This window comes from Lysinibacillus sp. NPDC047702, from assembly GCF_050272555.1.
Classification (GTDB): Bacteria; Bacillota; Bacilli; order Bacillales_A; family Planococcaceae; genus Lysinibacillus.
In genome coordinates, this window is the sequence record NZ_JBNNMG010000044.1 from 1 (window position 1) to 44245 (window position 44245).

The 44245-nt window shown below is 37.6% G+C and carries 44 protein-coding genes and 1 riboswitch; of the genes, 33 read left to right on the plus strand and 11 right to left on the minus strand.

All coding sequences use genetic code 11. The annotated features are described in order from the left end of the window. Positions 1 to 153: 153 nt before the first annotated feature. On the minus strand, positions 154 to 1125 hold the full coding sequence (locus ACQKIM_RS18605; RefSeq protein WP_427546659.1) for an alpha/beta hydrolase: 972 nt from the start codon (positions 1123 to 1125) through the stop codon (positions 154 to 156). A gap of 203 nt (positions 1126 to 1328) precedes the next feature. Here ACQKIM_RS18605 and ACQKIM_RS18610 point away from each other — a divergent pair, with 203 nt between their 5' ends. Together ACQKIM_RS18610 and ACQKIM_RS18615 are read left to right on the plus strand one after the other, a co-directional pair. Further along, a complete protein-coding gene (locus ACQKIM_RS18610; protein WP_427546662.1) occupies positions 1329 to 2513 on the plus strand; it encodes an acetyl-CoA C-acetyltransferase in 1185 nt (394 codons plus the stop codon). 22 nt (positions 2514 to 2535) lie between these two features. Next, positions 2536 to 2805: a YqkE family protein gene (locus ACQKIM_RS18615; protein ID WP_427546665.1), complete on the plus strand. Its 270-nt coding sequence runs from the start codon at positions 2536 to 2538 to the stop codon at positions 2803 to 2805. A gap of 386 nt (positions 2806 to 3191) precedes the next feature. Here ACQKIM_RS18615 and ACQKIM_RS18620 read toward each other — a convergent pair whose 3' ends face one another. Continuing rightward, positions 3192 to 3647, minus strand: a complete 456-nt coding sequence (locus ACQKIM_RS18620) for a VanZ family protein (protein WP_427546667.1) — start codon at positions 3645 to 3647, stop codon at positions 3192 to 3194. Then, positions 3644 to 4543 (minus strand): aldo/keto reductase, encoded by a 900-nt coding sequence (locus tag ACQKIM_RS18625; RefSeq protein ID WP_427546670.1) that lies wholly within the window; start codon positions 4541 to 4543, stop codon positions 3644 to 3646. Before ACQKIM_RS18625 ends, ACQKIM_RS18620 begins: the two co-directional genes overlap by 4 nt. Before the next feature lie 76 nt (positions 4544 to 4619). Here ACQKIM_RS18625 and ACQKIM_RS18630 point away from each other — a divergent pair, with 76 nt between their 5' ends. The 12 genes from ACQKIM_RS18630 (at position 4620) to ACQKIM_RS18685 (ending at position 16531) form a co-directional block, all read left to right on the plus strand. Then, complete coding sequence (locus ACQKIM_RS18630; RefSeq protein ID WP_427546673.1) at positions 4620 to 5156, plus strand: NUDIX domain-containing protein; 537 nt, start codon at positions 4620 to 4622, stop codon at positions 5154 to 5156. Positions 5157 to 5229: 73 nt separating this feature from the next. Continuing rightward, positions 5230 to 5742, plus strand: a complete 513-nt coding sequence (locus tag ACQKIM_RS18635) for a hypothetical protein (protein ID WP_427546675.1) — start codon at positions 5230 to 5232, stop codon at positions 5740 to 5742. 124 nt (positions 5743 to 5866) lie between these two features. After that, complete coding sequence (locus ACQKIM_RS18640) at positions 5867 to 6331, plus strand: Fur family transcriptional regulator (RefSeq protein ID WP_049668617.1); 465 nt, start codon at positions 5867 to 5869, stop codon at positions 6329 to 6331. A gap of 196 nt (positions 6332 to 6527) precedes the next feature. Continuing rightward, positions 6528 to 7430 carry a site-specific tyrosine recombinase XerD gene (gene xerD, locus ACQKIM_RS18645; RefSeq protein ID WP_427546678.1) on the plus strand — a complete coding sequence of 301 codons (903 nt, stop codon included), beginning with the start codon at positions 6528 to 6530 and terminating at the stop codon, positions 7428 to 7430. Between the two features lie 90 nt (positions 7431 to 7520). After that, complete coding sequence (deoB, locus tag ACQKIM_RS18650) at positions 7521 to 8702, plus strand: phosphopentomutase (protein WP_427546681.1); 1182 nt, start codon at positions 7521 to 7523, stop codon at positions 8700 to 8702. 12 nt (positions 8703 to 8714) lie between these two features. Then, positions 8715 to 9965 carry a thymidine phosphorylase gene (locus ACQKIM_RS18655; protein WP_427546684.1) on the plus strand — a complete coding sequence of 417 codons (1251 nt, stop codon included), beginning with the start codon at positions 8715 to 8717 and terminating at the stop codon, positions 9963 to 9965. A gap of 1192 nt (positions 9966 to 11157) precedes the next feature. Further along, positions 11158 to 11511: an anti-sigma F factor antagonist gene (gene spoIIAA, locus ACQKIM_RS18660; protein ID WP_427546686.1), complete on the plus strand. Its 354-nt coding sequence runs from the start codon at positions 11158 to 11160 to the stop codon at positions 11509 to 11511. Then, complete coding sequence (gene spoIIAB / locus ACQKIM_RS18665; protein ID WP_427546689.1) at positions 11504 to 11944, plus strand: anti-sigma F factor; 441 nt, start codon at positions 11504 to 11506, stop codon at positions 11942 to 11944. Before spoIIAA ends, spoIIAB begins: the two co-directional genes overlap by 8 nt. Positions 11945 to 12002: 58 nt before the next feature. Beyond that, complete coding sequence (sigF, locus tag ACQKIM_RS18670) at positions 12003 to 12746, plus strand: RNA polymerase sporulation sigma factor SigF (protein ID WP_427546767.1); 744 nt, start codon at positions 12003 to 12005, stop codon at positions 12744 to 12746. A gap of 15 nt (positions 12747 to 12761) precedes the next feature. Next, on the plus strand, positions 12762 to 14210 hold the full coding sequence (locus tag ACQKIM_RS18675) for a spore germination protein (RefSeq protein ID WP_427546692.1): 1449 nt from the start codon (positions 12762 to 12764) through the stop codon (positions 14208 to 14210). A 427-nt stretch (positions 14211 to 14637) separates the two neighbouring features. Further along, positions 14638 to 15957, plus strand: coding sequence for a diaminopimelate decarboxylase (gene lysA / locus ACQKIM_RS18680; RefSeq protein WP_427546695.1), 1320 nt, complete (start codon positions 14638 to 14640; stop codon positions 15955 to 15957). A 199-nt stretch (positions 15958 to 16156) separates the two neighbouring features. Beyond that, positions 16157 to 16531: a GNAT family N-acetyltransferase gene (locus ACQKIM_RS18685; RefSeq protein WP_427546697.1), complete on the plus strand. Its 375-nt coding sequence runs from the start codon at positions 16157 to 16159 to the stop codon at positions 16529 to 16531. Here the strand turns inward: ACQKIM_RS18685 and ACQKIM_RS18690 are convergent. Beyond that, the gene (locus ACQKIM_RS18690; protein ID WP_427546700.1) at positions 16528 to 17031 is read right to left on the minus strand and encodes a DUF309 domain-containing protein; all 504 of its coding nucleotides are present in this window, start codon (positions 17029 to 17031) and stop codon (positions 16528 to 16530) included. The two genes, ACQKIM_RS18685 and ACQKIM_RS18690, sit on opposite strands and share 4 nt — an antisense overlap. Before the next feature lie 56 nt (positions 17032 to 17087). Between ACQKIM_RS18690 and ACQKIM_RS18695 the strand changes: the two genes are divergently transcribed. The 13 genes from ACQKIM_RS18695 to ACQKIM_RS18755 all read left to right on the plus strand — a co-directional run bounded on the left by ACQKIM_RS18695 (position 17088) and on the right by ACQKIM_RS18755 (position 31946). Next, positions 17088 to 17867, plus strand: coding sequence for a segregation/condensation protein A (locus tag ACQKIM_RS18695; protein WP_427546702.1), 780 nt, complete (start codon positions 17088 to 17090; stop codon positions 17865 to 17867). Next, positions 17839 to 18432: an SMC-Scp complex subunit ScpB gene (gene scpB / locus ACQKIM_RS18700; RefSeq protein WP_427546705.1), complete on the plus strand. Its 594-nt coding sequence runs from the start codon at positions 17839 to 17841 to the stop codon at positions 18430 to 18432. Before ACQKIM_RS18695 ends, scpB begins: the two co-directional genes overlap by 29 nt. Before the next feature lie 219 nt (positions 18433 to 18651). Continuing rightward, positions 18652 to 19722: a D-alanyl-D-alanine carboxypeptidase family protein gene (locus tag ACQKIM_RS18705; protein ID WP_427546708.1), complete on the plus strand. Its 1071-nt coding sequence runs from the start codon at positions 18652 to 18654 to the stop codon at positions 19720 to 19722. Positions 19723 to 20072: 350 nt separating this feature from the next. Beyond that, positions 20073 to 20804, plus strand: coding sequence for a pseudouridine synthase (locus ACQKIM_RS18710; protein ID WP_427546711.1), 732 nt, complete (start codon positions 20073 to 20075; stop codon positions 20802 to 20804). Between the two features lie 334 nt (positions 20805 to 21138). Next, a complete protein-coding gene (gene resA, locus ACQKIM_RS18715; RefSeq protein WP_427546714.1) occupies positions 21139 to 21678 on the plus strand; it encodes a thiol-disulfide oxidoreductase ResA in 540 nt (179 codons plus the stop codon). A gap of 6 nt (positions 21679 to 21684) precedes the next feature. Beyond that, positions 21685 to 23358 (plus strand): cytochrome c biogenesis protein ResB, encoded by a 1674-nt coding sequence (gene resB, locus ACQKIM_RS18720; protein ID WP_427546717.1) that lies wholly within the window; start codon positions 21685 to 21687, stop codon positions 23356 to 23358. After that, positions 23355 to 24542, plus strand: a complete 1188-nt coding sequence (gene ccsB / locus ACQKIM_RS18725; protein WP_427546720.1) for a c-type cytochrome biogenesis protein CcsB — start codon at positions 23355 to 23357, stop codon at positions 24540 to 24542. The genes resB and ccsB overlap by 4 nt, the downstream gene beginning before the upstream one ends. Before the next feature lie 310 nt (positions 24543 to 24852). Next, positions 24853 to 25569, plus strand: a complete 717-nt coding sequence (locus tag ACQKIM_RS18730) for a response regulator transcription factor (RefSeq protein WP_049668637.1) — start codon at positions 24853 to 24855, stop codon at positions 25567 to 25569. Beyond that, the gene (locus ACQKIM_RS18735) at positions 25562 to 27337 is read left to right on the plus strand and encodes an ATP-binding protein (protein WP_427546722.1); all 1776 of its coding nucleotides are present in this window, start codon (positions 25562 to 25564) and stop codon (positions 27335 to 27337) included. The genes ACQKIM_RS18730 and ACQKIM_RS18735 overlap by 8 nt, the downstream gene beginning before the upstream one ends. Before the next feature lie 90 nt (positions 27338 to 27427). After that, complete coding sequence (gene sigX / locus ACQKIM_RS18740; RefSeq protein WP_427546725.1) at positions 27428 to 27961, plus strand: RNA polymerase sigma factor SigX; 534 nt, start codon at positions 27428 to 27430, stop codon at positions 27959 to 27961. After that, the gene (locus tag ACQKIM_RS18745; protein ID WP_427546727.1) at positions 27958 to 29250 is read left to right on the plus strand and encodes an RNA polymerase subunit sigma; all 1293 of its coding nucleotides are present in this window, start codon (positions 27958 to 27960) and stop codon (positions 29248 to 29250) included. The genes sigX and ACQKIM_RS18745 overlap by 4 nt, the downstream gene beginning before the upstream one ends. 194 nt (positions 29251 to 29444) lie before the next feature. Next, positions 29445 to 29633, plus strand: a riboswitch (FMN riboswitch). A 218-nt stretch (positions 29634 to 29851) separates the two neighbouring features. After that, a complete protein-coding gene (locus tag ACQKIM_RS18750; protein ID WP_427546730.1) occupies positions 29852 to 30439 on the plus strand; it encodes an ECF transporter S component in 588 nt (195 codons plus the stop codon). A 160-nt stretch (positions 30440 to 30599) separates the two neighbouring features. Beyond that, positions 30600 to 31946: a sodium-dependent transporter gene (locus ACQKIM_RS18755; RefSeq protein ID WP_427546732.1), complete on the plus strand. Its 1347-nt coding sequence runs from the start codon at positions 30600 to 30602 to the stop codon at positions 31944 to 31946. Positions 31947 to 32164: 218 nt separating this feature from the next. Here ACQKIM_RS18755 and ACQKIM_RS18760 read toward each other — a convergent pair whose 3' ends face one another. The 4 genes from ACQKIM_RS18760 to ACQKIM_RS18775 all read right to left on the minus strand — a co-directional run bounded on the left by ACQKIM_RS18760 (position 32165) and on the right by ACQKIM_RS18775 (position 36143). Further along, positions 32165 to 32551: an STAS domain-containing protein gene (locus ACQKIM_RS18760; protein ID WP_427546735.1), complete on the minus strand. Its 387-nt coding sequence runs from the start codon at positions 32549 to 32551 to the stop codon at positions 32165 to 32167. 209 nt (positions 32552 to 32760) lie between these two features. Further along, positions 32761 to 34455, minus strand: coding sequence for a methyl-accepting chemotaxis protein (locus tag ACQKIM_RS18765; protein WP_427546737.1), 1695 nt, complete (start codon positions 34453 to 34455; stop codon positions 32761 to 32763). A 113-nt stretch (positions 34456 to 34568) separates the two neighbouring features. After that, on the minus strand, positions 34569 to 35006 hold the full coding sequence (locus ACQKIM_RS18770; RefSeq protein WP_427546740.1) for an ATP-binding protein: 438 nt from the start codon (positions 35004 to 35006) through the stop codon (positions 34569 to 34571). A 6-nt stretch (positions 35007 to 35012) separates the two neighbouring features. Continuing rightward, the gene (locus ACQKIM_RS18775; protein ID WP_427546743.1) at positions 35013 to 36143 is read right to left on the minus strand and encodes a SpoIIE family protein phosphatase; all 1131 of its coding nucleotides are present in this window, start codon (positions 36141 to 36143) and stop codon (positions 35013 to 35015) included. A gap of 435 nt (positions 36144 to 36578) precedes the next feature. On the opposite strand from ACQKIM_RS18775, the gene glnA reads away from it, so the two are divergent. The 4 genes from glnA to ACQKIM_RS18795 all read left to right on the plus strand — a co-directional run bounded on the left by glnA (position 36579) and on the right by ACQKIM_RS18795 (position 39698). Beyond that, positions 36579 to 37913 carry a type I glutamate--ammonia ligase gene (gene glnA / locus ACQKIM_RS18780; RefSeq protein WP_427546746.1) on the plus strand — a complete coding sequence of 445 codons (1335 nt, stop codon included), beginning with the start codon at positions 36579 to 36581 and terminating at the stop codon, positions 37911 to 37913. A gap of 114 nt (positions 37914 to 38027) precedes the next feature. After that, positions 38028 to 38204, plus strand: a complete 177-nt coding sequence (locus tag ACQKIM_RS18785; protein ID WP_427546748.1) for a sporulation protein Cse60 — start codon at positions 38028 to 38030, stop codon at positions 38202 to 38204. A gap of 34 nt (positions 38205 to 38238) precedes the next feature. After that, positions 38239 to 38445: a hypothetical protein gene (locus tag ACQKIM_RS18790; protein WP_427546751.1), complete on the plus strand. Its 207-nt coding sequence runs from the start codon at positions 38239 to 38241 to the stop codon at positions 38443 to 38445. 389 nt (positions 38446 to 38834) lie between these two features. Then, a complete protein-coding gene (locus ACQKIM_RS18795; protein ID WP_427546753.1) occupies positions 38835 to 39698 on the plus strand; it encodes an AraC family transcriptional regulator in 864 nt (287 codons plus the stop codon). Between the two features lie 53 nt (positions 39699 to 39751). Here ACQKIM_RS18795 and ACQKIM_RS18800 read toward each other — a convergent pair whose 3' ends face one another. Further along, the gene (locus ACQKIM_RS18800) at positions 39752 to 40264 is read right to left on the minus strand and encodes a GNAT family N-acetyltransferase (protein ID WP_427546755.1); all 513 of its coding nucleotides are present in this window, start codon (positions 40262 to 40264) and stop codon (positions 39752 to 39754) included. 424 nt (positions 40265 to 40688) lie between these two features. On the opposite strand from ACQKIM_RS18800, the gene ACQKIM_RS18805 reads away from it, so the two are divergent. Then, positions 40689 to 41459: a GNAT family N-acetyltransferase gene (locus ACQKIM_RS18805; RefSeq protein ID WP_427546758.1), complete on the plus strand. Its 771-nt coding sequence runs from the start codon at positions 40689 to 40691 to the stop codon at positions 41457 to 41459. A 40-nt stretch (positions 41460 to 41499) separates the two neighbouring features. On the opposite strand, the gene ACQKIM_RS18810 is transcribed toward ACQKIM_RS18805, so the two are convergent. Beyond that, positions 41500 to 41763, minus strand: coding sequence for a Parvovirus coat protein VP1-like protein (locus ACQKIM_RS18810; protein ID WP_427546760.1), 264 nt, complete (start codon positions 41761 to 41763; stop codon positions 41500 to 41502). 297 nt (positions 41764 to 42060) lie between these two features. On the opposite strand from ACQKIM_RS18810, the gene ACQKIM_RS18815 reads away from it, so the two are divergent. Then, positions 42061 to 43110 carry a DUF418 domain-containing protein gene (locus tag ACQKIM_RS18815; protein ID WP_427546763.1) on the plus strand — a complete coding sequence of 350 codons (1050 nt, stop codon included), beginning with the start codon at positions 42061 to 42063 and terminating at the stop codon, positions 43108 to 43110. 124 nt (positions 43111 to 43234) lie between these two features. Here ACQKIM_RS18815 and ACQKIM_RS18820 read toward each other — a convergent pair. Then, positions 43235 to 44245 (minus strand): aldehyde dehydrogenase family protein (locus ACQKIM_RS18820; RefSeq protein WP_427546765.1); only part of this gene is annotated, 1011 nt, incomplete at its 5' end.

Below are 44245 nucleotides of genomic sequence, written 5' to 3' on the forward strand. Positions count from 1 at the left end.
GTCCTGTGACAACGCCTTCGTGACCAACCTCCTGTTGCCCCAAGCGGCTCATCGGACGCCCCCAGGAAAGCACTCAGTCGGAACGGAGATCAACCCCTCGTTTTGAAAAACATGAAACCTTGCGTGAAATTTATCACGCAAGGTTTTCCATTTTTAAAAATGAAATGGGATAACATTTGAGGAGGAGGATTCACGATTCATTTTTTGATAGATGAAATTTTCTAAAAAGTCATGAATTAAATCTTCATATTCAGCCATATTTTCATTAAAGGATTGAGCATGAGCTCCTGTATCAAATAGCTTTAATTTCCTAGGACCGGTCTTTTTATTGTATAAGTCCAGTGACATAGATGCAGGAATAAATGTATCAGGAATACTATGGATAAATAGTATTGGCTTTTCAATATTTGTGACTGCTTCAGCTGGTGTCACACTTTTAAAGGAATAGCCGTCACGCAATCGAATAAAAAAATCTGCAAAACGAATGGGAATAATAGAGCCGTATTTAAATTCTGTTTTGGCAATTTGTCGAAGAAGCATGGAAAAATCAGAAAAAGCACAATCCGAAATATAGAAATCGGCACCATCCTCAACTGTTCCTGCATAAAGAAGCATTGTTGCAGCACCCATTGATTCACCATGAATACCAAGGAGCGCATTTTCTCCAATCATCGCCTTAACCGTTTTCACTACGGCATCCAAATCGTTTTTCTCATAATAGCCGTAGCTAGTCGTTTTACCACCAGATTCCCCATGGCGACGATGATCAAAAATGACAGAATTGTATCCTAATCGTTCAAAAAGTCGAGCATATTTGACAGAGTTGATTTTGTTTTCTGTTACGCCATGGCAAATAATGATAGTATTATTGGTTTCTAATGGCTGAAACATAATACCCCGAATTGTATAGCCATTAGGAGAATCAATATTTAATTCACATTTTAGATTTTTATTGTACCAAGCCTCGTCAAAGCGTTTAGCTGTAGTTTCCCGTTCACGAACAAACTCTGGGTCCTTTTGTTGAATGTACATCAATTTATTTGAAAGCGCAAAGCCGAACAGTCCTGTTGCAGCAGCGGCAAGCGTTGTTGTAATACCTGACAATAAAAGCATTTTCTTCTTCATGATTAGCACCCCCACGTCCTGTTTACTTGTAATGTTCCCAACTAAGATTGTTTAAAACACGTCAACATTTTACAATAACTTCGGCAAAACTGCGATTATTTCTATTATCGAAAATCCTCAAAACATTTGTTAAAATATACATATCTGCTAGTAGCATATGCATGCAGTGTTGATTTTTGAACGGGGAAAAGGGGAGAATGGATATGACAAACGAGGTAGTGATCGTAAGTGCTGTACGTACAGCGATTGGTTCTTTTCAAGGAGCATTAAAGGACGTACCAGCGACAACTTTAGGCAGTATTGTCATTAAAGAAGCATTGGCACGTGCTGGCGTAGCAGGCGAACAAGTTGACGAGGTCATAATGGGGAATGTTTTATCAGCAGGACTTGGGCAAAATCCAGCCCGTCAAGCAGCCATTGCAGCAGGCTTACCACATGAAGTATCAGCCTTAACGATTAATAAGGTTTGTGGCTCAGGCTTAAAAGCAGTGCATTTAGCAACACAGGCTATTTTAGCAGGGGATGCTGATATTATCGTGGCAGGTGGCTTTGAAAATATGAGCCAAGCACCATATGTCTTAAAAAATGCACGCGAAGGCTTCCGTATGGGGGATCAGAAGGTTGTCGATACAATGATTCATGATGGTCTATGGTGTGCATTTAATGATTACCATATGGGCATTACCGCAGAAAATTTATGTGATGCCTATGAGATTTCTCGAGAAGAACAAGATGCTTTTGCAGCACGCTCACAACAGCGTGCAGAAGCGGCTATTAAGGCAGGGAAGTTTAACGATGAAATTGTCGCTGTGGAAATACCTCAGCGTAAGGGAGAATCAATTGTTTTCAATAAAGATGAATTCCCTCGTCAGGGTGTGACAGCTGAGTCTCTATCCAAATTACGTCCTGCCTTTAAAAAAGACGGCTCGGTGACAGCAGCAAACGCATCTGGCATTAATGATGGCGCAGCAGCAGTTGTTGTTATGTCAAAAGAAAAAGCAGAAGCGTTAGGCATTCAACCACTGGCATTGATTGCTGCAAATGCGAGTGCAGGTGTTGACCCAGCCATTATGGGAACTGGACCTGTCACAGCAGTAAAGAAAGCATTAGCTAAGGCTGATGTCACATTAGAAACGATTGATTTAATTGAAGCCAATGAAGCATTTGCAGCGCAATCCATAGCTGTCGATCGCGAATTAGGCTTTAATCATGATAAACTAAATGTCAATGGGGGAGCAATTGCTCTTGGTCACCCAATTGGTGCAAGTGGTGCACGTATTTTAGTAACACTTTTACACGAAATGGAGAAGACTAATGCTAAAACAGGTCTTGCAACACTCTGTATCGGAGGGGGCCAGGGTGTAGCAACAGTTGTAAAACGCCCTTGATAACAGTAAGAAGGTGAAAGTAATGGGTAAGAAACGAAAACAGCAACAGCAACGTATTGACGGTGGCTTGACGGCTAGCCTGCCAAAGCAGGAGGCTATGACCTTAGCGGATCAGCTTGGTGGGGATGTGCTTGCTAAATTAAAGGCAGCTAAACAGGATTTAACAGCGAAGGAGCAGGCGGCTGAAGAAGAGCGCCAAGCCAAACTAGCTTTTGAGCGTAAGCAACGTGAAAAGAACAAATCGTTTGAGGAATTACTAAACGAATATGGCGATAAAGGCTCAAAATTTTAGAAGAAAACAGTGAATCTATATGCGGGTTCACTGTTTTTATATTTATAGAAAGCTATTTTATAGCAATATTTGTCTCAATTGTTTAAATAAATTCGATAGTATTTAAAAATAGGATTTCTAGTAGTTCTAATGTACTCTCCCATTTTTTAAAGCTTCCTTTATAATAGTTGGTGAAATTTGCACACCAGAATTAACGATTTCAAGCACTTTTTTTGAAGTGTGGGAGTTAGTGATAGATTTTTCAATACACGATCAAATTCAGGAGAGTTTAATTGAATTTTTTTATTCAAATTACTTCCTTCTGTTAATTATTTTTAACTGATCTAACGTTTTACAAACAATTATCTTTGCGGTTGAAAAAGTAGGATTACTTTAAATAAAATGCTCTACTTTCTTAAATTCTTAACAAATACAACAATCCCCACAAAAACAATGGCTCCAGCCGTATCGACAAGAACATCCTGCCCGCTCATCATACGTCCCGGTGTAAAGCTTTGACGAAACTCATCAAGCATAGCAATTATAGCTGTTCCTACAATTGCCACTGATGCCGGAAATCGGCGTTTGCCCCATACAAAGTAAATACCAAGTGCGATACAACCGAAACCTACAAAATGTGTTAATTTCCGAATTAAAAATTCTACAAATTTAAAATAACCACGTTCTTCAACAGAAACGACTGTATCCCAATATGGAATTTGTAATAAAGATAACTGTCTCTCAAAAGGTTTATTTGCTAAGATATCCTCTAATTCCGGCAGTATACTTTGTTGCTCATAGGTCATGCTGGATGAAATAATTAACACCAACAAAAATACTACCAAGACAAGCCATTTCTTCATCGGTGTTCTAAATAGAGTTCTGCTTTTGTTAGCTCGTTGGCTGCTGTAAAGTCGGATATGGAATCTATTTTTTCATAGACTGCGAGAGTTTGCGCTAGCTGTTCCTGGGAGCTTGCACCTATGACTGTTGAGGCAATAGCAGATTCCTTTAGATTAAAGGCAATGGCTAGTGCATGTAAATTATTATACTGTGAGGCTAAGTTTGTTAATGTTGCTGTTAATTCCTCGGCTGTATATGTGTTATAGCTGCTACCATGCTGCAAACGCTCTTGCCAACTATTCGTTAGTAAACCCTTGGCAACAGTACCGCGTGTTACAACAGAGGCACCTTCTTTGGCGATAAAATCAAGCCATTCCTCTGGACGACGATCCAAGGCACTATATTGCATCATCACACTTTTCGCAGAGCTGGCTGGTAAAAAACGTTTAAGTACATTTGGTCGAATAGATGAAATACCATATTCTCTGATTAGACCATCCTTTTTTAAATCTTCAAAAGTCTCTATAATTCCATCCCAATCATCCTCTAAGGTACCGCCATGTAGCTGATAAACATCAATATAATCAGTACCAAGCCGCTTCAAGCTAGCACGTACGGCTTCATTTATATAGGAAGGTGATGCATCCCAATACCAGCCTTCTTTATCCTCATTCCAACGATTTCCTACTTTTGTTGCTAGTTTTACATGTTGACGACGCTTTCCTAAAATTGAGCCAATCATTTCTTCGTTTGCCCCAAAATCATATAAATCGGCTGTATCGAAATAATTAATGCCAGCATCCAGTGCCATATCGACAATACCAGCAGCCTTACTTTTATCTGTCGAAAGAGACATACCTCCTAAACTGATTTCCGAAATAAACAATTCACTAGAACCAAGCTGTCTTTTTTTCATGCAAATGACCTCCTTCGATTTCTCTATCTGTAATGGTACAATGAACATATCTGAAGAACAAGCGAGGTTATCGTCAATGAAAAAGTTTGAGGAAAAAACGATAAAGACTACAGCTATTTATGATGGGAAAATTGTAAAATTACAAATTGATGATGTCACATTACCGAATGGTCAGGTGGCGAAACGTGAAATTATTAAGCATCCAGGCGCCGTAGCGGTGATTGCTGTTACTGCAGAAGGTAAGTTAGTGTTAGTGGAGCAGTATCGTAAAGCTCTTGAACGATCAATTATTGAAATTCCAGCTGGCAAGCTTGAACCTGGTGAGGAGCCAATGATGACAGCACGTCGAGAGTTAGAGGAGGAAACAGGATACGGTGCACAAAGCTTTACCTTTTTACAAACATTTGCAACTTCTCCTGGCTTTGCGGATGAGGTGATTCATCTTTTTATCGCAAAAGATTTATATAAAATTGACAACAAAGCAGATTTAGATGAAGATGAGTTTGTCGAATTATTAGAAGTTTCGTTGGAAGAAGCCCAACAAATGATTGTAGATGAGCGTATTTATGATGCTAAAACAGCGTTTGCAGTACTTTGGCTTGCGACACAATAAGAAAATAATCTTTAGCATAATAGAGACGGACGAGCATAAGCTGTACAAACCTTGATAGAAAAGGAGCATGTTTATGTCTCGTACGGTGTCAACATTTTATCACGCTTCCATTATAGCTGTGAGTTTTGTTTGTGGCGTTATCTTCTTTCACATTATCGGTGGGCCGAATGCGGAGCCTTTTATATTATTTATAGAGCCTCGTTTAGCAGATGGGGACAGGCATTCTATATTTCGATTAGTACTACCAGTTGCCGTTTCAGTAGCTCTTGTATTATTGCTGGCAACTCATAGTGTCCTAAAGGTTTTAGTACGAGTAACAGTGGCAATGCGTGCAACCTTTTTTGGCTTTAGTTCAGTTTTTTTATTACAAAAACTTGAAGCTTTTTGGGTTTATACGATTTGGTGGTTTCCATTTCAGCTCATCTATTGTATATTGTTGCTAATCCTATGCAATTTACTTGTACCTGCTTGGTCAAAGAGAAAAATCGGGAAAATGGTACCTGGTCGAACAATTTTGTTGAATTTTGTTGCGTTTTTCATCATAATAGTGGCTGAGTTTATTGTTATTTCATATGTATTAAAATAATAGGTTCACATTCACAAAGTTAGCATGATGTAAAAACTTGCAAAAGCATATTTGAAATCTATTCACTATCTTGTAATAGGATTTACTCCTTTGGTATAATGGAAAGAGTTTAGGGGGGCGTCACATGGAGAGCCGAATTGATCGAATAAAAAAACAGTTGCATAGTGCAAGTTATAAGCTGACGCCGCAGCGAGAAGCAACAGTTGCTGTACTGCTTGAGCATGAAGAAGACCACTTAAGTGCAGAAGATGTGTATCTTTTAGTAAAAGAAAAAGCACCTGAGATTGGTCTAGCCACTGTCTATAGAACGTTAGAGTTACTAACTGAGCTCAAAGTTGTCGACAAAATCAACTTTGGCGATGGCGTATCACGCTATGATTTACGCCAAGAGGGTGCTGCGCATTTCCACCATCATCTAGTTTGTATCGAATGTGGTGCGGTAGATGAAATTCAGGAAGATTTACTTGAAGATGTGGAAGCCGTTGTTGAAAAGCGTTGGAACTTTATCATAAAGGATCACCGACTAACTTTCCACGGCATTTGCTGGCGCTGTCATGATAAAAACGACGAATCGAATGAAGAAAAATAACGAGAAACTGTCTGTTTTAATCTTAAGTTATAGATTGAATCGGGCAGTTTTTTTGTTTTCTGCATACATAGCCACTGATCATACCATCATGGATTAAACTATTAATCTAATGAATAGTTCAGGTGGGCATTTAAGCACAATTTTAGGAGGCGTGCTAAAATAGAGAATAATTGACAGTTATTGAGGGGGCGTTATGATGAATGAATTTCAATATGCTATAGAGGATTACATCCATTTTATCCAAGTTGAACGGCAGTTATCTGACAATACTTTAGCATCCTATCGCCGAGATTTAGAAAATTATGTGGTTTTTTTGCAGGAAGTAGAGGCAATGTCAGATTTTCGCAAGGTGGAGAGAACGACCATATTACGTCATTTGGAGCAATTACGGATGCAAGGGAAGACAAGCCGTACAGTTGCCCGCCATATCTCATCTATTCGTAGCTTACATCAATTTTTACTGCGAGAAAAGCGTGCTGAAACAGACCCAACAGTGCATTTAGAGATGCCAACAATTGAGCAAAAGCTGCCAAATATCCTTTCTATTGAAGAAATTGAAGCGTTATTAATGGCACCAAATCGTAGCAAGCCCCAAGGTGTGCGTGATGTGGCAATGCTGGAATTGTTATATGGCTCAGGAATGAGGATTAGTGAGTTGATTGCATTGGATTTATCAGATATTCATCTAACAATGGGCTTTGTCCGTGTTTTTGGTAAGGGAGGAAAGGAGCGTATCATCCCCCTTGGAAAAAGCGCTCTTTCTGCATTAAATAACTATTTAAATAGTGCTCGAGGTCAATTACAAGGAAAATATCCAAAGACAGATGCTTTTTTTATCAATCAACGAGGGAAACGTTTAACAAGACAGGGTTGTTGGAAATTAATGAAGGAGCATGCTTTAAAGGCAGGTATCCAACACGAGTTAACACCACATACATTACGTCATTCATTTGCAACGCATTTAGTAGAAAACGGTGCGGATTTAAGAGCCGTGCAGGAGATGCTTGGTCATGCGGATATTTCTACAACACAAATCTATACACATATTAGTAAAACAAGACTATCAGAGGTTTATAAGCAGTTTCATCCACGAGCTTAAGAATGTAAATTGTATGTTAGTCGGATGTCTGACCTTTATTTTTCGCTTTTTTTTGGTAAAATAGAGTCATGAGATTAGGAGGCAACAATTATGAATAAACTATTTAATAAAATTCATGTAGTAGTTTTGGACTCAGTGGGAATTGGTGAAGCCCCAGACGCAGCGAACTTTGGCGATGTTGGTTCACATACACTTGGTCATATCGCTGAAAAAATGAATGGGCTTACAATGCCTCATATGGAAGCTTTGGGCTTAGCGAATATTGAACCACTACAAGGTATGCAGGCAGCAGAAGAACCGAAGGCATACTATGGAAAAATGCAGGAAGCATCTGTTGGTAAAGATACAATGACAGGTCATTGGGAAATCATGGGGCTAAATATTGATAAACCCTTTAAAGTATATCCAGAAGGGTTCCCTGCAGAGTTGATTGCGGAGCTCGAAAAACGAACAGGCCGAAAAGTACTGTGCAACAAACCTGCGAGTGGAACACAAGTCATCGAGGACTTTGGGAAGGAGCATATGGATACAGGTGCAATTATTGTTTATACCTCAGCTGACCCAGTTCTGCAAATTGCTGCACATGAAGAAATTATTCCAGTGGAGGAGCTCTATAAAATTTGTGAAATAGCACGTGAGCTAACGCTACAACCAGAATATTTAGTGGGCCGTGTTATTGCTCGTCCATTTATAGGTACCCCTGGGAGCTTCACACGTACATCTAATCGTCATGACTATGCGTTAAAGCCTTTTGGTCGTACAACGATGAATGTATTAAAGGATGCAGGCTTAGATGTAATCGCTATCGGAAAAATCTCTGATATTTTCAACGGTGAAGGTGTTACAGATGCAGTTCGTACGAAAAATAATATGGATGGTATGGACAAATTTGCGGAGGTTGTGCGCCGTGATTTCCACGGAATCAGCTTCTTAAACTTAGTAGACTTTGATGCCAATTTCGGACATCGACGTGATCCATTAGGCTATGGACATGCATTACAGGAATTCGATGCTCGATTACCAGAAATTACTGAGGCTATGACAGAGGATGATTTGCTTATTATTACAGCCGACCACGGCAATGATCCAACATTCCATGGCACAGATCATACACGTGAATTTGTACCATTAATTATCTATTCACCACGTTTTAAAGGTGGACATGAGCTTGCTCTACGTGAAACTTTTGCAGATATTGCAGCAACAATTGCTGAAAACTTCAATGTCGAAGCACCAGCATTCGGTAAAAGTTTCTTAAATGAACTGAAATAGGGGGATTTTCGTATGAATATGGCGCAGCTATTTGAAAAGAAAAAGCATGGCAAGGAGCTATCACAGGCTGAAATTCAATATTTCGTAGAAGGCTATACGACAGGTTCAATCCCTGACTATCAAGCAAGCTCTTTACTAATGGCGATACGTTTATTGGGCATGACAGATGATGAAACATTTTATTTAACAAAGGCAATGATAGAATCCGGAGATGTTATTGATTTAACATCTATTGAGGGCTTTAAAATAGATAAACACTCGACTGGTGGGGTAGGTGATAAAGTCACACTTATTGTCACGCCAATAATTGCTGCATTAGACATTCCAGTGGCAAAATTTAGTGGTAAGGGTCTAGGTATTACTGGAGGGACAATCGATAAATTAGAGTCTGTTCGAGGGTTTAAGACAGAGCTTTCTTCACAGGAATTTATCGACAATGTCAATAAACATAAAATTGCGGTGGCTGGTCAAACAGGTAATCTCGTACCAGCTGACAAAAAGTTGTATGCACTGCGGGATGTGACAGGTACTGTCGATTCCATTCCGCTTATTGCGGCATCAATTATGAGTAAGAAAATTGCAAGTGGTGCGGATGGCATTGTATTAGATGTAAAATGTGGCTCTGGTGCATTTATGAAGACGGAACAGGAAGCTCAGGTTTTAGCTGACACGATGACTGCAATTGGTGAAAAGCTAGGGCGAAAAGTCGTTGCTCATATAAGTGATATGGATAATCCGTTAGGTAAAATGATTGGAAATAAGCTAGAAGTAGTGGAGGCTTATGCGTTACTTAAAGGCCATATGGATGAAACACATGAGGATTTACTTGAGGAATGTATTATTATCTCCTCATTAATGTATCAGGTTGCAGCTGGAGTAAATGAACCAGAGGCAACTGCAGCCGTAAAGCGTGTAATAGAGGACGGTTCAGCAGCGGCAAAATTTGAAGAATTTATTGTGGCACAGGGCGGCGATTTAGACGATATTGTGCAAAAAGATACAGTAAATAAAATAGCTGTCAAGGCGCCTGCTGAGGGCACTGTAGCAACAATTAATGCCCTGTTAATCGGAGAAGCCAGTGTTTCTCTTGGTGCAGGTCGATTAACGAAGGAATCAGAACTGGATTACGATGCTGGTATCCAATTACTTGCTAAAAAAGGTGATCATGTAAGTAAAGGCGAGGCGATTGCTTATTTATATTCAAATCGCGAAATTGATGAGGAAACAGTAGATAAAGTACAAAAAGCCTATACAATTGCATAAATATTTTGGAGCGAGAACCCTCTTTTTAGGAAAAGAGGGTTCTCGCCATAGTGTTGAAAAACTAAATGGTCAAGGGACTCTTTGTGAATACTACTAATTCAAATGAAGGTGATTTCCGTTCCAGGCTGCTCGCTTTGCCGCTGACGCTTCGCTTTCGCGCAGAGCAAGGCTTCCTGTGGGCGAGCGACGAGCCGCTTCCTGCGCTGGAGGAACGAAGACTAAGTGCGTCAAGTCCTGTGACAATTTATCTGTGCGAAAGCGTAGCGACAGCAACAACGCCTTCGTGACCAACATCGTGTTGGCCTCAGGGTCTCGTCTGTCTCGCTATCCCACGGGAGTCGAGTAGCCTTGCACTCCAATCAATAATAGTGTAGAACTTTTAATATTTACTTCCATCAAAAGTAAAGTAAAAGTATATTACCCACCATCATTAAATGGATATAATAGCACAATTCTATAGTTGTTGTCCTACACTTTATATATAGAATCACTTTGTTGCTTTACATAAAGCCACTTTTTGCTGTCACTCTGTTTTCGCATAGAAAAATGTTATCAAAGCTCCCTTTTGCATAAAACAGTGATAGCTAAGACTTCCATTTTTCACTATACATTTGTGTGAAATGCCAATAGAAAATACGATGAGCAAAGGTTGATTGGAGTGTAGACTGAGTGACTCCTCGGGGATTCACAGCGTCACAGATGAGACCCTGGAGCGAGCAAATTAGGGGAACGAAGGCTAAAACCGTCACGTCCTGTGACAACGCCTTCGTGACCAACCTCCTGTTGCCCCAAGCGGCTCATCGGACGCCCCCAGGAAAGCACTCAGTCGGAACGGAGATCAACCCCTCGTTTTGAAAAAGAGCTATGTTTTTTTATTTGTCACCTTGATTTCATTGACATAATAGTATTTCAACAACATGGCGAGAACTCTCTTTTTAGGAAAAGAGGGTTCTCGCTTTTTGTTATGTAACGGATAGAAAAGCTAAAGTGGCGGATAGATACTCAAAATATTGCTAGTACTTAATAAAGAATATTGCGTTTAAAAAATGTTGATTTATCCCATACTGCACTTAACCTAAAAAGCTATCAGTATGTCGATTTGACACTATTTCGGAAGACTTTGCACTAGTTCTGTCAGCCACAAGGAATCACCGCATCAAATGTGGAATTGCACGAGGAGGAGGCGATGTTCATGCATTTTCAATTAGAAATGGTAACAAGAGAGACTGTGGTAATACGGTTATTTGGGGAGCTCGATCATCATGCGGTAGAGCAAATTCGAGCAAAAATTTCTACAGCCATTTTTCAAGGTACTGTATCAACGATTATTTGGAACCTAGAGGGACTTTCCTTTATGGATAGCTCAGGTGTAGGTTTAGTACTTGGCCGAATGCGGGAGTTAGAGGCAGTGGCTGGTCGAACAATTTTATTGAATCCATCGCCGACAATGCGAAAAGTATTTCAATTTTCAGGTTTAGGACCATGGATGATGGATGCAACAGAAGAAGAAGCGATTGAACGAGTTAGGGGGATTGTAAATGGATAATGAAATGACATTAACTTTTTTAGCAATTAGTGAAAATGAGGCTTTGGCACGTGTAGCTGTGACGGGCTTTATCGCGCAATTAGATCCAACAATTGATGAGCTATCTGAATTTAAAACAGTTGTTTCAGAGGCTGTTTCCAATGCTATTATTCACGGCTATGAAGAGAATGGCAAAGGCGTTGTTACAGTTCATGCAAAACGTGAGGATGATATTGTAACGGTGTCTGTTATGGATAAAGGTACTGGTATTGAGGATGTAAGCCAAGCAATGGAGCCGTTATTTACAACGAAAAGCACATTAGAGCGTTCAGGCATGGGCTTCACAATCATGGATAGCTTTTCTGATCAATTAACAGTGATTTCCAAATGGCAAGAGGGCACGACGGTTACATTTACCAAGAAATTTTACTCGGTTCGCACACCGGTAATGTGAGGTAAGGATTGTGAAGCCGTTAGAACAGTCGTCCGATAAGCTATTGTCACAGGGAGAAATGCGTGATTTAATTGCGCGAGCACAGCAGGGCGATCATGAGGCTCGTAAACGTATGATTGAAGGGAATACGAGACTTGTGTGGTCCATCGTACAACGCTTTACAACTAGAGGTGTGGAGCTTGAGGATTTATTCCAAATAGGCTGTATAGGTCTTATGAAATCCGTGGATAAATTCGATTTAACGTATGATGTAAAATTTTCGACATATGCGGTACCTATGATTATTGGAGAAATTCAGCGCTTTCTTAGGGATGATGGGATGGTAAAGGTGAGCCGCTCTATTCGGGAGTTAAATTTTAAAATTCGTCATGCAACGGATGAGTTCATTAAAAATAATGAGCACCCACCTACCATTCAGGAATTAGCACAGGTACTTGGTGTCACGGCTGAGGAGATTGTAACAGCTTCAGATGCTTTGAGAGATCCAGCTTCCTTACATGAACAATTGTATGAAAGTGAAGGAGATTCCATTACATTAATGGATCAAATGAAGGATGAAAAATCTGAACAGCCTTTTGACTATATTCCGCTTAAAGAGGTATTAACTAGACTTGATCCACGAGAGCAATCGATAATCTATTTGCGCTATTTCTCAGATTGTACCCAAACAGAAATAGCCAATAGATTGGGTATTTCACAAGTGCAGGTATCACGGTTAGAGAAAAAGATTCTTGCTCAATTAAAAACCTGGATGGCCACAAGTGCCACTGTAGAAGAGGAAGAAATAAAAAAAGACAACTAAGAAAATGGTGACAGCATGACAAATAAATTATTTAACAGCTTAGAAGAAGCCGAAAATTTTCTTATAGAGCAATTTGGTGACGGCGAATCATTTGACGTGGGTATCAAGCATTTATTTGTCAAAGATTTGCCGGTTCTTTGTGCATATATAAGTGGGCTTGTAGATGGAGTAGCCTTAACGCAGTTACTGTCTAATATGTTGCCTGATGAGGACATTGAAATTGATCTGGAGGATGAAAAAGAGTATTTTGAATCCTATTTTAACTTTCATGGTCGCTCAGAGGAAACGGAGCGTAAAGCTTATTTATTAGCCATTTTAAGTGGACAAGTAACCTTTATCACCAAAAGTGGTTACTGCTATGTTGCTGAGCTACGAAATTATCCAGGTCGCTCACCTGAGGAGCCAGATAATGAAAAAGTTATACGTGGTTCAAGGGACGGTTTTACAGAAGGAATTTCTCAAAATACGGCTTTAATACGTAGGCGTATTCGCAATAGCAATTTACGTTTCGAGCTACATAAAGTATCCAAAATTGGTCAAACAGATGTTGCCCTAACGTTTATAAAGGATATTGCGAATACTGAAATGCTCGATAAATTGCGACAGCGTATCGGTCAGATTGAGCACGATGGCTTAACAATGACAGATAAATCGCTTGAGGAATGGCTGTTTAAACAAAAGTTCCATCCAGTTCCATTTGTACGTTACTCAGAACGACCAGATATTGTTGCAGCGCATTTACTAGAAGGACATATTGCACTCATTGTGGATACATCCCCTTCAGTCATTATTGTTCCTGCAACTGTGTTTCATTTACTGCAGCATGCTGAGGAGTATAGACAGGCACCAATAGTTGGCACCTTTGTTCGATTTATGCGTTATTTTGGAGCCATTATGGGTTTACTTTTATTACCTCTATGGTATGTATTTGCAACAAATCCATCCATCTTGCCTGATGCAATTTCCTTTTTAGGTGAAGAGAAAAAATCACATATTCCATTATTGCTGCAAATTCTAATTGGTGATATAGGGATTGAGTTTTTGAGGATGGCCGCCATTCATACCCCGTCCCCATTGTCTACTGCGATGGGCTTAGTTGCAGGGGTAATTATTGGCCAAATTGCCATTGATGTAGGATTGTTCTCGTCAGAGGTTGTGTTATATACCGCTGTTGCTGCTATTCTAACATTTATTATTCCGACCTATGAGCTAAGTATCTCTGTGAAGCTCTTTAGATTAGTGTTGTTAATTATGACAGGTCTTTGGGGTGTGAACGGATTATTTATAGGTATTTTTCTATTATTTACGTATTTATGTTCATTACGTCCGATGCAGGCGCCTTATCTTTGGCCGTTAATTCCATTCTTTCCAGTGGCGATGCTTCGTGTGCTGATCCGTTTCCCGATGACAGCAGATGCACTAAGACCTTATGTAGTCGCTTCCAAACAGCGAAAAAGATCATAGGAGCCGTTGCACTCGTTTTTTTCATGTGATAAAGTTCACATATAGTATTTTGTGATTTTTGCAAAAATTATCTTCATACAGCAAATGGATTATCTTCATTCAGTAGAAGACTCCCATCTCTACAGGTGGTGAGATGAATGCAGTTTTGCTTTCTTTTCTGTGGGTGTCCAAAAACCTACTGAATGAAGATAAAGCCTCCGGCGGATGTCACGAATTTTCAAAGGAATGAATTGTGCAGGCACAATTCAAAATCCGGACGCAATTACGCCAAGGCGAAATTGATTCATACAGATACGAATTTGTGAACGGAAGATAAGCATGAAGGATTGTTTGAGTGCTATAAAATATTGTAGTATTCAAACAAGCGCAATAAAATTTTCATGTGATGAATCACAGAATGGAACGATGTGAAAAGGGAGAGATGCACATGCATTTATATGGGACACAAGCAATTTCTGAAAAAGGTCATTTAACAATAGGACAGGTAGATACACTAGAGCTTGCCAAAGAATACGGTACACCTTTATTTGTGTACGATACAGCGCTTATTCGTAAGCGTGCACGCGGCTTTATTGATACGTTTAAAAAACTAGGCGTTAAAGCAGAAGTAGCTTATGCTTCAAAGGCCTTTGCATGTGTAGCTGTGTACCAATTAGCGGCCGAGGAAAATTTATCATTAGATGTAGTCTCAGGAGGAGAATTATTTACAGCATTAAAAGCTGGATTCCCTGTTGAGCGTATTCATTTCCATGGTAACAATAAAAGCATAGCTGAATTAGAGTTAGCCTTCGATGCCAAAATAGGTTGTATTGTCGTAGATAATTTCTATGAAATTCAATTATTAAAAGAAATTTCAGAGCGCCTACAACAAAAAATGCGTATTTTACTACGTGTTACTCCAGGTGTCGAAGCACATACGCATGATTTTATTACGACAGGTCAAGCGGATTCTAAATTTGGCTTCGATTTAAATAATGGTCAAGCAGATGAAGCATTCCAACAAACATTTAACCATCAATATTTAGAACTTCTAGGTTTACACTGCCATATTGGCTCACAAATTTTTGACACAGCTGGCTTTGGCTTAGCGGGTGAAAAATTAATCGATAAAATTTCGGATTGGAACAAGGTTCACGATTTTACATGTACTGTGTTAAACTTAGGAGGAGGCTTCGGAATTCGTTATACAGAAGAAGACGCACCTCTTGAGCCACAAGTATATGTAGAAGATATGATTACAGTTGTCAAAAATAAAGCGACTGTGCTTGGACTTAAAATGCCGGAAATTTGGATTGAACCAGGTCGTTCACTTGTAGGCGATGCAGGTACATCTCTTTATACGATTGGTTCACAAAAAACAGTGCCAGATGTACGTAAATATATTGCTATAGATGGAGGCATGAGTGATAATATCCGTCCAGCACTATATGATGCGAAATATGAGGCCGTTATTGCAAATAAAGCAAGTGAACCAAAAAGTGAAACATATACGGTGGCTGGGAAGCTTTGCGAATCTGGTGATAAATTAATTATCGATGCAAAACTTCAGGAAGCAGCTTCTGAAGATGTATTAGCAATCTTCTGTACTGGCGCGTACGGATATTCTATGGCAAGTAACTACAATCGTGTTCCACGCCCAGCTGTAGTGTTCGTAGAAGATGGTAAGCATCAGTTAGCAATTCGACGCGAAAGTTTTGAAGATATTGTACAAAACGATCTCCCGCTTACGTTAAAAAAGGGTGAGTAAATTTGAGGAAAAATAAATGGGTTTTACTAGCGTCCATTTCAGTTTTTATCTTATTGTGGGGCGTACTTTATTGGGTGTTGGCGTCTAAAGGAATACTTGGACCTGGTTCGTAAGACAGAAATTGGCTTGCGGTAAAAGTACAAATCGTGTAGGATAGTCAAAGATTATGTACAGCTAGAAAAAGAGGGAATAGACAAATATGTTAATTCGATATAAAAAAGCTTTCGAGAAAATAGCAATGGGGCTACTCTCGTTTATGCCTAACGAAAAAGACATAAAAAAGCTCAAAGAGACAATCCACTCCTATGAAAATAATGATAACTGGGTATTATATTTATGGAAAAAAAACGATGAGTATGTTGGCATTGTCGGACTTGTAACTGACGATAATAATATTGCTACGATTCAGCATGTATCCGTTGTCCCTTCTTACAGAGGAGAGGGCGTTGCGAAGGAAATGCTGCAGGAAGTGGCTGAACTTGGTCAGTTCGAAAGTGTGCGCGCAACGGATGAAACACGAAAATTTGTTCGAAAATGTATAAATTGTATGGATGAAGAAGCAGACGAGCATTAACGTCTGCTTTTTCTATGTTTGCTTTCTTGTCTCTCTGCAAGAATATGTGAGCGATCTCGAAGCATATGTTTATGAAGAAGATAGTTAGCGTTACTTGTTGGTAAAAGTTGTATGCGAGCGATTGTCAAATCTTCCAATGCAGGAGAAAGGGGTAACTGAAAGGCTTTGAAGGATCTACCTGTGTGGATAGCAGAAAGCACCTCGGCAAGTTGTAACATTAGTTTATCGTAGTTAATTTCTGTAAAAAAGATATCATTACTATTAGATTGAAAATTATTGAATGCTTTCTCGAGGATTCGTGCCGCGCCAGTAAAATTGTGACGCCGCCAATGATATAGACCTGTTGCAAGCTGTACATATCCTACGAGAGGATGTTTTTTATCACCTGGAGCAATATCCTTCCAGTATTCCTCAAGAACTTCATGACATTCAAAAAAATCTTGATTGCCATTGAAATATGCACAGTAGTCGATAAATAAAGTATGATGCTGTGGATGCATTTTGGACTCCTTTCCACTATACTAAAAGAACATTAGAAACACAGGGTGGTAAAACAATGTCTTATGAAGTAAAATTAGATGCCTTTTCAGGGCCTCTTGATTTATTATTGCATTTAATTCATAGGTTGGAAATTGATATCTATGATATCCCAATGGCTGAAATTACTCAACAATATATTGACCATATACATGCTATGCAAGTACTGGAGTTAAATGAAGCTAGTGAATATTTAGTGATGGCTGCAACGTTATTGGCAATTAAAAGCCGTATGCTCTTGCCGATTCATGAAGGTGAGCTGGAGGATGCCGAATTAGAAGTGGATGGTCCAGACCCTCGTGAAGAACTTGTACTACGTTTAATTGAGTATAAGAAATATAAGGAAGCGGCTAGTAATCTACAAGAGCTCGAAACGGACCGAGCACAAGTATTTACACGACCGCCAGCAGATTTATCAGAATTAGCCTCAGATGAGCAAATGGCGTTATTTGATATGAATGTCAACATCTTTGATATGCTAGGTGCCTTTCAAAAGCTGATGCGTCGAAAGAAATTAAAAAAACCATTAAAGACAACTGTTGCAAGACAGGAGCGTTCAGTGCGTGACCAAATGCGCTCAGTTGTTGATTCATTACGTTCCACAGGTGGACGTGCATCATTTTTCGCGCTTTTTCCCTATGAAGATAAGCCAACGCTTATTCTGACGTTTTTATCACTACTTGAGCTGATGAAACGTCAGGTCGTCATCGTAGAGCAAGACGGTAACTTTGAAGAATTAACGGTTACCTTACAGAAGGAGGATTGGGATGATGACGAAAACAATGATGCTGCAGAGTAAAATTGAAGCTTTATTATTTGTTGTCGGAGATGATGGTTTAACCATCAAACAATTATCACAGCTATTAGGCGAGGCCGAAGAACCTGTTGTACAGGCTATGCAGGCATTACGTGTAAGCTATGAGGAGGATTTAGCGAGGGGCATAACCGTCAAAGAGATGGCAGGTGTTTATCAGCTAATAACAAAGTCTGAGCTTGCAGATGCTATTCAAAGATTAGTAGAAAATCCTACTGTCCAATCATTATCTCAAGCGTCACTTGAGGTACTTGCGATAGTGGCCTATAAGCAGCCAATTACACGTGTAGCCATAGAAGATTTGCGCGGTGTGAAGTGTGAAAGGCCTATACAAACGCTTGTTTCTAGAGCGTTAATTAAAGAGGTTGGCCGTTCAGAAGGGACAGGTCGTGCAATTCTATATGGGACCACTAAAGAGTTTTTAAACTACTTTGGATTAAATAGTATTGAAGAAATGCCGCCTCTGCCTGAAGAGGATAATGCTGAAACAGAGCAGGAAACAGATTTATTTATGACGAAATTCCAAGAAACTTTTAGTGGGATAAAGTAACATATAAAAGGTATATCATACATTGCTTTCAACATAAATATGTATCTAACATAAACATATTGTGAGATTTCCTTTCAAATAGAAGTTGAAATAGAAGTGCAAGAATCCCTATAGTAGCTCAATTAGTTGAGCTAACGAATAGATGGAAGAGAAACCTATCATTAAATTAGGTTTTATGTTATCTATATTTTCCTATTACTTTTAATAAGGAGTGGCTAGTTGCTTCGGTTAGTACGTGTACTATTGTTCATATCTGTCGTGTTAATACTTATGCTTCCGCAAACCAGCCTAGCAAGAGGAGGCAGCGGATATGCTGTCCTTGATGGGGATACAGGCCGTGTTTTATTAGAATCAAATAGTGATGCACGGCTACCCATTGCCAGCTTAACAAAAATTTGGACAGCGCTTGTTGCTATTGAAAATAGTGATCTTCAGGAAGAAGTGGTTATTTCACCAAGGGCTGCGATGGCTGAAGGCTCATCAATTTACTTGCAAGCAGGTGAAAAGGTGACGGTTGAAACGCTATTATATGGTTTAATGCTACGCTCAGGAAATGATGCAGCAACAGCTTTAGCAGAGCATGCTGGAGGGTCAGTAGAAGGGTTTGTCAAATTAATGAATGAGCGAGCTGTTGTAGCTGGTCTCACAAATACCGTTTTTATGAATCCTTCTGGCTTACATCATGATGAGCATCTATCATCAGCTAGGGATACTGCAGAGATGCTGAGGATTGCCCTTCAAAATAATACCTTCAAGTCAATTGCATCAACTGTTTTATATCGGGCTGATACAGAAAATGGAATGCTTTGGGAAAATAAGCATCGTTTATTACGAGAGGGCGCAGGGACTGCTACTAACTTAGATGACGAAATGAAACAGCCAGTGAGTTCCTTAAAAACGGCAACGGGTACAGCCTTTGCTGGAAAAACAGGTTTTACAAAGGTTGCTGGTCGCACACTTGCTACTGCCTTTCAAAATGACGGGCAAACTTGTATTGTTGTCACACTGAATGAATCCGATGATTGGAATGTACATCGAGGGCTAGCTAATAAAGTGTGGGAAGAATACAATCTTGAGACAGTGGTGAAAAAAGGGAAATATAATGTAAACAAAAAGGTAGCCATTCGATTAGAGCAACCAATTCGATTACAGCTAACTAAAGAGGAAAAAGATAGTGTAAGGCAAGTGTTACATGTTTCAAGGAAACGACAAGAGGCTGTCCTATCGATTTTTATCGGTGAGGAACGAATATATGCAAAGGCAGTAACTGTTGAATCAGCGGATCGTTAAAAGCGAGACGCTGATTTTTTTTATGACATTTGAATGTCCATTAATATGATGTGAATTATGAAAGGAAAATTTTAGAGTCACTGTCGCTTTATCATTAACAGAAACGAGCATACTAAATCTGAATAAAAAGGATCTAAAGTAAATATAAGTGCTAAAAATTAAAGAAACTAGCTAATAAAAAATTATTTCAAATACTCTAATTACTTATTCATAATTAGTTTTTCTTTAATAATACACAAAAGTATGACATAATTTTCACAGATTAGCGGGAAAAATAACCTGATTGAAGATTGTATGAGGTTTATAAATTGGCATGTATGCCATTGCGAATGAAAACTAGAGGTGAAAGTATGGAAAGATTACAAAAGGTCATTGCATATGCAGGTGTTGCATCAAGGCGTAAGGCGGAGCAATTGATTTTAGAAGGTAAAGTAAAAGTGAACGGCGTTGTAGTACGTGAGCTAGGTACAAAGGTGTCCAACTCAGATACGATTGAAGTTGAGGGCGTAAAACTTGAAAAAGAGGATAAGGTTTATTACTTATTATATAAACCTCGTGGAACCATTTCAGCTGTAACAGATGATAAAGGACGCAAAACTGTCACAGATTTATTTAAGCATATTCCGCAACGTATTTTCCCAGTAGGACGTCTTGATTATGATACATCTGGCTTATTATTGCTGACAAATGATGGGGAATTTTCCTATATGTTGACGCATCCGAAATTTAAAATCGACAAAACTTATATTGCGCGTGTCAAAGGTGTTCCAACGATTGAAGGTTTAAAAAAGCTGCAACGAGGAATTAAGCTAGAGGATGGTAAAACAGCACCAGCGATGGTGAGTATGACCTCCTTTGACGAGAAAGCTGGTAAAGCGATTTGTGAAATTACTATTCACGAAGGGCGAAACCGTCAAGTGCGCCGCATGTTTGAGGCAATTGGTACACCTGTTGTTAAATTAAAACGTGAGCGCTTTGCTTTTTTAGATTTATATGGTCTGGCACCTGGAGAGTATCGTGAATTGACAAAGCATGAAGTAAAGCAATTAAGAGTGTTAGCAGAAACAGGGAAAATCGGTTAATTGAACATATACCTGTAGAAAGTGAGTATACCACTATCCGTATGGTGATGTTTTCACTTTCTTAGTGGTGTAATCGTTCATAAATCATTCATAATTATTAGCTAAGCGTTTTTGTATCATTTTGCTATAATAGGTGAGAACAGTACACCTACATTAGTTTCATCTAGTCGAAGTAGTATTCACTTCTGACTGGTAGCTTTTTGGGCGCACAAGCAATTGCATTGTATAGAATTCGACAAACATAATAGCTATACAAAAAATAAGGAATCTATACATAAAAGCTTAGCGTCAATAAATGTTACTCTAAGCCGTAATTGATAGGGGGTTTATTAACTTGGAGAAAAAGAAAAAACGTCTCGTCATCCGTACCATTATTTTAGCAGTTTTGGTCTGTGCAATTGGGTACACTGTATATGGAACAGCGACAAAGGAGAAGGTAGAGTTAGTAGCAGTAGGCTCTAAAGCACCGGACTTCACGTTAGTAGATTTAAACGGTGAGAAACATAAACTGTCTGATTATAAAGGGCAGGGGGTATTTTTGAACTTCTGGGGAACTTGGTGTAAGCCATGTGAAAAGGAAATGCCTGCAATGGACCGTCAGTATAAATCGTTTAAAAACCAAGGTGTACAAACATTGGCTGTCAATATTGCACAAACAGATTTTGAAGTACAGAATTTTGTCGATAGATACGACTTAACATTCCCAGTAGTTATTGACAAAACGAAAAGTGTTATGACTGCCTACAATGTTGGACAATTACCAGCAACGGTCCTTATTGATCCAGAGGGTAAGGTAGCGAAAATTATTACGGGTGAAATGACGGAGGCAAATATCGCTTCGTACATGGAATTAGTGAAGCCGAATGAGGAGTAAATGACTATGGAAAATATCATTTGTGCTTGTGGGCATAGTAACCCATATGGCACGAAGCTCTGTGAAAAATGTGGTCGCCCTTTAACTGAGGAAGGTAAACAAACAAAAGTTGTTGATATGCGCTATGATGGTTCAGCTATTCGATCAAAAACATACAACAAAACATTTATTGATAAAATTTGGAATTTCTTCTCAAGTGTAAAAGTGGGAATTGCCCTTATTATTATCACATTGGTCTCTGCGTCAATTGGAACAATTTTACCTCAAGAGATATATGTAAATGCTCCTGATGCAGGTAAGGCCGAGTATTATGAGAAAGTCTACGGCTGGTTTGGAAAACTTTATAATTATTTAGGGTTATCTGATTTATATAGCACTTGGTGGTTCCAAATTTTAGTTGGAATGTTAGCTATATCAATCATTGTTGCAAGCTTAGACCGTGGGATACCATTGCATAAGTCTCTGAAAAATCAACGCGTTAAACGCCATGAAAGTTTCTTGAAACGTCAACGCATTATAGCAGAGGGACAAGTTTCAAATCCTGAGGATACACTCGAAAAAGTTCAGCAAAAAATGACTGAATTAAAATATAATGTTCGACGTGATGGAAGCGCACTTCTAGCAGAACGCGGCCGTTTTTCTCGATATGGCCCATACATAAACCATGTCGGCCTTATTATTTTTTTAGCAGGTGTTATGATACGTTTAGTACCTGGCTTTTACGTAGATGAGTCAATTTGGATTCGTGAAGGTGAGACGAGAGCAATACCAGGGATGGAAGGCTATTTTATTAAAAATAATAAATTTATTTTAGAAACTCATGACAATAAACCACAGGGTGAGCAGGTGGCACAAGGTGTCAATGTAGTAGCGAAAAACTTCCAAACGGATGTCACTTTATACAAACAACCTGAAGGATCACTTCCTGGGGACTTGGATAATCTTGAGAAGGTGAGAGATTACTCGATTCGTGTGAACCATCCTTTAAAAGAAGATGGTTTTGCTTTATATCAAATGAATTACCGAATGAATGAATTGAAGCAGATGAATTTTGATTTGGTGAATAAAGAAACTGGTGAATCACTTGGTAAAGCTGAAATTGATCTAACGAATCCTAAAAAGGAATATGACTTAGGAAATGGTTCTTCCGTACAGATTCTAGTGTATACACCGGATTTTTCTGGTTTTGAGAATGGTGAACCACAAACAAAAACTTCTATACCTAATAATCCAGCATTTTTATTTAAAATGAAAACACCTCAAACACCAGATGGAGAGGTAAGTTTTGTTGAAATTATGAAGCCACCTCTTGAACCGCTTGGAGAAAATAAATATCGAATGAAATTTGCTAGTGCTGACACGCGAAATACAGCAAACTTTACGATACGTAAAGATAGCACAATACCTATACTATTTGTTGGCGGTATTATTTTCATGATTGGTGTAGCAATCGGTTCGTATTGGAATCATAGACGTTTATGGTTACAGGTAGAGCCAGATGGAAAAGTGATAATGGCTGCCCATGTTAATAAAAATATGTTCAGCATGAAAAAAGATTTAGATGCTGTTTCATCCTTTGCTGATTTACCACCATATATAGATCAGCTAGAGAAGTCAGAAGATGTCGAGAAGTCGACTGAACCAGCCATTACTAAAAAGGAAGGTGACAACACCTTATGAGTTTGATTGACATAAGCGGAAACCTATTGTTTATAGCATTTATAGCTTATCTTGTAGCAACATTATTCTTTGGTGGCTCGATTAAGCAATCGAATGCTACAGGCAAAAATACAGATAAATGGGGCAAGCTTGCTATTGCTATAACTATAATTGGTTTCCTTTCGCAGCTTGGGTATTTTATTACTCGTTGGATTCATACAGGGCATGCACCTGTTAGTAACATGTTTGAATTTACGACAGCCTTTGGTATGTTCATTGTTGCTGCATTTATTTTAATTTACTTTATTTATCGCATGACTGCATTAGGTTTAGTGGCACTACCTGTGGCACTTTTAATAATTGCCTATGCAGCGATGTTCCCGAACGAAGTAAGTCCATTAGTACCATCTTTACAAAGTTATTGGCTAACAATTCATGTTATTACAGCGGCTTTGGGTCAATCGATTTTGGCAATAAGTGCGGTAGCTGGACTGATTTATTTATTAAAAGTAGTAGATGTTACAAAGCCTACTAAAGAGCGCTTTTGGTTAGAAACAGTGATGTTCTGCTTAGTATTAGTAGTTGGCTTTGTCATTGCTTCCTCTACATTTAATGCAATGGATTACGAATCTAAATATTCTTATGTTGATAAAGAAGGTACAGAGCGTCAAATTACTTATAATATGCCACCGATATTTGGAATGAATGAATTTAAAGCAATTGAAGAACATGGTATGTCGCCAATTGTAGAAATGCCTTCACTTATTAATGCGAAGAAATTAACAACGGTTGTTTGGTCATTATTAGTAGGATCGATTTTATACTTATTAATTCGTTTAATTGCTCGACGACGTATTAGCGCAATATTCCAACCATTTGTTAAGCGTGTCAATTTACAATTACTAGATGAAATCGGCTACCGTTCCGTATTAATTGGTTTCCCAGTATTTACATTAGGTGCTTTAATCTTTGCGATGATTTGGGCACAAATCGCCTGGAGTCGTTTCTGGGGATGGGATCCAAAAGAGGTATGGGCACTTATCACATGGTTATTTTATGCAGCATTTTTACATTTACGCCTTTCAAAAGGTTGGGAAGGTAGGAAGTCTGCTTGGTTAGCATTAATTGGCTTCGCCATTATCTTATTCAACTTAGTTGCTGTTAACTTAATTCTTGCAGGCTTACACTCATACGCTTCAAATTAATATGAGACCAGATTACGTATAGATACTTAGGGTAGAGGAATTTAAGCTTATACCTATATCTACTATGAAAACGGTTGTAAAATAACGTTCTGTCTGCTTGAAAAAGCTGTGAACGTTCACTTCCTTTGCCTTGTAGCACAAGTTTTGCAGGATGAACTATTATGGAAGCATATATGAGATTTGCAACGTCGCTAGTATTAGAAAGATAAGCCTTCTTGCTTGTGGCAAGAGGGCTTTCTTTTCTTTTCAATATGTGTCGAACCATGTACAATAGAATGTAGAGAAAGATTGGAAGAGAGGGATCGTGAAAGTGTCAGAAAATATTTCAGTGTTAGTAGTAGATGACGAGGATCGTATTCGACGCTTATTAAAAATGTATTTGGAGCGTGAAGGGTATCTTGTTGACGAAGCAGAAAATGGTGAACAAGCGATCGAAAAATCTTTAGAAAAAGAGTATCACTGTATTTTATTAGATATCATGATGCCTGAAAAAGACGGACTTGAAGTATGTGCAGAAATCCGTGAACGTGCAGCAACACCAATTATTTTATTAACTGCCAAGGGCGAAGAAGCAAACCGTGTACAGGGCTTTGAGCTTGGAGCAGATGATTATATTGTAAAACCATTTAGTCCTCGTGAGGTAGTGTTACGTGTGAAGGCTATTTTACGTCGTTCCCAGGCATTCTCACCTTCGACAAATGCATCCTCTTCTAAAGATTTGGTTGTATTCCAGCATTTAATGATCGACCATGATGCCCATCGTGTAACAGCAGAGGGGATTGAGGTGAATTTAACACCGAAAGAATATGAATTGCTTTATTTCCTAGCGAAATCGCCAGACAAAGTATTTGACCGTGAACAATTACTAAAAGAAGTTTGGCATTATGATTTCTTTGGAGATTTACGTACTGTGGATACACATGTAAAGCGCTTACGTGAAAAACTCAATCGTGTATCTGAAAACGCTGCAAAGATGATTGTTACTGTTTGGGGCGTTGGCTACAAATTTGAGGTTGTCAATGAATAGAATATGGAATAGTGTTGTCGGGAAGCTATGGGTAACCATATTGCTTCTCGTTTCATTTGTATTATTTGTTTTCACGGTATTGATGCTCGAATTTCTACAAAATTACCATATGCAGCAAGCAGAAATTTCGTTGCGCCAAACTGCTGCAACGGTGGCAAGTATAGTAGATGATAATGAAACAGCAGAGTCAACGTCGGAATTATTAAAGGATATTTTACCCGAAAGCACAAATGCACTTATTGCTACAGGTGATAACGAGGTATCATTTGCTTTGCAGGAGGGTGTTAATAAAAAAGAAATACAGGATGCTATATTAGCCAATAAATCTTTTCATAAAATCTTTCAATCAGATGAACCAATTACAAATGAAATGATGATGCCATCATCTACGGATAAAGAAAAAATAGAATCGTATGTGGTGCTCGGCTTCCCATTAAATGTAGAGAATGCCGTGCATGGTGCTGTCTTTATTTATCAAAGTCCAGATGCACTTCATAAAACATCAAAAGAAACGACTAAAATTGTCTTTTTATCTGCCTTTATAGCCTTTGTGCTGACGACATTCTTTGCCTTTTTCCTATCCTCACGTATTACCTCGCCTTTGCGTAAAATGCGAGAATTGGCTTTTGAAATTTCAAAGGGGAATTTTGAAGCGAAAATGCCAACAACACAAAATGATGAAATTGGTCAGCTTGCTGTTGCCTTTAATCAAATGGGGCGACAATTAAAGCATAATCTAGAAGTAATCAATCAGGAAAATGAACAGCTTTCTAATATTTTGACATCGATGACAGATGCAGTCATTACGTTTAATCGAGATCGTACAATATTATTAAGTAACCCACCAGCAGAGCGTTTAATGCAAAAATGGTTTGTTAATAAAGGCTCTCAAAGTGCGAAGCCAATTCCACCAGAGTTATATCATATGCTGGACCATGTACTAATGTTTGAGGATAAACTGGAAGAAGAAATTGAGATGGATGGAAATTATTATACCTTTACAATTAGCCCCCTATACAGTGGGGAATTAATACGTGGAGCAGTTGCTGTTATTCGTGATATGACAGAGCAGCATCGCTTAGAAAAGCTGCGTTCAGATTTCATAGCCAATGTATCCCATGAGCTTAGAACGCCGATTTCAATGCTTCAGGGCTATTCAGAGGCCTTAATGGATGATGATTTTATTCAGGATCAGGAAGAACGTAACGAAATAACAAAAATTATCTATGATGAATCAAAGCGAATGGGACGTCTAGTAACAGATTTATTAGATTTAGCTCGTATGGAATCGGGGCATATGACGCTTTATAAGGATGCCCTCCCGATTAATTCTACATTCGAACGGATAACACAAAAATTTGCTCAGGTTGCTAAAGAGAAACATGTTCGTCTAGTATTTGATAGTGAATTCAATGAGGAAGCTAGGATAAGTATTGACGAGGATCGGATTGAACAAGTGTTAACAAATTTAGTTGACAATGCACTCCGTCATACGGATGAAGGGTCAGTTACTGTCAAAATTGAGCAGGAGCCGACCTTTGCAAAAATATCTGTTCAGGATACAGGACATGGCATTCCAAATGAGGACTTACCTTATGTTTTTGAACGTTTTTATAAAGCTGACAAAGCCCGGACGCGTTCTAAAGGCGGAACTGGCCTAGGTTTAGCTATTGCTAGAAATATTGTAAAGGCACATTCAGGGACTATTATGGTTGACAGTGTGCTGAAAGAAGGTACTACCTTTACGTTTTATTTACCTTTCGAATAATTAATATCATTGCTACTTTAGTGGTATTAATTGGCTGTAACTTCTATAAACATGAAGACGACAAATATTATAGAACGGGGGTGGAGTGCATTGAATGACTCCGTGTTCCATCGACTATACGATGCATACCATCAAGACGTGTTCCAGTTTCTTATTTATTTAGTAAAAAACCGTATACTTGCTGAAGATTTAGCGCACGAGGTTTATGTACGAGTGTTGCGCTCATACGATCAATTTGCAGGAAATAGCAGTGAAAAGACATGGCTATTTGCCATTGCTAAAAATGTCGCAATCGATCACTTTCGGAAGCAGGCAGTACGCCAAAAGCATTCACTTGACTTTTTTGACTGGGAAACGGAACAACTCCATTCAAACACACCATCACCGGAAGATATGCTGGAGGCAAGTGATGAATTTATGCAGGTAGAGTCAGCACTTGAAAACTGTACAGGAGACCAAAAGATGGTCATTATTATGCGCTACTTTCAAGATTTATCGATTGCAGAAACAGCACAAATACTAGATTGGACAGAAGCAAAGGTAAAAACAACACAGCATCGTGCCATCAAATTTTTAAGGCAACAGCTACAACAGGTTAGAGAACAGGAGGCGAAACGGCAATGACACATAACCAGTTTGATGATGACCAGCTAGAACATGTATTGAACAATGCCCCTAAGCTTTCTGACCGCCGTTCTAAAGATGAAATATTAAATCGATTATTGGCAGATGCTCGCTTGCAGGATAATGTTCATTTGCAAGAAGCCATCCAGCAGCCATTAGACGAAGAAGTGTCAGCGCAAGAACAACAGCAAAGTATAGAGACAGAAACAACAAAGCGCAAAATCCGTAAATGGCCCATTCTTATGAGTGTTGCTGCTGTTTTCGCATTAACAATAGGTGTAGGCTCTAAGTTTATGAATAATAATGATTCCAAGATAGATCAGGCGACAGCCCCTGACATTGCTCCGTATTCTACTATGCAAGACGGGCCAGCTGCAAAAACTGCTGAAAATTTTGATAATTATCTGGATTCGAGCATTGTTGCAGAACATGCTAAATTTATGTCTCTACGTACCTCTGTGTACGAGGAAGACTTAACGGATGCCGTTGTCTTTCGTATTGGTTTGGCAAGTCGTGATGTAGAAAGCGTACCAATGACGTATATTATTCCCAATGAGCGGGTTGAAGCGGATTTTGGGAAAGAAAAACCTTCTACATTACAAATGTATAAAAAGTATGCACCACAAATTGAAGAGAAAGCAAAAGGCTTTACTAACTACCATCCATATCAAGGTGAATTGAAGGAAAAAGATGATAAGCTGATTCATGTATTACCCGAGAAAAATGATTATGATGTAGCCTCTGCACCCGTAAATGAATATAAGGGAACCTTGCAGGATACATTTTCAGACTCAGAGTATACAGAGGTCGAGTTTGAAAATGCAGATGGCACACCATACGAGTTTTCTCAAGAGGGAGAGCCGAGTAAGGCTATGTCATTAACAGGTCCAAGTCATTTTAATTATTATTTATATAAAGACCAGGATAATGGGGCGGAGTATTTATCTCCCGATTTTCGTCAAACTTTTCCCTCGGTAACAGAAGCGATTACGGTTATGCGCAATAAAAATGATGATGTTTATGTTCCTGTCGTTCCAGAAAATGTGACTTATACTGTACAGGAGGTTGCAGAGGGTGTTGTTGTTACCTTTAATGCTCCTCTTGATTTAACGACAATGGAGCCAGCTCGAGCAACACAATTAATCGAAGCAATGATGCTAACGGCTGCAAGCTTTGATAAACAATTACGCTTAGATAATGTAGTTCAGGAAAGCTGGGAAGGCTTTGATTTAAAAAATTTCTTGCCCAAGCCTGTAGGTGCAAATAAGCAGTATATGGATACGCCATAGCAACTTTACGGCGATAGTTTAAGGAGTATTCTCGTACATCAACTGTGGCGAGAATACTCCTTCTTGTTTCTATGGCGATAAACCAACTAACTGTCCATAAAACATACAAATCTAATAGGATTTTTTAAGCAGAACTATTTACTTTTTCTAAATAATTCATTATAGTAAAGCTGTAGAACAAAAATAAAATATTGATTCATCTTCGGGGCAGGGTGAAAATCCCGACCGGCGGTAATAGAGTTGTAAATCGCTAATGTGAAAGACATTAGCTCGAATGATTTACTAAAGACTCTTCAGCCCGCGACCTGTGCAAAATTTTTTGCATGGCTGACTTGGTGCGATTCCAAGGCCGACAGTTAGAGTCTGGATGGGAGAAGATGGAGGTACGATCGTCATTCGTTATTTTAAATTAGCTTTGAACGAGCGTTTTTTCAACATGGCTTTAAAGCCCGCTCGAAAATTGCTGTTTAATGGCGTTTATTAATCATGCCTATTCTCCCTTATGCCAACAATGCATAAGGGTTTTTTCATGAATAACATTTGATTAGATCGTAACCTTTCTTCTTGCGAGATTGAATCAGCAAAGAGGAGAGAATTTTCAATGAAGAAAAATGTTAAACTTCAATCGTTTATTACGATTGGCATGCTGAGCAGTATTTCGTTTTTATTAATGCTATTTAATTTCCCAATTCCACCATTCCCAGCGTTTTTGGAAGTGGATTTCAGTGATATGCCTGCATTACTAGCAGCCATAACAATGGGACCTGTAGCGGGGATTCTAGTAGAGTTATTTAAAAATGTATTGGATTGGATTTTCTCAGGCACGCCAACAGGAGTACCAGTAGGACATATCGCTAACTTCACGACAGGTATTTTATTTATTTTACCAGTATCCTTTATTTTTAAGCGTTTTAAAAACATTGGTGGTCTTATTGGAGGCTTAGCAGCAGGAACAATCGTTATGGCGGTTGGTATGAGTGTTCTTAACTATGCTGTATTTTTACCAATGTACACGTACTTTTTAGGGATGGAGCCTGTTGTAGGAGATTCATTATATAAAATGATTGTGGCTGGAATCTTGCCATTTAATATTGTTAAAGGTATTTTATTAACTGTTATCATGGCCTTATTATTTACAACTATGCGCAAATGGATAGATCGTCAGCGTAATATGTATTTAACGAAATAAGATTATGAAACCTCGAGTGTGATTTGATGCTCGAGGTTTTTTTTATGGATTGAACGCTTGAATCAATAGATAGATTTGTCAACGGAACTTAATCTAGTCGAGCCTAGTGTTTTCATGTAGAATAAGAAAGAGTTTAGAAATGCTAGAGGAGTTTGAAGAGATGAGTGAAAAAAAGGCACAATGGTCTAGTAAACTAGGCTTTATTTTAGCATCAGCAGGAGCGGCAATCGGATTAGGGGCGATTTGGAAGCTTCCATATGTTACTGGTCAAAGTGGCGGTGGAGCATTTTTCCTAATCTTTGTTCTATTTACATTGTTAATTGGTTTACCAATGCTATTATCAGAATATATTTTAGGACGTGGCACCCAATCTGAGGCGGTCACTGCATATAAAAAAATTGCACCGTCGAAAAGGGGCTGGGCATGGATTGGCCGCATGGGTGTACTGGGTTGTTTTTTATTATTAACTTTTTATAGTGTTGTGGGCGGTTGGATTTTTATTTATAGCGGTCTTGGTGTGGTTGGTACTGTTATTGATCCTGCTAATGATCCTAGTGAGCTATTTGAAAAGATTATTGGTACGCCTTGGATTACATTGCTAGGTTTAGGGTTATTTACGCTAGCGAATGTACTAGTGATATCTCTTGGAGTGCAAAATGGTATAGAAAAGGCTAATAAGTTTATGATGCCATTATTATTTATGATGTTTATAGTACTTGTTGTCCGAGCAGTAACATTAGACGGAGCGATGGAGGGTGTGAAATTTTTCTTATGGCCAGACTTCTCTAATATTACTGGAAGGGCTTTATTAGAAGCTTTAGGCCAATCCTTCTTTGGCTTAGCAGTAGGGTTTTCTTGTCTAGTGACCTACAGCTCTTATTTAAAAAAGGATGTGAGCTTACCTAACTCGGCGGGCTCGGTTGTACTTTTAACTGTACTTGTATCGTTTTTAGCAGGATTAGCGATTTTTCCTGTTGTATTTGCCTTTGGTTTAGAGCCTGCATCTGGACCAGGCTTACTATTTATGGTGCTGCCTACAGCATTTAGCCAAATGCCATTGGGTGAAGTGTTCTTAGCGATGTTTTTATTACTATTTTTATTCGCAACATTAACATCTTCCTTCAGTTTATACGAAATTATTGTAGCGGCATTTATAGAAAAGGGGCGAATGTCTCGCTCAGCATTGACACTGTTATTAGGTGTAATAGTCTTTATTGCTGCAATTCCAGCAGCATTGTCTTCTAGTACCTTAGCAGATGTATCATTCTTTGGGAAAACAATTTTTGATACGACAGATTTTTTAGTATCGAATTTAATGCTTCCGTTAGGAAATTTATTGATAGCTTTCTTTATTGCGCATGTAGCTGATAAAGAATTTGTGAGGAAGGAATTACTGATGGGAAGCCAAATGGGACAGGGGTATTATTCTACATATCGACTATTAATGTTAATTGTAGTACCTATAGTCATTCTTGTTGTTTTATTAAATATGCTTTTACAATATTAAAAAGCAGGGTGTATTCTATTTTACAGGAATACACCCTATTTTTATGAATAAAAGGACGTTAGCCTAAAACCTTCGCATCCTACGAAAACGGCTAACTGACCTGACTCGTGCCGCTGCCGCTTTGCTTTCGCGAAAAAAACATCTGCAGGTCTGGGCACAATTCAAAATCCGGACACAATTACGACAAGGCGAAATTGATAATGGGGGCAACGATAGGGTTAATATTCGTTAAGTGATAATTCTCCTAGCCAATCTTCTTTGATAATCTTTTTTGCTTGCTCTTCGCTGTTTGTAATAGGAAAAACTTTATCAACCTGCGAAATAGCGAATAAGTTGCGGATGAAATCATCGACGACAATAATGGCGATTTTCTTTTCTTTTATTGATATTTTTTTGGCAAAGTTAACGATCATACCAAAGCCGGTACTATCGATATTTGTTACTTTTTGCATATCGATAATATATCCATGCTTTGTTTCTAAATTTAGTGATTGAAGATCTTTTTTTATATCTTCAATCAGACCGTATTCTAAATCGCCAGTAAACGCAATTAAGATATAATCAGCCTTTGTGCCAATATCCATCGCAATTTTCTTCTGATTCATACTATAGCGCCTCCATTTTCCTTTTCATGTTTATGGATTAATTTATACTTGGCATTTCCATGATATGTGCCTGACAAGAGTGAAAGCTTTCCAAAGACTTTTTGAGCCTCCTCATCCGCTTATTTCATTGTGGGAGTCGCCGTCTATTCATAATTGTTTTAATAAACTCCCATTGTATCTATAACACATCGTATCATGTTTATCCTTAATTAAAACTTAAATTTATTGACTTCGTTTTGTAATTTATCTGAAATTGTTGCTAATTCATCTGAGTTTTGTGTTATCTCTGCCACGGTAGCATATTGTTCCTCAGATGTAGCGGCGATTTCCTCTGTTGCAGCTGCAGAGTCTTCGATGATACGAGAAATGTCTTGAATAGCTTGTTGAACACCTAAGGAGTTGTCATTGACATGCGTAAATGCCATCTTCATTTGTTCAACACCTTTTTCTGTTTCCACAACTTTCTCCACGATCTCTTTTAAAGCGGTTCCTCCTTTGTTGATAATTGTTACTTGCTCCTCTACCGCAAGCAGATTACTTTCCATTGTGCGAACTGTTACTGACGTTTCAGCCTGAATATCATTAATGAGATTTGTAATTTGTCCAGATGCCATGCTTGATTGCTCAGCAAGTTGACGTACCTCTGAGGCAACAACCGCAAAGCCTTTTCCTTGATCACCTGCGCGTGCGGCTTCAATAGCTGCATTAAGGGCAAGTAAATTTGTTTGCTCTGCAATACCTGTAATCACGGTGATAATACCACCAATTTCTTCAGAGCGTTTGCCTAGTTTTTGAATAGAGTCCGTTGCATAAGACACTGTTTGCGTTACAGCACTTAAATGCTTGATGGCTTCATTAATCGCTTCTTCTCCTTTACGTGCAATATTCGATGATTCTATGGCACTAGTCAAAGTCATTTCAGCCTTTTTCAAACTACTCGATACTTCTTCAATTGTTTTTTGCATCATCGATACAATTTGCTCAGCTTGATCGGATTGTGTTGTTGTTCCAACTGCGATTTCATTCATCGTTAATGCAATTTGGTTAGAAGCCTCGCTAGTCTGGTGTGATGATTCAGCTAATGAGTGGGAGGAGTTAGCCACCTGATTAGCGCTGCCAGCCACAATTGTTATTGTTTCAGTTAAGCGATCTTTCATATTACTAAATGCTTGTGCTAAATCCGTAATCTCATCTTTGCCTTTAGGATTTAATAATTTTACATTCAAATTTAAATCTGCAAGCTCTTGGGCATTTGAGCTTAGGATATTGATTGGATTAATGATTTGTCGTTGTAAAAACCAACTAATACCGACAATCAATAGAATAGCAATCCCTAAAGAAACTGCTACATTTTCAAGGGCTGATTTTGTTGCAATGCTTATATAAGGAGCTGTTGGAACGGCTGTTGCCCATACACCTATTACATCTCCTTTGCTATCTAAAATAGGGTCATAGGCTGCCTGATGCATGTTTCCTAAAACACTTGCCGAACCAATAAAGCGCTTTTTTTCTCCTAATACAACAGTGGCGACTTCGTCAGATACTTTAGTATTTAAGGCACGCTGTCCGTTTTCGACAATATTGGTACTAATTCGTGAATCATTTTGGAAAATTGATACGGCATTACCGTTTGTTAGCTCTCCAACTTTATCAGCAATGTCAAAATTCTCAACCATGTTGACATCGCCTTTATATAATTGATTATTTTTGATGGACCAATCTCCAGGGAATTTTGCGTTTAAATATTCATAGCTTACTTGAATATCTGATAGAAGCTTAGTATTTGCACTTTCTAAAAGATTCTTTTTCGCAACATAATAATTAATTCCTGCTAAAAGTGAAGTAAGAAGTAAAATACAACTAAAGATTAGCAGGCTTATTTTTTTTCGAATTGTCAGTTTCATTAAAACTCCTCCAATTATACTTTATAGGTGTGTTGTTGAACCTTATTTCACGTTATGATTTAAGTTGCTCGTTTTCATGAGCTAAGTAGAGTTGATATATATTTAAAGATTCATCAAAACCCTCTATTTTCATTTATATATATTCTTTTTGAGATACCAACTAAAAATTTTGTTTCAGAAATATGTTCAAACCAAATATCGTCAACCATATTTTTAACAAAAAATAAACCACGCCCACGATCTGAAAAATCAAGTTCATTTAAATCGTATTGAAGAACTTTACTCCAATCATTTTCAGCAATTCCTTTTGCTTCATCTGTAACGGTTACTTTTATTTCTTCAGCGGATTGGCATACATGTATTTGAATTTCCTTTTCTGAGTATGCATCGATTTTTCCCATTGCTTCAACAGCATTTATAACTAATTCATGTACAACAAAGCGTAATTCTTTTTTATAAGGTAGATTATACACGTTTGCATAATTTTCCATAACTTGATCTACGAATGCTATTGCTTGTGTATCAGGATTTACATTGAGCGTGAATTCCATCACCAATCACCTACCCTGTAATGTAATTGTTATTGAAACTACTGTTATATCATCACTGTGATCATTTTCTAATAAATTGTACTTTTGAGAAAATTTTTGTAAGGCATAGCTATTTTCTTGTGAGGCATAGGAATGGAAAAAATCCATATCAATATTGTGTTGTTTATTTAATGTCAATAATCCATCCGTATAAAGTATAATACGATGCCAGCCGGATAAAGGAATTGTTTTTTTAGTGATTGGAATGGTAGGGAATAGTCCAAGAATAGGTGTGTTTGCTTGAAGAAATACTGTCTCTCCGTACTTTCCAAATAAAAAACCAGCTGGATGGGCTGCATTCACATAGTGTAATGTTCCACTTTTTGTATCAATAAGTATGTAGATAGCCGTCATTAAAAAACGGTCCATATCTTCATCAGAAAAAAGCTCATTAATTTGACGATTTAGCTCCCGAATGACTGTTACAGGATCGATTAATTTTGTAATCATACCTTTTAACAGAGATCGAACGGACATGGTAACAAGTGATGCAGCGATGCCATGCCCCATAGCATCATATAAAAGAATAGCCGTCAAATGTTCATTAATCCTAAACCAACAGTACATGTCACCTCCTAATGTATTGGATGTAACATAAAGTCCATCAATCTGTAGGTTTTCAAGATATAGTGGTGGTGATAAAGCGTTTTTTTGAAACTTTTTTGCCACGATTAGGTCTTTTTGAATCATACTTTCTTGTTGTCTTCGCAGTTTTGCTTCATTCTGATATTTTGTGGCAACTTGAATTCGGGTTTTAAATTGTGTGAAATCAAATGGCTTTAAAATAAAATCAAATATTCCAGCCTCAAAAACTCTATCAATCGTAATTGTTTTTTCATAAGTAGTAGCAAGAAGGATTGGGACATCAATCCAGTTTATTAAACTGTCAATTTGCTGACATATTTCTTCGCAATTTTTAAGTGTCAATTTTGCATCGAGAATAATTAATTCTAGATCTTCTTTCAAAGAATCTAATAAATAATTCATTGCTGCATCAGGGGAGGAAAAGCAATGAATATCTTTGATGTCTATACGATGAAAATATTTTTGCAGACGCAATACATCATTACTTACGCTGCCAATAATTAATACTGACATGCTTCCTACATTCACCGCCTTATGGATCTTTAACAGAAGATTTCTAGGAATTTTAAATATTCATATAACTATATTATATACGCCTTATTTACTTGGCTGATGAACAATATAGAAATTCTAATTTGCTATAAATTTACCAATAAATATGGCATTATACAAGACTATTGTGATATAAAATGCGGAAATATTATTTCTTATTTAAATTCCATAAAACAGACTATGAAAATCGCCGAAAATCTTCATAGTAAAGCCTTAATTCACGTGTAAAGGCAATCATAAATGAGAGCTCTATATATCTAAAAAAAAGATAAATATCTTCGAAAAAAACAATGTAATGAAAGTTAACATACATATTGCACCTTTTTCATTTTTGATGTAATTTAAAAGCAGTTATTTATTATGGTGTCAACTAAAATTACATTGGAGTGGTGGAGAATGAAACATTATACGAAAGAAGATATTATACGCCGAGTGGAAGAAGAAAATGTGAAATTTATTCGCCTACAATTTACTGATATATTGGGAACAATTAAAAATGTTGAAGTTCCTGTAAGTCAATTAGAAAAAGCATTGGACAATAAAGTGATGTTTGATGGTTCATCCATTGAGGGCTTTGTACGTATTGAAGAATCGGATATGTATTTACGTCCAGATTTTAATACCTTTGTAATTTTCCCTTGGACAGCTGAAAAGGGCAAGGTAGCGCGCTTTATTTGTGATATAGCAAGACCTGATGGTACACCGTTTGAAGGTGATCCACGTTCTAATCTAAAAAGGGTATTAAAAGAGATGGAGGAGCTTGGTTTTACTTCATTTAATTTGGGACCAGAACCAGAGTTTTTTTTATTTAAGCTGGATGAAAAAGGGCACCCAACACTTGAATTAAATGATAGTGGGGGATACTTTGACTTAGCACCGACAGATCTTGGCGAGAATTGTCGCCGTGACATTGTATTAGAGCTAGAAGGGATGGGCTTCGAGATTGAAGCATCTCACCATGAGGTGGCACCTGGTCAGCATGAGATTGATTTTAAGTATGCCAATGCTATTGAAGCATGTGATAATATTCAAACATTTAAACTTGTTGTAAAAACAATTGCAGCGCAGCATGATTTACACGCAACTTTTATGCCAAAGCCATTATATGGCGTTAACGGCTCTGGAATGCACTTTAATTTATCTTTATTTGAGGGAAATAAAAATGCCTTTTATGATGAAAATGCAGAGCTGCAATTAAGCCAAAAAGCGCGTAGTTTTATGGCTGGTATTTTTAAACATGTACATGGTTTTACTGCAGTCACGAATCCGCTTGTAAATTCCTACAAACGGTTAGTGCCTGGCTATGAGGCTCCTTGTTATGTAGCATGGTCTGCTCAAAACCGCTCACCACTTATTCGAATTCCGGCTGCAAGAGGGCTCTCCACACGCATTGAGCTTCGTTCTGTTGATCCTGCAGCAAACCCATATTTAGCGATGGCCGTTATTTTAGCATCAGGGCTCGACGGGATTCGCAATGATTTAACACCTCCAGATGCAGTTGATCGAAATATTTATAAAATGTCTCGGAATGAACGTGAATTAAATGGTATTGATAGTTTACCATCATCATTAGAATTTGCATTAATTGAATTAGAAATGGATCATACTGTATGTGAGGCACTTGGAGATCATATTTTTGAAAAATTTTCGACTGCTAAAGAAATAGAATGGAATAAATATCGTACACGCGTTCATAACTGGGAACGTGAAGAATATTTAAGAATGTATTAAAAGGAAGTGTTGGAGCTTTTTCGCTTCAACACTTCTTTTTCACTTGAATAGTTATATTATTTTTGTGACAAATCTTTCCTTTTAATTTAATATAAAAGAGGGGGAGGAGAATAGATGGTGCAAGCGACTCAAGTAGTAACAATCCAAAATAATGATATAGTAAATTTTGAAAATGATATTAATAACGCTCTTTTAGATTTAAGTGAATATTTAATAATCGATATTAAATATAATACTTTATATATTGGAGAACAAACTGTTATACATTCAGCTCTAATTATTTATAAATAAAGAAATTCATGACTGATTGAAAGGAGGATTTTATTTGTCAAAAATTTTTATGCTTTCAATTACTAAAAGAATAGATGATCGTGAAGAAACTCAAAGTGTAATGGAAAAAATATTTCCCAGGAAATCTGTGTTAAAAGAATTTCTAAAAAAAGAAGGATATTGTAAGGCAGCGAAAAATCAATATATAAAAATTAAGAATGAATTGATATATGAGGCAGCCATAGAAAAAATAAAACTTTAAATAATGTTAGTACCACTTAAAAAACAACATTAGAAATAAAATTAAGTCATGTTCATATGAGCATGATTTTTTATTATGATTGATTCAATTATTGATACTCAAGATTTTCAATCAGAAATGCTCTCAAGAATCTGTATTATTATTTGTCCACTAAATTGTTTCAATCTGCATATTTTTTGCAAAAATTTAAGTGAAGTCTATTAGTTAATATAGACTTAAAAATGATTTATATCTTACTTACCAAGACATAATTCAATTAGAATTTATTAAGTAAACTTTTCTTTAAAAATTATTAATATAGTAGTATGGATAAATCAGTCCAAAGAAAGCATAAAAAAACAGGATTAAATACTGTCATTTCGTTAATCTATATACAAGGAGTGAGGGCAATGAGTTGGATTGAGTCGATTCAAAAGGCAATTAATTATATCGAAGTGCATTTATTAGAGGACATTACTATGGAGCAAATTGCACGAGAGGTTCATTCTTCAGTCTTTCATTTTCAACGGACTTTCTCAATTTTAACGGATATGTCCATTGCGGATTATATAAGACGTAGAAGATTAACATTGGCTGCGCAAGAGTTACTGAATACAGAGGAAAAAATAATCGATCTCGCCTACAAATATGGCTATGACTCTCCTGAAGCTTTCACAAAGGCATTCCGCAAGCAGCACCATATAACGCCAAGTGAAGCAAGAAAAAAGCAAGGCCCATTACAATCATACAATCGCCTGGTCATCCAGGTCAGTCTGAAAGGAGCAGAACCAATGAAGTATAGAATTGAAGAAAAAGAAGCATTTCAAGTAGTTGGGGTAAAAAGAACTTATAATTGTCAAAGTGGTGAAAATACGAGAGGGATTCCTCAATTTTGGAATGAAATGAACAGTCAAAATTTTGATAAACAGCTGATTCAATTAAATAATGGAGATATTAAGGGTGTACTTGGAGTTTGTGTTCCTGATCCAAACTATCCACAAAATAGCCTGATTGATTATTGGATTGCTGCTGATTATGCAGGGGATGTACCAGATGATTTACTGGCAATGGACATATCAGCATCTAAATGGGTTGTCTTTGAAGTACATGGTCCTATGCCAGATGCAATGCAGAATACTTGGAAACAAATATATTCTGAATGGTTCCCATCTAATCCCTACGAACCGATAGGATCTGCAGAGCTTGAAGTGTATTCTGATGAGGATCCATTTAGTCCTGATTGTTATTCTGAAATTTGGATACCGATTAAGTAATAAGTAAAATGTAAAGACCAAGAATGGTGATAAAATTCTTGGTCTTTACGAATTTATTGTATTAAAGCATAAATACTAATATCATCAGATGTTTCTGTTTCGGGTAATGTTCCTATATAGCTGAATTTCAACTTTTCTAGTACTTTTATGGAGTTTTTATTAGCAGGCTCAACCTTTGCTTCAATTTTTTTAATGTGTAAGGCGGTGAAGGCATAATGAATTAAAGCTGTAATACTTTCCTGCGCAAAACCCTTTCCCCAATAAGCTTTCCCAAGCTCATAGCCAATTTCTGCGGTATTGTTCTCTTCATCAAATGAATTAAATCCACATGAGCCAATAATTTTCTGGGATGTTTTCTCAATAATTGAATAACGGATGCCTTTTTGTTCTTTCGCCAATTGATCAAGTATTGTAATCATCTCTTGTGCCTGTTTAACATCCGTTAAATTAATAATATTCATGTATTTCGTTACGTCTGGATCTGACCAAATTTGAAATAAATTATTGGCATCCTCTATTTTCATTTTTCTTAAATACAGTCTTTTTGTGTCAATTTGTTCTATCAATACTTTTACCTCCAAGTTTTTATCTTCATTCAGCAGAAGACTCTCACCTCTACAGGTGGTGAGATGAAAGCGGTTTTGGTTCCTTTTCAGTGGGTGTCGAAACACCTACTGAAATAGCGGAACTCAGTCTAAGAACGCCACGTCCTGTGGCAACGACTGAGTGACCAACCTCATGTCGGCCCAAAGTCTCCGGCGGATGTCACGGATTTTCAATGGAATGAATTGTGTAGGCACAATTCAAAATCCGGACACAATTACGCCAAGGCGAAATTGATTTTATTTGGATGAAAAATATTGCTATCTGCGCATCATTCAGTCCCTTCAAATATTTTATACTAGATGTATTTTCAATATTAAACAATAGTTCTACTATTTACAATATACCTTATAATAATAAGGAAATAATAGAATTGGGGAAAAGAAAATGATAAAGGTAAAACCAGAGAATTTTTCGGCGATAAGAGAGACTATTAAAGAGGCACCAACATTTGTCTACAGCATACTGGATCAGATAATAGAAGGTACCATTTATGCAGACGATGCTGGCTATCATTCAATACTAGTACAGACAAAATCAGGAATATATTATGTTTATGGCGATTCGTCTTATGAACCTATGGTAAGTAAAATTGTTACGCTGCTACAAGAATCGCGTGAACACAAAAAACGCTTCACAATATTTACTTATTCGGACGATTGGAGCACAAAAATTAATCAACAATTAAAAGATTATGTTAAGAAAATAGAACGGTACACGTTTAGCTTTGATAGCAATATCTATAACAAGAGAGAAAAACGATATTTAATAGATTTTGAATGCTCTAAAATCACTCAACAACATATTGAACATAGTATAGAATTTACTACTCAATACTACCAAGAATATTGGGATACAACTAGTAATTTTCTTAAAAATGGTTTTGGTTTTTGTCTTCAACATGAAGGCAAAATGATTAGTGAAGCGGTTTCCATTTTTAAATCGATGCAATATGCAGAAGTGGATATAGTAACTGATCCAAGATATAGGGGAAAAGGCTTAGCAAACTTGATGGCAGAGACATTTATAGACTACTGCCTTTTAAACAATATAATACCTTGCTGGGATTGTGATATTGATAACCATGCCTCATATCATTTAGCTGCTAAGCTAGGCTTTACAAATCCAAAAAAATACACAGTTTATACTAAATTATAACTAACGTAAAAAAGCTCACGTACTGTGAGCTTTTTTCATTTTAAAAGAAGCGATTACGTACTTCGAAAATATTATAAAATAATTTAGCATCTCTAGCCATTTTATCATTTGTCTTCATATACGGCCGTAAGCAGTTTTGAAACAATTCATCACAATGTTTTGTACTACCGTAACGAGCATAGCATTCATCATGTAGCTTGCAACATGCATCTACAGCATTCGTTGGTGCACCTGGTCCTGAACAACCGGGTCCACAATATTTATAACCTGGGTAACAAAAACCAAGTTTACGCTGTCTGTTCATCATCTAACCCCTTTCTAAAAGAAATAGTTATTATAAAATATGAAATTTTAGTCTGAGAAAGGGGATTTAAAACTAGTAAAAGCGAAAAAATACAAGAATTATATGAATGCCATTCCGAATAATAATTTGTAAGGTTACTGTAAGCTTTAAAAAAAATACGTGTAAGGATGGAAAGCTATGATAGCAATAGACCAATAAATTAAAGGGCAATAGCACATCCTGCTGTCAATCAAATTCGACTTTTCGAGTAGGCATCACTTGTGCAAAAAAAGTTTGAAAGATAAGGAGTATTACTGTATGAACTCATCCGTTACACAAAAAGAAAGAATTATTTCCTTAGATATTATTCGAGGATTAGCACTGTTTGGCATTTTATTTATTAATGTGGCTGCCTATCAGGTAATCATAGAGGGGGGACCGATGCCTGACTATAGTGGAATAAATGGTCTAATTGATAGACTCATCGATATGTTTATTGAGAAGAAATTCTTTTCAATTTTTTCCTTCCTGTTTGGTGTAGGCTTTTATATTTTTACTTCCCGTGCAGAAGCTCGAGGTGATAAACCAAAATGGCGTTTCGCAAGACGTTTATTAGCCTTGCTTCTAATAGGCATTATTCATATTTTTATTTTCTGGGGTTCGATTCTTGCCATTTATGCCATAATAGGTTTCTTCTTATTACCTTTTTATAATGCAAAGGTTGCTACAATTGGTAAATGGCTCTTCTCTATTATAACTATTCATGTGCTTGGTATTCTGGGACAAATATTTATGCCGAATAACGAGGCTCTATCAACTGCATTTAGTGTAGTTGGAAATGATGCAATGACTATTTTTATTATGTTTTTAACTGGTTTTTTAGTAGCAAAAGCAGGGTGGATTAGTCATGTAAGCGACTATTTCAAACAAATAAAATGGATTCAATTTATAACATTACCATTCTTTATAGGTATCTCCATATGTATTTGGTTTGCATCTCAAGGGGATAATGAAAATCTGCAGTTACTGATTGGCTTAGGCGTCATTCCAACCACTTATTTTTATTTGGCTTGCCTATTTACTATTTTGGAGAATGAAAAAATCGCCAAATTCCTTCAACCCATTGGCAGAGTTGGTCAAATGGCGTTTACCAATTATTTAGCTCAAAGCTTTATTGCACTAGGGATTATATCTTTAATGGGGCTCGAGGTTGTTTCGCCCTCAGATATCGTGTTAATAGCAAGCCTAGTCTTTGTGATTCAAATAATCTTTAGCGTTATTTGGTTTAAATTCTTTAAAATTGGCCCGTTTGAAAAGGTATGGCGCTTTATGACATATGGAAGAAAGGGCAATGAGAATAAAAAATAAGGCATATGAAAATCCCTAACAGCTAGTATTTAAGGCTGTTAGGGATTTTTATAATGATTAAAACGTTATGAGTTTCTTCTATTATATATGTGTGTTACTTTAATGTACTTTACCCTTTGGTTAATTAGAGCATTTCTGAAGTTGTTTTTGCTTGCATATGAAGCTGTAGGTAGTCTGGACCGCCAGCTTTTGAGTCTGTACCTGACATGTTGAAACCGCCGAATGGTTGGTAGCCAACAATTGCACCTGTACAGCCACGGTTGAAGTAAAGGTTACCAACATGGAATTCTTCACGAGCTTTTTCTAAGTTCATACGGTTCTTTGTAATGACTGCACCTGTTAATCCATATTCTGTATCGTTCGCAATTTCAATTGCTTGATCGAAATCTTTCGCTTTTGCAATCGCTACAACTGGTCCGAAGATTTCTTCTTTCATCACACGTGCAGAGGCATCTACGTCTGCAAATACTGTTGGTTGTACGAAGTAACCAACTGAATCATCCGCAGTACCACCAGCAACTAGACGACCTTCGCCTTTACCAATTTCGATGTACTCTGTAATTTTATTGAATGCTGCTTGGTCAATCACAGTCGCCATGAAGTTACTGTAGTCTGTTGGATCACCTACCGTTAAAGCGTTTGTTAATTCTACAACACGATCTACTACTTGATCATAAACATCCTCTACAATCACCGCACGTGAACATGCTGAACATTTTTGACCAGAGAAGCCAAATGCTGATTTCACGATGGATTGTGCAGCTAGCTCTAGATCTGCTTCCTTATCCACAACGATTGTATCTTTACCGCCCATTTCAGCGATCACACGTTTGATCCAAATTTGGCCGTCATTTAGGACAGAGGCACGTTGGTTAATACGTAAGCCTACATCACGTGAACCTGTGAAGCTGATGAAGCGTGTTTTTGGATGATCTACTAAGTAGTCGCCCACTTCAGCACCAGAACCTGGTACAAAGTTCACCGCACCTGCCGGAAGACCAGCTTCTTCTAATACTTCAATAAATTTATAAGCTACAACAGGTGTTGTTGAAGCTGGTTTTAATAACACTGTGTTCCCTGTTACTAAAGCTGCTACTGTTGTACCCGCCATGATCGCAAATGGGAAGTTCCAAGG

What these genes read in the sequence shown, in the direction of transcription:
- ACQKIM_RS18605 (WP_427546659.1), bottom strand. Translation starts at nt 1,125, where the DNA reads ATGAAGAAGAAAATGCTTTTATTGTCAGGTATTACAACAACGCTTGCC.
- ACQKIM_RS18610 (WP_427546662.1), top strand. Translation starts at nt 1,329, where the DNA reads ATGACAAACGAGGTAGTGATCGTAAGTGCTGTACGTACAGCGATTGGT.
- ACQKIM_RS18615 (WP_427546665.1), top strand. Translation starts at nt 2,536, where the DNA reads ATGGGTAAGAAACGAAAACAGCAACAGCAACGTATTGACGGTGGCTTG.
- ACQKIM_RS18620 (WP_427546667.1), bottom strand. Translation starts at nt 3,647, where the DNA reads ATGAAGAAATGGCTTGTCTTGGTAGTATTTTTGTTGGTGTTAATTATT.
- ACQKIM_RS18625 (WP_427546670.1), bottom strand. Translation starts at nt 4,543, where the DNA reads ATGAAAAAAAGACAGCTTGGTTCTAGTGAATTGTTTATTTCGGAAATC.
- ACQKIM_RS18630 (WP_427546673.1), top strand. Translation starts at nt 4,620, where the DNA reads ATGAAAAAGTTTGAGGAAAAAACGATAAAGACTACAGCTATTTATGAT.
- ACQKIM_RS18635 (WP_427546675.1), top strand. Translation starts at nt 5,230, where the DNA reads ATGTCTCGTACGGTGTCAACATTTTATCACGCTTCCATTATAGCTGTG.
- ACQKIM_RS18640 (WP_049668617.1), top strand. Translation starts at nt 5,867, where the DNA reads ATGGAGAGCCGAATTGATCGAATAAAAAAACAGTTGCATAGTGCAAGT.
- xerD (WP_427546678.1), top strand. Translation starts at nt 6,528, where the DNA reads ATGAATGAATTTCAATATGCTATAGAGGATTACATCCATTTTATCCAA.
- deoB (WP_427546681.1), top strand. Translation starts at nt 7,521, where the DNA reads ATGAATAAACTATTTAATAAAATTCATGTAGTAGTTTTGGACTCAGTG.
- ACQKIM_RS18655 (WP_427546684.1), top strand. Translation starts at nt 8,715, where the DNA reads ATGAATATGGCGCAGCTATTTGAAAAGAAAAAGCATGGCAAGGAGCTA.
- spoIIAA (WP_427546686.1), top strand. Translation starts at nt 11,158, where the DNA reads ATGCATTTTCAATTAGAAATGGTAACAAGAGAGACTGTGGTAATACGG.
- spoIIAB (WP_427546689.1), top strand. Translation starts at nt 11,504, where the DNA reads ATGGATAATGAAATGACATTAACTTTTTTAGCAATTAGTGAAAATGAG.
- sigF (WP_427546767.1), top strand. Translation starts at nt 12,003, where the DNA reads ATGCGTGATTTAATTGCGCGAGCACAGCAGGGCGATCATGAGGCTCGT.
- ACQKIM_RS18675 (WP_427546692.1), top strand. Translation starts at nt 12,762, where the DNA reads ATGACAAATAAATTATTTAACAGCTTAGAAGAAGCCGAAAATTTTCTT.
- lysA (WP_427546695.1), top strand. Translation starts at nt 14,638, where the DNA reads ATGCATTTATATGGGACACAAGCAATTTCTGAAAAAGGTCATTTAACA.
- ACQKIM_RS18685 (WP_427546697.1), top strand. Translation starts at nt 16,157, where the DNA reads ATGTTAATTCGATATAAAAAAGCTTTCGAGAAAATAGCAATGGGGCTA.
- ACQKIM_RS18690 (WP_427546700.1), bottom strand. Translation starts at nt 17,031, where the DNA reads ATGCATCCACAGCATCATACTTTATTTATCGACTACTGTGCATATTTC.
- ACQKIM_RS18695 (WP_427546702.1), top strand. Translation starts at nt 17,088, where the DNA reads ATGTCTTATGAAGTAAAATTAGATGCCTTTTCAGGGCCTCTTGATTTA.
- scpB (WP_427546705.1), top strand. Translation starts at nt 17,839, where the DNA reads ATGACGAAAACAATGATGCTGCAGAGTAAAATTGAAGCTTTATTATTT.
- ACQKIM_RS18710 (WP_427546711.1), top strand. Translation starts at nt 20,073, where the DNA reads ATGGAAAGATTACAAAAGGTCATTGCATATGCAGGTGTTGCATCAAGG.
- resB (WP_427546717.1), top strand. Translation starts at nt 21,685, where the DNA reads ATGGAAAATATCATTTGTGCTTGTGGGCATAGTAACCCATATGGCACG.
- ccsB (WP_427546720.1), top strand. Translation starts at nt 23,355, where the DNA reads ATGAGTTTGATTGACATAAGCGGAAACCTATTGTTTATAGCATTTATA.
- ACQKIM_RS18735 (WP_427546722.1), top strand. Translation starts at nt 25,562, where the DNA reads ATGAATAGAATATGGAATAGTGTTGTCGGGAAGCTATGGGTAACCATA.
- ACQKIM_RS18745 (WP_427546727.1), top strand. Translation starts at nt 27,958, where the DNA reads ATGACACATAACCAGTTTGATGATGACCAGCTAGAACATGTATTGAAC.
- ACQKIM_RS18750 (WP_427546730.1), top strand. Translation starts at nt 29,852, where the DNA reads ATGAAGAAAAATGTTAAACTTCAATCGTTTATTACGATTGGCATGCTG.
- ACQKIM_RS18755 (WP_427546732.1), top strand. Translation starts at nt 30,600, where the DNA reads ATGAGTGAAAAAAAGGCACAATGGTCTAGTAAACTAGGCTTTATTTTA.
- ACQKIM_RS18760 (WP_427546735.1), bottom strand. Translation starts at nt 32,551, where the DNA reads ATGAATCAGAAGAAAATTGCGATGGATATTGGCACAAAGGCTGATTAT.
- ACQKIM_RS18765 (WP_427546737.1), bottom strand. Translation starts at nt 34,455, where the DNA reads ATGAAACTGACAATTCGAAAAAAAATAAGCCTGCTAATCTTTAGTTGT.
- ACQKIM_RS18770 (WP_427546740.1), bottom strand. Translation starts at nt 35,006, where the DNA reads ATGGAATTCACGCTCAATGTAAATCCTGATACACAAGCAATAGCATTC.
- ACQKIM_RS18775 (WP_427546743.1), bottom strand. Translation starts at nt 36,143, where the DNA reads ATGTCAGTATTAATTATTGGCAGCGTAAGTAATGATGTATTGCGTCTG.
- glnA (WP_427546746.1), top strand. Translation starts at nt 36,579, where the DNA reads ATGAAACATTATACGAAAGAAGATATTATACGCCGAGTGGAAGAAGAA.
- ACQKIM_RS18785 (WP_427546748.1), top strand. Translation starts at nt 38,028, where the DNA reads ATGGTGCAAGCGACTCAAGTAGTAACAATCCAAAATAATGATATAGTA.
- ACQKIM_RS18795 (WP_427546753.1), top strand. Translation starts at nt 38,835, where the DNA reads ATGAGTTGGATTGAGTCGATTCAAAAGGCAATTAATTATATCGAAGTG.
- ACQKIM_RS18805 (WP_427546758.1), top strand. Translation starts at nt 40,689, where the DNA reads ATGATAAAGGTAAAACCAGAGAATTTTTCGGCGATAAGAGAGACTATT.
- ACQKIM_RS18810 (WP_427546760.1), bottom strand. Translation starts at nt 41,763, where the DNA reads ATGAACAGACAGCGTAAACTTGGTTTTTGTTACCCAGGTTATAAATAT.
- ACQKIM_RS18815 (WP_427546763.1), top strand. Translation starts at nt 42,061, where the DNA reads ATGAACTCATCCGTTACACAAAAAGAAAGAATTATTTCCTTAGATATT.